45 protein-coding genes (2 of these 45 cut by a window edge) are annotated in these 57,671 nt (G+C 38.7%); 9 read left to right on the plus strand and 36 right to left on the minus strand.

Annotated elements, in window-relative coordinates; genetic code table 11:
* The 5 genes from sigK to J2Z32_RS06945 form a co-directional block, all read right to left on the minus strand.
* A protein-coding gene (gene sigK, locus J2Z32_RS06925) for an RNA polymerase sporulation sigma factor SigK (RefSeq protein WP_210088453.1) crosses the window boundary here: on the minus strand, positions 1-492 show its 5' portion. Its footprint begins 207 nt before the window's first position; only the first 492 of its 699 coding nucleotides appear in the window; it begins with the start codon at positions 490-492; its stop codon lies beyond the left edge, outside the window.
* A gap of 293 nt (positions 493-785) precedes the next feature.
* Positions 786-1,112: a hypothetical protein gene (locus J2Z32_RS06930; RefSeq protein ID WP_210088454.1), complete on the minus strand. Its 327-nt coding sequence runs from the start codon at positions 1,110-1,112 to the stop codon at positions 786-788.
* Complete coding sequence (locus J2Z32_RS06935; RefSeq protein ID WP_210088455.1) at positions 1,105-1,317, minus strand: helix-turn-helix transcriptional regulator; 213 nt, start codon at positions 1,315-1,317, stop codon at positions 1,105-1,107. Before J2Z32_RS06935 ends, J2Z32_RS06930 begins: the two co-directional genes overlap by 8 nt.
* 180 nt (positions 1,318-1,497) lie before the next feature.
* Positions 1,498-2,742, minus strand: coding sequence for an ABC transporter permease (locus J2Z32_RS06940; RefSeq protein WP_210088456.1), 1,245 nt, complete (start codon positions 2,740-2,742; stop codon positions 1,498-1,500).
* Positions 2,739-3,665, minus strand: a complete 927-nt coding sequence (locus J2Z32_RS06945) for an ABC transporter ATP-binding protein (RefSeq protein WP_210088457.1) — start codon at positions 3,663-3,665, stop codon at positions 2,739-2,741. Before J2Z32_RS06945 ends, J2Z32_RS06940 begins: the two co-directional genes overlap by 4 nt.
* Positions 3,666-3,869: 204 nt before the next feature.
* On the opposite strand from J2Z32_RS06945, the gene J2Z32_RS06950 reads away from it, so the two are divergent.
* Positions 3,870-4,412: a DUF1697 domain-containing protein gene (locus J2Z32_RS06950; RefSeq protein WP_210088458.1), complete on the plus strand. Its 543-nt coding sequence runs from the start codon at positions 3,870-3,872 to the stop codon at positions 4,410-4,412.
* Here the strand turns inward: J2Z32_RS06950 and J2Z32_RS06955 are convergent, their stop codons facing one another.
* The 7 genes from J2Z32_RS06955 to J2Z32_RS06985 form a co-directional block, all read right to left on the minus strand.
* The gene (locus J2Z32_RS06955; RefSeq protein ID WP_210088459.1) at positions 4,413-5,087 is read right to left on the minus strand and encodes a hypothetical protein; all 675 of its coding nucleotides are present in this window, start codon (positions 5,085-5,087) and stop codon (positions 4,413-4,415) included.
* A gap of 200 nt (positions 5,088-5,287) precedes the next feature.
* A complete protein-coding gene (locus J2Z32_RS06960; RefSeq protein ID WP_210088460.1) occupies positions 5,288-6,667 on the minus strand; it encodes an ADP-ribosylglycohydrolase family protein in 1,380 nt (459 codons plus the stop codon).
* A gap of 2 nt (positions 6,668-6,669) precedes the next feature.
* Positions 6,670-7,623 carry a nucleoside hydrolase gene (locus J2Z32_RS06965; RefSeq protein ID WP_210088461.1) on the minus strand — a complete coding sequence of 318 codons (954 nt, stop codon included), beginning with the start codon at positions 7,621-7,623 and terminating at the stop codon, positions 6,670-6,672.
* Positions 7,624-7,673: 50 nt separating this feature from the next.
* Positions 7,674-8,621, minus strand: a complete 948-nt coding sequence (locus tag J2Z32_RS06970) for an ABC transporter permease (RefSeq protein ID WP_210088462.1) — start codon at positions 8,619-8,621, stop codon at positions 7,674-7,676.
* Entirely contained in the window at positions 8,618-9,664 is a 1,047-nt protein-coding gene (locus J2Z32_RS06975; protein ID WP_210088463.1) for an ABC transporter permease, read from the minus strand. Before J2Z32_RS06975 ends, J2Z32_RS06970 begins: the two co-directional genes overlap by 4 nt.
* Entirely contained in the window at positions 9,657-11,219 is a 1,563-nt protein-coding gene (locus tag J2Z32_RS06980) for an ABC transporter ATP-binding protein (protein ID WP_210088464.1), read from the minus strand. The genes J2Z32_RS06975 and J2Z32_RS06980 overlap by 8 nt, the downstream gene beginning before the upstream one ends.
* A 157-nt stretch (positions 11,220-11,376) precedes the next feature.
* Positions 11,377-12,504 (minus strand): BMP family ABC transporter substrate-binding protein, encoded by a 1,128-nt coding sequence (locus tag J2Z32_RS06985; RefSeq protein WP_210088465.1) that lies wholly within the window; start codon positions 12,502-12,504, stop codon positions 11,377-11,379.
* A 334-nt stretch (positions 12,505-12,838) separates the two neighbouring features.
* On the opposite strand from J2Z32_RS06985, the gene J2Z32_RS06990 reads away from it, so the two are divergent.
* Both J2Z32_RS06990 and J2Z32_RS06995 read left to right on the plus strand, forming a co-directional pair.
* Positions 12,839-13,603, plus strand: coding sequence for a helix-turn-helix domain-containing protein (locus J2Z32_RS06990; protein ID WP_210088466.1), 765 nt, complete (start codon positions 12,839-12,841; stop codon positions 13,601-13,603).
* Positions 13,604-13,843: 240 nt separating this feature from the next.
* Entirely contained in the window at positions 13,844-14,968 is a 1,125-nt protein-coding gene (locus J2Z32_RS06995; RefSeq protein ID WP_342453930.1) for an ArnT family glycosyltransferase, read from the plus strand.
* A 41-nt stretch (positions 14,969-15,009) separates the two neighbouring features.
* Here the strand turns inward: J2Z32_RS06995 and J2Z32_RS07000 are convergent, their stop codons facing one another.
* The 6 genes from J2Z32_RS07000 to J2Z32_RS07025 form a co-directional block, all read right to left on the minus strand.
* Complete coding sequence (locus tag J2Z32_RS07000; RefSeq protein ID WP_425342984.1) at positions 15,010-16,611, minus strand: amidohydrolase; 1,602 nt, start codon at positions 16,609-16,611, stop codon at positions 15,010-15,012.
* 91 nt (positions 16,612-16,702) lie between these two features.
* Entirely contained in the window at positions 16,703-17,305 is a 603-nt protein-coding gene (locus J2Z32_RS07005; RefSeq protein ID WP_210088469.1) for a TetR/AcrR family transcriptional regulator, read from the minus strand.
* A 32-nt stretch (positions 17,306-17,337) separates the two neighbouring features.
* Positions 17,338-18,309: a 3'-5' exoribonuclease YhaM family protein gene (locus tag J2Z32_RS07010; protein ID WP_210088470.1), complete on the minus strand. Its 972-nt coding sequence runs from the start codon at positions 18,307-18,309 to the stop codon at positions 17,338-17,340.
* Positions 18,310-18,530: 221 nt separating this feature from the next.
* Positions 18,531-20,099, minus strand: a complete 1,569-nt coding sequence (locus tag J2Z32_RS07015; protein WP_210088471.1) for an extracellular solute-binding protein — start codon at positions 20,097-20,099, stop codon at positions 18,531-18,533.
* A gap of 65 nt (positions 20,100-20,164) precedes the next feature.
* On the minus strand, positions 20,165-21,058 hold the full coding sequence (locus tag J2Z32_RS07020; RefSeq protein ID WP_210088472.1) for a carbohydrate ABC transporter permease: 894 nt from the start codon (positions 21,056-21,058) through the stop codon (positions 20,165-20,167).
* A 72-nt stretch (positions 21,059-21,130) separates the two neighbouring features.
* A complete protein-coding gene (locus J2Z32_RS07025) occupies positions 21,131-22,054 on the minus strand; it encodes an ABC transporter permease (RefSeq protein ID WP_210088473.1) in 924 nt (307 codons plus the stop codon).
* 369 nt (positions 22,055-22,423) lie between these two features.
* Between J2Z32_RS07025 and J2Z32_RS07030 the strand changes: the two genes are divergently transcribed.
* The 3 genes from J2Z32_RS07030 to kduD all read left to right on the plus strand — a co-directional run bounded on the left by J2Z32_RS07030 (position 22,424) and on the right by kduD (position 26,616).
* Entirely contained in the window at positions 22,424-24,658 is a 2,235-nt protein-coding gene (locus J2Z32_RS07030; protein ID WP_210088474.1) for an AraC family transcriptional regulator, read from the plus strand.
* A 160-nt stretch (positions 24,659-24,818) separates the two neighbouring features.
* Positions 24,819-25,652, plus strand: a complete 834-nt coding sequence (kduI, locus tag J2Z32_RS07035; protein WP_210088475.1) for a 5-dehydro-4-deoxy-D-glucuronate isomerase — start codon at positions 24,819-24,821, stop codon at positions 25,650-25,652.
* Positions 25,653-25,863: 211 nt separating this feature from the next.
* Positions 25,864-26,616, plus strand: coding sequence for a 2-dehydro-3-deoxy-D-gluconate 5-dehydrogenase KduD (gene kduD / locus J2Z32_RS07040; RefSeq protein WP_210088476.1), 753 nt, complete (start codon positions 25,864-25,866; stop codon positions 26,614-26,616).
* A gap of 313 nt (positions 26,617-26,929) precedes the next feature.
* Here the strand turns inward: kduD and J2Z32_RS22630 are convergent, their stop codons facing one another.
* Entirely contained in the window at positions 26,930-31,081 is a 4,152-nt protein-coding gene (locus tag J2Z32_RS22630; protein ID WP_210088477.1) for a WIAG-tail domain, read from the minus strand.
* A 24-nt stretch (positions 31,082-31,105) separates the two neighbouring features.
* On the minus strand, positions 31,106-31,258 hold the full coding sequence (locus J2Z32_RS07050; RefSeq protein ID WP_210088478.1) for a hypothetical protein: 153 nt from the start codon (positions 31,256-31,258) through the stop codon (positions 31,106-31,108).
* A 12-nt stretch (positions 31,259-31,270) separates the two neighbouring features.
* On the opposite strand from J2Z32_RS07050, the gene J2Z32_RS07055 reads away from it, so the two are divergent.
* On the plus strand, positions 31,271-32,161 hold the full coding sequence (locus tag J2Z32_RS07055; protein WP_210088479.1) for an AraC family transcriptional regulator: 891 nt from the start codon (positions 31,271-31,273) through the stop codon (positions 32,159-32,161).
* Between the two features lie 68 nt (positions 32,162-32,229).
* Here J2Z32_RS07055 and J2Z32_RS07060 read toward each other — a convergent pair whose 3' ends face one another.
* The 6 genes from J2Z32_RS07060 to J2Z32_RS07085 all read right to left on the minus strand — a co-directional run bounded on the left by J2Z32_RS07060 (position 32,230) and on the right by J2Z32_RS07085 (position 43,584).
* The gene (locus tag J2Z32_RS07060) at positions 32,230-34,203 is read right to left on the minus strand and encodes a glycoside hydrolase family 127 protein (RefSeq protein ID WP_210088480.1); all 1,974 of its coding nucleotides are present in this window, start codon (positions 34,201-34,203) and stop codon (positions 32,230-32,232) included.
* A gap of 86 nt (positions 34,204-34,289) precedes the next feature.
* Positions 34,290-38,900 (minus strand): Ig-like domain-containing protein, encoded by a 4,611-nt coding sequence (locus J2Z32_RS07065; protein WP_210088481.1) that lies wholly within the window; start codon positions 38,898-38,900, stop codon positions 34,290-34,292.
* A 39-nt stretch (positions 38,901-38,939) separates the two neighbouring features.
* Complete coding sequence (locus tag J2Z32_RS07070) at positions 38,940-39,812, minus strand: carbohydrate ABC transporter permease (protein WP_210088482.1); 873 nt, start codon at positions 39,810-39,812, stop codon at positions 38,940-38,942.
* A complete protein-coding gene (locus tag J2Z32_RS07075) occupies positions 39,809-40,789 on the minus strand; it encodes a carbohydrate ABC transporter permease (RefSeq protein ID WP_210088483.1) in 981 nt (326 codons plus the stop codon). Before J2Z32_RS07075 ends, J2Z32_RS07070 begins: the two co-directional genes overlap by 4 nt.
* Positions 40,790-40,812: 23 nt before the next feature.
* A complete protein-coding gene (locus J2Z32_RS07080; protein WP_210088484.1) occupies positions 40,813-42,207 on the minus strand; it encodes an extracellular solute-binding protein in 1,395 nt (464 codons plus the stop codon).
* Positions 42,208-42,852: 645 nt separating this feature from the next.
* Complete coding sequence (locus J2Z32_RS07085; protein ID WP_245251271.1) at positions 42,853-43,584, minus strand: DsbA family protein; 732 nt, start codon at positions 43,582-43,584, stop codon at positions 42,853-42,855.
* 191 nt (positions 43,585-43,775) lie between these two features.
* On the opposite strand from J2Z32_RS07085, the gene ppk1 reads away from it, so the two are divergent.
* On the plus strand, positions 43,776-45,878 hold the full coding sequence (ppk1, locus tag J2Z32_RS07090; RefSeq protein WP_210088485.1) for a polyphosphate kinase 1: 2,103 nt from the start codon (positions 43,776-43,778) through the stop codon (positions 45,876-45,878).
* Here the strand turns inward: ppk1 and J2Z32_RS07095 are convergent.
* The 9 genes from J2Z32_RS07095 to J2Z32_RS07135 form a co-directional block, all read right to left on the minus strand.
* Positions 45,838-47,370, minus strand: coding sequence for a Ppx/GppA phosphatase family protein (locus J2Z32_RS07095; RefSeq protein WP_210088486.1), 1,533 nt, complete (start codon positions 47,368-47,370; stop codon positions 45,838-45,840). The genes ppk1 and J2Z32_RS07095 overlap by 41 nt on opposite strands.
* 16 nt (positions 47,371-47,386) lie before the next feature.
* Positions 47,387-47,959, minus strand: a complete 573-nt coding sequence (locus J2Z32_RS07100) for a GNAT family N-acetyltransferase (protein ID WP_210088487.1) — start codon at positions 47,957-47,959, stop codon at positions 47,387-47,389.
* A gap of 166 nt (positions 47,960-48,125) precedes the next feature.
* Entirely contained in the window at positions 48,126-49,838 is a 1,713-nt protein-coding gene (gene ptsP / locus J2Z32_RS07105; protein ID WP_210088488.1) for a phosphoenolpyruvate--protein phosphotransferase, read from the minus strand.
* Positions 49,831-50,106: an HPr family phosphocarrier protein gene (locus J2Z32_RS07110; protein ID WP_210088489.1), complete on the minus strand. Its 276-nt coding sequence runs from the start codon at positions 50,104-50,106 to the stop codon at positions 49,831-49,833. The genes ptsP and J2Z32_RS07110 overlap by 8 nt, the downstream gene beginning before the upstream one ends.
* A 108-nt stretch (positions 50,107-50,214) precedes the next feature.
* Positions 50,215-50,490, minus strand: a complete 276-nt coding sequence (locus J2Z32_RS07115; protein WP_210088490.1) for a PTS sugar transporter subunit IIB — start codon at positions 50,488-50,490, stop codon at positions 50,215-50,217.
* A gap of 330 nt (positions 50,491-50,820) precedes the next feature.
* A complete protein-coding gene (gene glcT / locus J2Z32_RS07120) occupies positions 50,821-51,666 on the minus strand; it encodes a glucose PTS transporter transcription antiterminator GlcT (protein WP_210088491.1) in 846 nt (281 codons plus the stop codon).
* Between the two features lie 205 nt (positions 51,667-51,871).
* Positions 51,872-53,491, minus strand: a complete 1,620-nt coding sequence (locus J2Z32_RS07125) for a flotillin lipid rafts scaffold protein FloT (RefSeq protein WP_342453932.1) — start codon at positions 53,489-53,491, stop codon at positions 51,872-51,874.
* Positions 53,492-53,578: 87 nt separating this feature from the next.
* Positions 53,579-54,100 (minus strand): NfeD family protein, encoded by a 522-nt coding sequence (locus tag J2Z32_RS07130; protein ID WP_210088492.1) that lies wholly within the window; start codon positions 54,098-54,100, stop codon positions 53,579-53,581.
* A 101-nt stretch (positions 54,101-54,201) separates the two neighbouring features.
* Positions 54,202-56,208: a M28 family metallopeptidase gene (locus tag J2Z32_RS07135; protein ID WP_210088493.1), complete on the minus strand. Its 2,007-nt coding sequence runs from the start codon at positions 56,206-56,208 to the stop codon at positions 54,202-54,204.
* Positions 56,209-56,322: 114 nt separating this feature from the next.
* Here J2Z32_RS07135 and J2Z32_RS07140 point away from each other — a divergent pair, with 114 nt between their 5' ends.
* Positions 56,323-56,700, plus strand: coding sequence for a hypothetical protein (locus tag J2Z32_RS07140; RefSeq protein ID WP_210088494.1), 378 nt, complete (start codon positions 56,323-56,325; stop codon positions 56,698-56,700).
* A gap of 219 nt (positions 56,701-56,919) precedes the next feature.
* On the opposite strand, the gene J2Z32_RS07145 is transcribed toward J2Z32_RS07140, so the two are convergent.
* On the minus strand, positions 56,920-57,671 hold the 3' portion of the coding sequence (locus J2Z32_RS07145) for an iron-containing alcohol dehydrogenase (RefSeq protein WP_210088495.1). Its footprint extends 412 nt past the window's final position; 752 of the gene's 1,164 nt are visible here — the last part of the coding sequence; its start codon lies off the right edge, out of view; the stop codon is at positions 56,920-56,922.

Raw genomic sequence — 57,671 nt, forward strand, 5'->3', positions numbered from 1 at the left:
CATTTTAAGCTCAACTCGGTCTGCAACCTCATCAGTTTCTGTTCCTAAAATATCTATAAGGGTAATTTCATTACCTTCTTTATCAGTCCCAATTGGATCATGTAAGGACACATCCTTGCGGGTCTTCTTTAACGATCTTAAGTGCATCAAAATCTCATTTTCAATGCAGCGAGCTGCAAAAGTAGCAAGTTTGGTCCCTTTATTGGGACGGAAGCTCTCAATGGCTTTAATTAATCCAATCGTACCAATGGAAATAAGATCCTCTAAGTCCTCACCTGTATTATCAAATTTCTTCACAATGTGTGCTACCAGCCGCAAATTGTGCTCCACCAACAGGTTCCGGCTAATGGGATCCCCCTCAGCCATACGCTTTAAATGTAATGCCTCTTCCTCTTCCGTTAAGGGTTGGGGAAACGCATTGTTTTTCACGTACGATACAAGTAATGTAAGCTGTTTAATGAAAAATGCGATTGCACTGAACAATCCAGGCATTTTTAAAGCCACCTCCCGCACATGTACAATGAACTCGGAATAAACTCTTGCTGCTCCTAATCGTTCACGGTCATCTTATTGTATGTGGGCGGGAGCCTAGAAGTGCATGTACGGAGGAAAAATATGAGTGGGTAAATGAAAAAAACGAAGATATCACTAAACACAATTAAATAACATAAAGCTGTAAATCCATAGTTATCCATATTAAAGCAAATAAAACAGCAAACTATATAAACATCTCAATTTCATAACACGTGAAAATTTAATTAAATTAATTTTTAAACGCTACCATCCTATAACTTCTTATCACAATACATCAAGGCAATTAACTCAATGCCATGCTGAAGAAACAATAACATAAATATATAAAAGGCCGCATCTGCAATACTAATAGAATTTTGAAAAGGATGAAATAAATCTACACCCAATATAACCGCAAGTACTACTGTAATTAAACCTTGATACCAATATATGACTCTACTCGCTTTATTCTGAATGAATTGCCAGCGTTCATCATTTTTATATTTAATACTTTTATTAGCTTTGTAAACTAAATTACCAAAAAGTCCTATACCCAATACTACAAGTAAAACTGCCATTACTATTTGATAACTAAACATTTTTCTCATCCTCTCTCATTGTAAATACCTCATTAATCGATACATTAAAAGCTTGTGCGATTTTAAAGGCTAACTCCAGTGATGGCGTATACTTATATTTCTCGATGGAGATAACCGCTTGTCGTGAAATCCCAACCTGCTCTGCTAAATCTGCTTGCGTCCAGTCACGTTCAGCTCTCAAAACTTTAATTCGATTTTCAATCAATGTAATACCCTCATTCCAAAATGTAATTAATACGTTACATTATAATTGTAATCACCTCATTACATTTTGTCAATAAAAGGAATGCACAATAGGTACTAATCATTTTCTAGAAAGAAGAAAAGACTAACATAAGTTAGCCCTCTTGTTAATTCATATTAGAACTTACCTCTTTGTGGTTCATCATCCCCTTGCCATATACCGCCGTTTAAACAACACAACTCCTAACAGAAAATAAAAAGCAGATAAAATTATAAGCACAATAAGCTCTCCAACAACACTATAAAAATCAGCATTTTGAAGCAAGATTTTATTCATTGCATTTACAGCATCTAATGTTGGCATCAATGACAGTAATTCGATCTCTTTATCCATGATTGTAAATAGTTTAATCGGGGGAACTTTAAAGAAAATACCTGCTAAAAACATCATAGGTGTAAGTACCACGTTGCCTATAATAAATGCTTCTAATGAAGTTTTACAAAAAGCCGCGATGATCAATCCAATTCCGATCGCAGAAAACGTAGCAATGAGACTCACAACATAAGCAAGCAAAAATGAACCTGATGTGTGGAAGCCTACCAACCTACTCGCGGCAAAGACAAGCGGTAACATTATCACCGCTAACCCCATTTGTGCTAAACTAATTCCCCCACAAAACTCGATTGGTTTAGTTTTAGCTAATATAATTCGCTCAATAGTTCCATTTTCAATTTCCTTGGTAATCATCATCGCGCTTAAAATCATAAGGAAAAATACCGAAAACACAATTAAGCCTGGAGCCATATTATCAAACTCTGATTTGACCTGTATTTGCTGGAACCCTGTATGATCATATACAATTTTGGTCGGATTTTTGATCTTTACATTTTCCCATACAAAGCTATGAATTTGATTCTCCACAAAGCTACTAATTAGGTTATAAGTTAGGTTAGAGGGATTACCTGAAATAACGATAGCCGCATGATCATCTTGAGGAGCACGACTAGAACTATGAGAATTATTAGAGTCACTAGAATCATTAGAATCATTAGGATCATTAGAATTATTAGAATTATTAAAGCTACTAAAGGTACCCATGCTATTTTTAAATGATTCACTAAAATTCGCTGGAATTAACAGATGTGCATCGTATTTTTGCTGTTTAATTGCCTTATCGAAGGTCCCCACTGGATTATCAACAACTATGGTTTCGAAGAATTTATTACCGTTGGGATATCGGCTGTTTTCAATGTTTTGAATCAGTTGATTCCCTAATGTTCCTTGATCCTCATTTGTAATTCCAAGTGTGTATGTATAAAAGCCTTGTCCAAAAGCTAAGCCAAAAATCACAATAAAAGCAATGGGGGAAAGGATGGTCAAAATTAACGCTTTATAATCTCTAAACTGCTCAATCATACTTTTTTTGAAAACAGCGATTAATTTCATTCTCTTAAGCTCCTTCCAGTCAGCTTAATAAATACATCCTCCAGTGTACTTTGTCGCAAGCTAAACGTTATCGGAGTGCCATATTGTGCCTCAGTTTTTTGAAGTATTTGCGGAACGAAGGTGGTAAGATTAGTCCCTGTGACTTTAATACAGTTGCCCTCTAATTGAATATGATAATCGGAAGTATCCCACCACTGAATTGGAGGTAGCTCCTCTAAGTATTGGATTTCTAAAGTTTCCTCAGGACAAATTTTCTGCTGAAGCCTAGTCGGTGTGTCACACAGAAGTATCTTGCCTTTGTCCATAATTGCTATTCTAGAGGATAAACGCTCCGCCTCATCCATATTATGTGTCGTTAATAAAATTGTTTTGGTTCCTGCTAAAGATTTAATAAAATCTCTAACTAGCACTCTACTTTGCGGATCAAGTCCTGCCTCAGGCTCATCAAATATAATTATTTCTGGATCATGCATGACAGACATAATTAAGTGTAATCGTCTCTGCATGCCACCAGAAAGATGTTTAGCGAGTACCCTTCTTTTTTGAGATAAGCCAACCAATTCTAACAAGGTTAATGCACGGGACTTTATTTGCTTTTTGCTCATTCCGTACATGCTTCCTACAAAAAGTAGCTGTTCCTCACAAGTGAGCATAGGCCAAATTTGCACATGTTGAGTGCAGACACCAATTTTATGCGTGGAGGAAAGTCCTTGGTGATGACTGGTAGAATTAAACTTGATGGTTCCCTCATCCATCGCTAACATGCCACTAATAATGTGAATCGTTGTTGTTTTCCCTGCCCCATTAGGCCCAAGCAAACTAAAAATTTCACCTTGCATCACATCGATAGAGAGATCATCAACAGCCTTAAAGTCACCAAAGCTTTTACTTAACGATTTGATTTCTAATGCAACCTTGCTCATATCTCTTCACTCCCAACTCATCACCCATTTACACAGCATTCAAAATAACATAACATTCAACTAAGGCGTATCTGACAAACCTTATATTCTATGTAAAATATAATTTTCCTTTTAGTGTTAGTCAGCCTTAATATAAATGGTTAGTTACATAAATACTATGACAAAATACTATTGTTTAAATTCAACAAATAAAGGAGTTATTACATGCAAAAATATATCGCATTACTACGTGGTATCAATGTTGGCGGTAAAAACAAAGTTTCCATGCCCGAATTAAAAAAAGCTTTTGAGGAAATTGGCTATAAAGAGGTAACTACCTACATTAACAGTGGTAATGTTATATTTTCCAGTGATCAAGATAATCAAGTAGAAATCAGAAAAAATTGCGAACAAGCGATTTTGGAGAAATTCAACTTGAACATCACTGTCACTATCATCTCCGTAAAAGATTTATCTTCAGCTTTAGATCATGCTCCAGCTTGGTGGGACAACGATCCTCAGTCTAAGCATAACGCTATTTTTGTGATTCCACCTGCGACTGCAATAGAAATCATGGAGCAAGTTGGCATTGCTAAACCAGAATATGAGCAAGTAGATCACTATGGACAAATTATATTTTGGTCTGCTCCCCTTGATACGTTCTCAAAAACAAGATGGGCTAAAATTGTAGGCAAATCTGCTTACAATCATGTCACAATAAGAAATGCCAATACGACAAAAAAGCTATTACAGCTCTCCACCCCTTAGTTATTTAAACGTAACATTCGTAAAACCCGCTAATACAATGTCAATGTTACTTGTTGCATTATCATTTTTATAAGATAATTTTTCATCTATTTTATTAAAATAATATGGGTATAGAATATGACTATCCTCTATAAATTCTTTTTCAAGAGCAGTAACGGAAATATTATTATATTTATACTTATTAGTGGAGGAAAAGGAGAGGGATGAGTCTTCCGCAGTAATATCAAGATCGCTTTTCCCGTTTTCAGGAATGTCATACAACAAAGAGCCTTCTATAACATTTGCCTTAATGGAATTGGGGTGATTAGGAATAGATAGCTTTACATAATTAGAAGCCATTTTGGTCTTCTTTCCTTTGACATTGATTTTCCACTCCTGATGACTTTGCTTGATCTCAACCTCATAAAATTGTGGATCAAAATCAGCAACTAATTTACTCGATTTGCCTTCTAATATTTTAATACCACCAGCTTTAACCTCCACACTAATCAATAGTTTATCTGCATCGTTTAGCTGTAGCTTCTTAGTAAGCGTTTTATTTTCTGTAGATGTAGAAAATGGGGGTTCTTGTTTTTCACCAGAATGTGCACCTAATTTCATACCTCCAATGAACAAAACCATCAGGACAGAGATTATAACAATCATACTTAGTTTTAATTTATTTCCTTTATTCATGTTAACTTGTCTCCTTATTCTCAATAACTTCTCCAAAATGTAGTAGGGATCACCTTAAAATAGTATAAACCTTAATGCACATTGTACTCTTTTTCACTAATGAATAAAATTAAAAATCCATACCTGATCAGTGAATTACACTTGAAAAGGTATGGATTCATTTTTAATAAAACTTTTCACTTTTTATCTCGCTCAGCCAACTACCCTTGCAGCTTCCGGAACAACTGATAAGTGCGCTCTGCGAGCGTTGAGATCGCAACTGGATCAAAACCGATTAGATCAGCATAAAGCGTATCATTAAGTGGTTTTGTCCAATTTGTAGGTAGTTGTTCAGCACCCAATTTGGCACCCATAATGGAACCTACGGTTGCGCCATTGCAATCGGTATCCATTCCACCATAAACGGAGGTGACCACTGCCTTCTCAAAATCATTCCCACCATACACGAGCGAAGCTACAACTAATGCCGCATTGTTGTTACTATGCACCGCATCGTAATGGCTAAACTCATCCCAAATTTTGCTCACAAGCTCACGTTCACTTTTAGCCTTATGGGCAATTTCAACGCCACGTTTTACATCTGCGGCAAGGCGGCATGTCGTTGGAATTTCGCTAAGTCCAATTTCAATTAGGTTCTCATTATCCTGCTCCACAAATGCAGACGCAATCATCGCGGAATAAAACATGGCTGAATAGATCCCGTTTTTGACGTGAGAAAAGGAAGCATCACGATAAGCTAACTCTGCCGCTAGCTCAGGTCGTCCTGCTACACCATAAGCAAGTGCATCGACACGAATGGCCGCCCCAATCCATTCACGATATGGATTTAAATGCATCCGTACACGCTCTTGACGTTTTTCCCAATCGGCAGGCTTTTCACCATGTAGGTGAGACGTCTCATGTGCAAAATTCAAATAAGCTTGCGTTTCTGCGGTACAAACCTGACTGTAGGTTAATCGGCTATGCCATAGCTTACCAATATCCCATGAATCGAAGTCTAGCCCTTTTTCCTCTAACAACAATAAACCTAAAATGGTATAGCGCAAGTCATCGTCGCTTTCCATGTATTTGATTTTGTCAGAGGTACTTACAAATGACCAATCACTTAGCTTAAGACCATATTGCTCTTCTGCGCGGGAATGTCCAGGTGTGTACGCTTTGATCGGCCAAGCATCTGCGCCTTTAAACCATAACTCTACATTTTCCCAGCCTGGTCGTCCATCCTTGCCATAGAGGTAATCCCAATATTCAAGTGGTTTGCCGAGCGCACAACCTACAGAACGTCCTAGCCAAGCCCCATAAAATTTATCCTTCCACTGTGCTTCAGTCAAATTCGCCACAAGCTTACGTGGTCCGTCTGGTCTTAACGCTCTGATTTCTTGGAATGTAGATGGTTCTTGAAAGGCAAAATCGTCTGCAATGGGTAAAGCCATCAATTCATAATAAATTTGCATCAGCTTAGCTTCATCTTCACCAGCCTGTGCAAGCTTTTCTGGAAAACCATCGACAACACAGCCCTCTTCCTTACGCTGCATCAGCTCAAAAAACAATGTTTCCTGCAATCTTTCCCAACCAGCCACAGCTATTCTCCTTTCGGAGCAGTGAGTTGCTCGTCCAAGCGTGCTAATGCATCAAACAATAGCTTCATAAATGCTTCTCTATCCACATCCACTAATACCTGAACATTTGGTGCAAAATCTGGTTTTTTACGTTGATCCGCAACGGTCATTCCTCTAGTCAACTTTCCTTCTGTTTCCACCGTTACGTATAAATCTTTTGATGTAAATAACTCAGGTTGTAATAGCCATGCAACTGCACATGGATCATGAAGCGCATTACCTACATAACCCATTTTCTTACCATAAATCGAATAGAAATCAAGCAATTCTCCAACTAACGTTGACACAGGTCCCCGCTTTTTCAATTCCTCAATTTCATCCTCAAAAATAGCTGCTTTATCGGTTACATCTAAGCCACTCATCGTAATTGGAATACCAGATTCATATACAATTCTTGCTGCCTCTGGATCAACATAAATGTTAAACTCTGCTGTATTCGTCACATTGCCATAACCAACTCCGCCACCCATTAAGGAGATACGCTCAATTTTGTCCTTCACCTCTGGGTACGCCGTAATAAGCAACGCAATATTGGTTAAAGGTGCAAGTGGAACTAGCGTGATTTTTTCATCAGATGATCTAATAATATCGAGCATAAATTCAACTGCACCTTGTTCTATCGCACGATACTTGCTTGGTGGAAGCACTGGACCGTCCATCCCTGATTCACCATGTGCCTCTTCACCTGTCACAAGCTTACCAAGTAGTGGGCCTACAGCCCCTTTTGCCACAGGAATATCAGCATCAACAAAGCTTAATATTTTTAGCGCATTATCAGTTATTTTATCTAAAATTTGATTACCACCAACAGTAGTAATTCCTCTTATATCTAACAAATCCTTATGGGCATAAGCAAGCAATATCGCAATCGCATCATCATGCCCCGGATCACAATCAATTATAATCGGTGTCGCCATCTCTATGTCACGCTCCTCGCTAGTCTGTACTATCGTGTGTGCTCTGCTAGTTATTTAGCAAGCGGGCTTTTTAGCTTTCTGTTTTTTTTACGTGTCTCACTTACAGCATAAATTATTAAACCAACTACGGTTGCTACATAAGGTAAGGTTGCAATTAACTCTGCTGGAATTTTTAATACTTGGAATGCATTCGCTAATGCATCTGCTGCACCAAACAATAATGAAGTTAATGCTGTTCCGACCGTTGTGCTACGTCCCATTGACTCAGCAGCTATCGCGATCCAACCACGTCCTGCAACCATATCTCTGGTGAACAATGATAAGTAACCCATTGACATATATGCGCCACCTAAGCCAGCAAAAAATCCACTGAGCAATAACGCAGTATACTGAATTTTTATGACACTAACCCCTACGGATTGTGCCGCATGTGGGTTTTCACCTACAGAGCGAATTCTTAAACCTAGCGGTGTACGCTTGAGCATATAATAAACAACAAACACTGCAATAATGGATAAGTAGGTTAAAATATGGTGTCCTGAAAAAATAGGCCCCAATACTGGAATATCCTTTAACAGTGGGATATCGATACTCGGTAAAACCTTACTTGGCAAAGAAGTAGATGACCCTTTATCTCCACTTAATAAATAAAGTAGAAATACGGTTCCCCCCGAAGCAAACATATTAATCGCAATCCCGCCAAGAATAATATGCGTTTTAAATTTCAAGGTAAAGAAAGCAAGTAAGCCTGCAATTAAGGTTCCTGCCATCACGGCACCAAGTAAACCAATCCATGCACTTTGCGTATAGGCACTAATAATGACACCTGCCAAAGCAGATACCAGCATAATTCCTTCCATCCCGATATTGATAATACCGGCACGATTCGAGATTAATGCGCCCAAGGCAGCGAACAAAATTGGCGTGGTAACCCTTAACACAGAAAAGGCAAAATCAGTTGTAAAAATAACATTAAATAAGCTATCTAAACCACTCATGACTCACGCGCCTCCTTCAGTAGCATCCGGTTTTTCCAGAACTTCAGGAATTGCTCTGCTGAAATTAACAAAATAATGACCGCTTGGATAATCGAAATCATTTCCGCAGGCACATCAGACAAGCGAGCCATAAGATCTGCTCCAATCCGAATATAAGCTAAAAACAGTGCTGAAGCGATGACAGACAAGGGATTATTTTTTGCCAACATGGCAACTAAGGCTCCATCAAGTCCATAACCAGGTAAGGCGGTCCACTGGAAGCGACTGTACATCCCCAGCACCTCGACCGACCCTCCCATCCCTGCAATAAAACCTGCAATAAGATGGACGAGAATAATTACCTTTGCTGTTTTCATCCCAGAATACTGTGCAAACTTACGGTTAGCCCCCGTCATACGTAGCTCATACCCCCATTTGGTTTTATAAAGAAAGTAATGAGCAAGTACAATAAGGATCAAAACGATAATTAACCCTGTATGAATACGTGTCCCTGGAATAATTTTGTCCAGCAATGCTGTTTTCTCAAATTTAAACGATACATTGGCAAATGCCTTTGCATCACGTAATTGATAATTTAACAGATACAAGCCAACTCCAAACAAAATATTGTTAAACATGAGGGAAGTAACGAGTTCATTCGCGTTCCACTTTGCCTTCAATATCCCTGGAATTGCGGATAAAATGGCACCTACAATAGAACCGATCAAAATGGCAACAATCGGGTGTAAGAAGCCACCTAATGACCAATGAATTGCAATTGCTGAAGCGACCACACCTGAGAAGTAGAAAATACCTTCTGCCCCCAAGTTAAACATGTTGGCACGAAATAATAAGGAAACAGCTAGTCCAGTAAACATAAGGGGAATCGCCATTTCAATCACATTTCCTATATGTCCCTTGGAGTTTAGTGGTTCAAGCAAAAAGATACTAATCGTTTTTAAAGGATTTTCACTAACAAGCGCAATAATAAGAAATGCAATGACAAGTGCAATCAAAATAACCGCCGCTGTGCGAATAACCTCAAAATATTTAGATTTAAACATGGTTCATCGCCCTCCTGATGTCCGCTGCATCCTGCCGTTTACTTCCTAGCATGTAAAGACCTAGCTCCTCTTCACTCATGCTTGACGGATCTTCAATATAAGCAACAATTTGACCTTCATACATGACCAACAAGCAATCGCTAATTTCTAGCACTTCATTTAAATCTGCGGATAAAAGCACAATTGCTCCTTTATTTTCTCTTAGCTCTAACAGCTTTTGATGGATAAGCTGTGCCGCACCAACATCCACTCCACGCGTAGGCTGTTCTGCAATTAAAAGCTGTGGTTCTGTGGAGCATTCCCTAGCCACAACCACCTTTTGCATATTCCCACCTGACAACATCCCAATTTGCTGCTTAGGTCCTGAGCATCGAATTTTAAAATCCTCGATTAGCTTGGTTGCTAAGCTGGCAATTCGTGAGCCACGAAGGAATACGCCATTGTTTATCTTTTTAGAACGGTAATGTGTAGAGATCATATTATCGGAAATACTTGCTTCACCCGCAGAACCTTGAGACATCCGATCCTCAGGAATATAAGAAACACCAAGGTTACGTATATTTAAAATGTTAGATTCGCGGATTTGTGTTCCATTCACCTCTACTGTTCCACTGCTAGTGACACCTACCAATCCACCCGTTAAGGCTTCGACAAGTTCACGTTGACCATTGCCCTCAACACCAGCAATCCCTACAATTTGTCCACCACGAACAGAGAAATTAATATCTGATAAAAGCGGTTTACCTAGCGGATCATTAACATTTAAGTTCTCCACTGTCAGTACAGGCTTTTGAATATCCAATTTCGGCTTATCATATTTCAGCACTACGTCTCGTCCAACCATTAGTCTAGAAATTTCTTGCTCTGTCACATCCGCTACCTCAAACACGCCTTCACTTCGTCCACCACGTAATATCGTAATGCGATCACAAATCGCTTTAACTTCCTTCAGCTTGTGCGAAATAAATACGATCGTATGCCCATGCTCCTTGAGTTGCTTCAACTCTCGGAATAATTCTTCTGTTTCTTGGGGGGTTAATACTGCAGTTGGTTCATCTAAAATTAAAATTTTTGCCCCACGAATAAGCGCCTTTAAAATCTCAACCTTTTGCTTCATCCCTACTGTTAAATCCTCGACCTTTGCTCTAGGGTTCACGGCTAAATTATATTTACGTGCGGTTTCCTCTGTCATCTGAATGGCTTCAGCATAATGAATCCCAAAGCCTTTACGTGGCTCCATTCCTAACACCATATTTTCAGCGACAGTAAATGAAGGCACTAACATAAAGTGCTGGTGCACCATCCCAATACCACGATCAATCGCATCTTGTGGAGATAGAAGTCTAACCTTCTCTCCATAAATATAAATATCGCCTTCGCTTGGCTCTTCCATCCCAAAGATCATTTTCATTAATGTTGATTTGCCTGCACCATTTTCACCTGCAAGCGCATGTATTTCACCCTCACGTAATGAAAAGCTCACATCTCGATTCGCCACAACACCGTTGGGATATACTTTTGTAATGCCTCGCATTTCCAGCAAAGGGGTTTCCATGTTCAGTCCACATCCTTCTAGCTTGTAATTTCGTAAAAAAAGGCAGCTTAAAGTCCCTCTTTGATGAAGGACTCCTTGCTGCGTTTCATTTATACTGATTGCAACGTAAAGCATAGGATGCCTTCATTACAATATAATGAGTCAAGTAGTTATAGCTTTATGGCTTAACCGCGTTACGAATTTTTTCAATTTCAGCAGTTTCCATGCCCATTGCATTATCTACTTTAATTTCTTTTTTAATTAATTTTAGCTTCACATCTTCAATTTTTGCTTGAATATCCTCTGGGAAAGCAGATTTGTAAATTTCATTTTCTGCAAGACCTACACCATCTTCTACGAAGCTAAGCACATCGCGTTTACCCATTTCAAGTGTACCCTCTTGTACTCTTTTTACAGCGCCTAGAATTGCCATATCAATTTTTTTAATTGCTGAGGTTACGATGAGATCGGCCTTTTCAGGATCTGTTTGCTTTAGCAACATCCCTTGGTCAGAGTCAACTCCGATTGCATATTTTTTCTTTTCCTTTGCAGCGTCGAAAATACCTAGCCCTGTTCCACCCGCTACGTTAAAAATAATATCTACACCAGAGTTATATTGAATAAGGGATAACTCTTTGCCTTTGGCTGGGTTAACAAAATCACCTGCGTAGGAAACGGCTACCTTCACATTAGGGTCAACATATTGTGCACCTTGAATGTACCCAACAAGAAATGCGTTAATGCCAGGAATGTCCATTCCACCTACAAAACCAATTACATTTTCTTTATTTGCGTTTGGCATAGAAGACTGAGTCGCATAGGCTGCTGCTGCTCCTGCCAAGAAGGAAACTTCATTAGTAGCATAAGTCATGCTGTACACGTTAGCTGGAGCTTCTTCAATATCGGTGTCATAGTTAATAAATTTTTTCTCAGGATTTGCTTCTGCTGTTGCATTAAACATTTCGGTAATTTCAGAGCCACCAGAAATAATGACGTCCCAGTCTTGAGATGCAATATCGTTGTAGGTTGGTTCCCACTTTGTTTTGTCTGCACCCATTTCAATAACTTTTGTGTCAGCGCCAAGAATTTCTTTTACTTTTTGCAAGCCGCTGTTTGCAGCATCAAAAAATGATTTATCTCCAAGTACACCTGGAATAAGCAATACAACCTTTAACTTTCCTTCTTGCTTCACAGCACCGTTATTTCCTTTGTTGTCTGTTGAAGCTGAATTCCCACCTTTACCTCCACACGCAGTGACCAATACCATGACCGCAGCTAACAATAAAATCAGCATATTTTTTTTCATCTCTATTGTCTCGCTCCCTTTTTGTAGTTTATTGCCAAAATTGCGTTAAAGACGTATTGAAAAATTTGTAAAACCATCCTAATAATCGTGTTTTCTGATTATTTTCAGAAAAAAACGTACATTTCATAACACTTTCATAGAAATAAACAGTCGAATTCCGAACATGGTGGCCAATCCAGTTGAAAAACTTCCGTTTAATTGATAAGATCATAACAAATATAGCTGCAAAAAATTATATGATTTCGGTCAATTTTTTGCACGATTCGGCTAAATCATCTACATAACTCAAATTATATTGTCGAATTTAATCATTAATTGTCGGAGGTGTCATGTTATGGATCGTGTATTATATATCGTAAATGCTGTGCATGACCCCAATACGTATATTCCTCCTCACCAGCATGAATGTTATGAACTTGTTTATTATGTCAGTGCGTTAGGCTCATCCAATGTAGGGACGAGAAATTTTCATTTCCGCTCTTCCTCCTTTGCACTTATTCCGCCTGGCTTCAAGCACGATGAAAAACATACACCAGAAGCAGAGGTGTTATTTATTGGCTTCATTTGTGATAATAAAAGTCTTCTTAATCTTGCTGGTGTTCACGATGATGACAAGGAGCACACCGTTTATCAAACCTTGCTACGAATGAAAGGTGAATTTCAGCGAAAACGCGAAGGCTTTACTGAGCTCATGAACCTCCAGCTTAGCGAAATTCTTGTTCATTTACTTCGAAACGTAGATAAAGGGCTGTCACCTTCTCCTGCTGAGGACCGCATCCAATACGTGTTAAATTACATGGACGAGCATTATTTACAGCGATTAACGATAGCCAGCTTAGCTGAATTGTCTGGGTACAGCTACGACCGTTTTCGACATGTATTTAAAGAACGTTATGCATTGTCACCTCTTCGTTATCTTTTACTAAAACGTCTAGATTATGCTAAATCGTTACTTCGCCACACACAGCTTCCCATTTCTGAAATCGCAGCTGTGTCTGGATTCGTAAATGATGCGCAATTTTGCAATATATTTAAGAGAGAGGTTGGGCTGACCCCTCGTAAATTTAGAACAAACAATAAGGGACTGGATCCGTTATAACTTGCGGACAGTCCCTTGCTACATTAATATAGACTCAAAAGCAAAATAACCTTTGATGTTGCTTTCTGCGTTCCAACCGAGAGGAGATAAACCTTAGTGTTTTGGCATAAAATTGATACACATCATCAAAAAATCATAATGATACTAATAATCTTTGTAATCCTACTTTCCAGCGTTATCGTACTTAGTTATGGCAATTATTTTCTATTGGGTGATCCCCTTCGCCCAAATAATGATGATGTGAAATACATACAATCAGCTCGCTTATTTTTAAATGAAGGCGTATTAGCCTATAATACAGGCAATTTACCATCTGCTTTTATTATGCCAGGCATGACGTTACTTTTAGCAGGCTTTATGAGTATTTTTGGACAAGGTGAGGCAGCCATCATTGCTTTTCGTTTATTTCAAGTGCTGGAGCAAGCGTTATGCATCTATTTAATCTATTGGTTAGGCAAACGATTTTTTAATGTCCGTGTAGGCGTTATTGCGAGTATTATAAGTGCCTTGTATTTGCCGGATTACTTTACAGCTGGTGTGATTTTATCTGAAATGACATTTCGTACATTACTACTACTATTAATCTGTGCAACCGTAATTGCACTAGAACGCAAGCAAGCTATATGGTACATGTGGATTGGGCTAATCGTTGCTCTTGCCGCCTATTTGAAACCACAAATCAGTTTATATCCAGCTATTTTACTCTTATTTTGGTGGAAGGACCGTCTTCCTTGGCGTCAGATGATCAAATTTATATGTCTACTTGGAGCTGTATATATCGTATGTTTATTACCATGGTGGATTCGAAATTATTACGTCTTTCATGAGCTGATTATTTTCACAAATTCGGGGGGGAGTCCGTTTTTATTAGGTACTCGCATTTATAACATGATGCCACCAGCGGATTTTTTTGCTGCTCATCCACAATATTCTCCTGATACGTTGTTTAATGGTGCGGACAAGGCTGCGATAGCTAAGGGGAAAGATATTCTAATTTATGGCTTTACTCATGAGCCACTTAAATATGTTTATTGGTACACAATAGGTAAACTAGTAGATTTGTATATGCAGCCTTTTTATTGGAAATCCATTTTTGGAATTAGCATTCCTGTAGTGTATGTACTACAAATTATTTTGACTAGTGTGAGTATTGTGGGGATATTTAAGGCAATTCGCAATCGAGTAACAGGCTTGCTTCCGCTTTATTTGATACTGATTTATTTAACGGGGATTTATATGCCTTTTATCGCATTTAGCCGTTATGGTTACCCTAACATGACATTGTTGATTTTATTTGCTGCTTATTATTTTGTGCAAAGAAGAGATAACATAAAAAATAAGCCTCCAAAGCCAATAAGCATGTGATGAAGCTTATGACTTTGGATGACTTAGACGGGTACAGCGCCCTAATTCGCTTGATAGGCGATACGGCCGTTGACTACTGTCATTTGAATCTGAACATCTAATAACTGATCAGGGTGATCCATTTGAAGTGGATTATCATTAATGACAGTGAAATCAGCGGCTTTTCCAACCTCAATCGAGCCACGCTCACCCGCTTCATTTACCGTTGCGGCTCCACCCATTGTAAATAATGAAATCGCTTCGGACATACTTAACTTTTCAAGAGGCAGATAACCTTCCTCACTTTGAAACTGAAATTGTTGATTTTGTGAAGGTTTTTTTCTTGTTACTGCCGCATGGATACCTAAAAATGGATTTAACGGCTCTATCGGAGCATCACTTCCACCCCCACAAATGAGACCCGCAGCTAGCAGCTTCCGCCAAGCATATAAGTACTCAGTACGCTCTGCTCCTACTCGATCTAATACCCATGGAAAATCGCTAACAACAAAGCGAGGCTGAATATCTATAATGAGTGGCAGCTTTTTCATTCTCTTAATTAAGTCTTCATTTAATACCTGTGCATGAATAAAACGATCCCTCAAGGGAGCATGGACTGGAAGTGGACAGTTTTCCATCGCAGTGAGCACCATCTGTGCAGCGCCATCTCCAATCGCATGTACAGCAATAGGAAAACCAAGCTTCCGTGCCTGTACAGTGAGTTCCTCCAATTCCTCTTGGCTATGAATTGCTGTCCCTCTAACCTCGGGCATATCACTGTATGGCTGTTGCAATAGCGCTGTTCTCGCACCAATTGCTCCATCTGCAAATAACTTAATCGCGCCCATCTTAAACCACTCGTTACCGTCACCGGCTTTAATCCCTAGCTCTTTAATCTCTGACATGTAAGGATGATACAACAATTGATGGGTACGAATATAGATGCCTTCTTCGTGTAGCTCCTGATGAATGCGATGCATCGTATCTACATTACCAATAAAGCGTAAATCTTCCGTATGCACACTAGTAAGTCCAAGCGATAAGGCATCAAGGCAAGCTCGTTTTATAATTTCCTTTTTAGTGCTATAATCCGGTTCTGGTTGTGCCTTTGTAAAAGCAAAATGAGCCTCCTCATATACCATTCCATTTAATTTTCCCTGTTCATCCCGCCCGAAGGAGCCAGATGGGGTATCCGGGGTATCCTGAGTAATACCAGCAAGCCTAAAAGCAATCGAATTACCAACATAGGCATGAAAGCAAACTCGCGTTAAAAAGATGGGATGCTCCATTGTAATGTCATCCAGCTCAGATATATGAGGTAATTCAGGTGTTGTAAACTCATTTTCATTCCAATTGAGTCCAACAATCCATTGTCCTACTGGCGTTTTTTGTGCTTCCTCTCTTATCATCGCTAACATTTCAGTCTTGGAAGTAACGCCACTAAAATCTAGCATACTGAGCTTCATCCCATGCATAGACAAATGCATATGAGAGTCCGTTAAGCCAGGTAATACGACACCACCGGCTAGATCAATAGTTTGATACACTTTAGCACCTAGTTGGAGTTTTAAATCTGATTTAGTCCCGATCGCAGCAATCTTACCTTGCTCTACAAAAATAGCATCAACAAAACGGCTAGCAAGCTTACTCTCACCACTAAGCATTGGAAACGTACCATTTATATATAAAGTTCCTGACATGATCTATCCTCCACTCCCTAACTTGTAAATTAAAAATCACAAAAGCTGACACCTCTCACAGAGTAGCGTCAGCTTGTACTTGCTTCGATTCATTTTTTGCATGTAGCCCTGCTAAAAATGCTTCTATATTATATTCAATACTATCCTCAATTTCATACATCATTCCAAAGCTTCCTTGTTGCTCTAATGAAGCAAATCCATGAAGCAAGCTACGAAAACCTCTAGCCGCATGTAATGCTTCAAGATTATTTAAATGGAATGCCTTTTGGATTGTAGAAGTAATCAAGGAATTAACACCATCCCCTGCATGGCGAAGCTCCTCATCCTCAGCACCTGGTGCATACAACATCGCTTCATATAAGCCCGGACGTTCTCTAGCAAAAGAAAGATATGCCTTACCCATATTAACCAGGGCAACATCCTCCTTTTGATCTTTAGAAGCAACAAGTAAAAGCTCCTCTAATTGATCCAAGCTATCTAAAGCCATGACTTTACGTAAACCGTTTAAACCCTCAATATGATTATATAAAGAAGGGGGGCGAATCCCTAACTTTTGCGCTAACGAAGTTAAGGTTACCTCACCTAGCCCCTTTGCGTTGGCAATCTCTTCTGCTGCTTGTAAAATAACACTAATTTTTAATCCTGTACGTGGCGACATCCTGTTCTCTCCTTCTTAAACTTTTTCATGAATCAGGATTCATCCTCGCTAAAACGCATACGATATACAGGTTTATTCTCTAGTCCTCGTATCAATGGTGTCCATACTTCATGTTCTGGTAGTGCCCCAAGTGCATCCTCTACCATTTGTAGCTTAGCATCTAGTGCATCAATATGATGTAAAGCAACAGCTTCAGGTAATTGTGGTTGTACAGGGCTTCCCCATTCACCTAAATTATGATGCGATAACACTAGATGCTGCAAGGCTAACACTTGGTTCGATGCTAAATCAATATCAAGCTTAATCGCCGCTTCTGTAATCCAAGTTGCCACCATTGCAATATGCCCAATTAATTTACCAGGAGTACTATACTCTGACACAATCCCATATTCAGCAAGCATTTCCTCTGGCTTTGCAATATCATGCAAAATGATACCCGACAACAATAAATCTTTATTTAAAAATGGACGTTGCTGAGTCAAAAACTTGCCTAATTCTAACATACGTGCAGTATGATACGCTAATCCACCAAAATAATTATGATGATGGCTTTTCGCTGCTGGATAGTGAGCTAACTTATCCCCTATTTTATCTAGGCAAAATTGTACAATACCTCTCATTATATCATCATTAATTTGGTCGGTTGTCATTTTAATGATATCTACCAATTGATCCGAAGGGATCGGGGCAGCACTAATAAAATCAGTTAGCGTGATGCCTTCTTCCGCTTTAACAGGTCTCATCTGAATAATTTTTACTTGTAGACGCTCACGATACGTATGCGCGATCCCTTTAACCTTCACAAGCCCCATTCGAAAAAAAGTTTCTTTATCATATGATGATACATCCCATAACTTCGCAGATATTTGTCCCGTTGCATCACTTAACACAATATCCATGTAGTCTTTAGGGGGTGTATTATTCGTTTGTTTAATTTCTAATTCTTTTAATAAGTAATATCCGATGAATTCTTCTTGATTCATCATTTCTTTAACTTTAGTCAAATGCCTTCCTCCTCAGCAGACTATAGTCTAACTGCACTATATTCTGTAGACGTGATCCGTTCTATTATACTACGATCAGTCATTTGAGACTATTAATTTGATAAAGTCGATATAAAAATAGTTTAATAGGCCATAAAAAAAGCTAATTAGATCGCCATCATAGCAACCTAATTAGCTTTAATATAAACGTTATTTTAAATCATTGTTACCATACTACCATCTTAAAACCCTTGCTTTTGTACATATTCAAGCCATTGTTTTTTATACGCTTCTTGTACCTTTTCAAGACCTGCGCTTTTTGCTTTATCCATAAATGTAGCTAAGCCTTCGTCTACATTATCTACAAGTCCTGCAAGCAATGGATATAAATATTGCTTTTCTACCTGCTCTAATGCGGCACGTTCTGCTTGATACGCCGTGTAGTCCTCTGCAAACCCATTAAACTTATCAGGCACTTGAATTTTGTCTAATTCATCAAAGATTGCTTGAACACCATCAAAGTTTTTATCAAATAACATGTACTCAGGGTTTCTCCACGCCCAACCGTTCATCCCTTCACGCGGGAAGCCATTAGAAGTGCTATCGCCAATCATTTCATACTTGCCTTCACTATTCACTTTATAGTTTTTACCTTCAATTCCGTATTGCGTAGGTAAGTTGTAGCGTTTGTCTGTAACCATTTTTTCATAAAAAGCTAATGCACGCTCAGGATTTTTACTACTGTTCGGAATTGCAAAGCCATTATGAATCGGATGCACTGGTGTCGCAACGCCTGTCTTTAATGGGAATGGATAATAGCCAAGCTTCCAATCTGGGTGCGTTGATTGTAGCTTAATTACCATGTCATTAAAACGAGTTGGGTTATCACCAAGAATCGCAGCGGCTTTCCCACTATTAATTGGATCCTGTAATGTATCCTTTGAGTTTAATACGTTTTTCTGAATAAACCCTTTATCCATCCAACGTTTAAATGTTGTTAAATCATCCTTTTGTTCGTCTGAACCCCAATAGGAGTATATATCACTTGGTGTTTTATATTTAACTCCCAAGCCATAAGGTAATGCGCCAATTTGCTCATGTGCAATTTCACGGTATACATACATCAAGTTATTTTTAACATCTGAGTTCATAGATAGAGGTGTCATTGTTGGTTCATTTTGCTTAATTCCATCCAAATAAGCTTCAAAGGTTGGAATGTCTACTGGCTTAGGAAGATTATATTTCTCTCTTAAATCTTCACGCCATACAAAACCATTCGTAACATATTCCTTGTATGTTGCTGGGACCGTAAATATTTTGTTATCAATTTTTACCGCTTCCCACATGTCTTTAGGTACAAACTTTTGCAGCTCTGGTGCAGCCACAGGTAATAACTCATCTAGCGGCTTAAACGCACCTTTTTTTGCATACGCTTGATATTGTGTCCAATCTGCGGTGAAGATCAAATCAATGGGTTGACCAGAGGATAAAAGTAATTTATATTTCTGATCCCAGTCTGTCCACGTTGTGAAATTAAATTTCACGGTTGCATTTAAATCTTCTAAAGCAAGCTTGTTAATAATCTCTTCAATGGCAGGTAAATCTTTAGGTGCATCCCCTAGCATGTAAAATTGTAATTCTACTTTTTTAGAGATATCCAAACCGCTTGCAGTCACTTTTGCTCCTGCTTTGTCCCCTCCTGCTCCCTTATCTCCCCCTGCGTTCCCAGAGTTTCCTCCACATGCACCAAGTATTGTCGACAATAAAAGAATTGCAACCATGGTAAACATCCATTTTTTACGAGACTTCATACTTTCATCCTCCCCTTGATTTATGTGACTATATGTCAGCCGGATATATTTTATATGCTCCGGTTCTAACCTTTTACAGCGCCAATGGTCAAGCCTTTGACGAAATAACGTTGTACGAATGGATATAAGAATAGGATGGGACCTGTAACGATAATGGCCATCGCCATTTTTGTAGATTCCGTAGGTAGATCTGTACCCAGCGAAACCCCTGTACCTGCACCCATTTGCGAGATGAAGCTCATCGCATTAACCACATTGTACAAATAATATTGAAGCTGATATTTTGCAGGCGTATTAATGAACAATGACGATGTAAACCAGTCATTCCAATAGGCTAAGGCAAGAAACAAACCTACCGTAGCGATGCCTGGCATCGACAATTGCAAAACAATCCGATAGTAGATTTTAAAATCATTTGCCCCATCTATTTTTGCTGATTCCACTACCTCATCTGGAACTGCCGAGCGGATAAAGTTTTTCATTAATATAATGAGAAAAGGCGTCATTAAGCCTGGGAAAATTAACACGGTATACGTATCTGTGAGTCCTAGATACTTAGTTAACCAAATGTACCAAGGAACTAATCCACCACCAAACAAGGTCGTGAAGTAAATAAAGAAGGCAAAGCCATTCCGGTATTTAAAATCCCTACGCTGAAGCACATATCCTGTCATTGTAATAATGAATAAGCCTAATGCCGTGCCGACCACTGTTGTAAATATGGTGACGCCATATGCTGTTAATACCTGCTTCGGAAAACGAAAGACGGTTGCATAACCCTCCAATGAAAATACAGTTGGGATAAGATGAAAGCCATCTTTGACAATCGCTTCATTTGAAGTAAAGGAAGCAGAAATAACTAATAAAAATGGAAACAAACAAACTAAGCTAATCAGTGTAATTATAAGATAGGCAAAAAGCCGGAACGATTTAGCATATTTTTCATCTTTAATACGCATACCCACCAAGACCTCCTCAAGTTCTATACATCCCATTAATTGGTTTTAAATGTAACCCCAGCTACTCCAGCATTAGAATAAGGCGTATTCGTCGTTGATTTTACGAATAATGTAATTCACCGTCATGACAAGTACAAAACCAAACAACGATTGATATAGTCCTGCGGAGGTTGCCATTCCAATATCAAAGGTCACCTTTAAGGAACGATATACATACGTATCAAGAATGTCTGTTGCATTGTATAACAACCCGTTATTACCAACTAATTGATAAAACAGATCAAATTGTCCTTTCATAATGCTGCCAAGTGCGAACAGTAATAATACAACAAAGGTTGTCTTTAGCATTGGCAATGTAATATACCAAATCCGTTGGAAGATGTTGGCGCCATCAATTTTTGCTGCCTCATAATATTCATCACTGATCCCAGTAATGGCGGCTAAGTAGATGACCATGCTATATCCAAGATTTTTCCACAGATAAAAAATAATGATAAGAAATACCCACATCCAAGGCGTATTATATACATCTAATGGCTGCATCCCCAAACCTTTTAGCATTGTGTTTAAGAATCCGCTTTCATAATTAAATAGGTTATAAACGATAACACTTAAAATAACGAAGGATACGAAGTAAGGTAGGAACATTACGGATTGCGTAATTTTTTTGAACCATTTTGATTTAAGCTCACTGAGTAGAACAGCACAAGCGATTGCAAGCACATTACCTAGCACGATAAACGCTAAGTTGTAGCCTACGGTGTTTAAGGTCAGCTTCGTCAACAATCCCGATTGCCATAAATATTTGAAGTTATCCAAGCCAACAAACACACTATCAAACAAACTTGTGTTGAAATCAAATTGCGTAAAAGCATAATAAATACCGACCATCGGAATATAAGAATTAATAATGAAGAAAAGCACCGCTGGTAACAACATGATAAACAAAATCCGGTTGGTCACAAGCTCATGTACAAAACCTTTTTTCTTGTTCATCTCTCATCCGTCCCCTTAATCAATATCGTGTGTCTTCTGTAAGGCTGTGTCATTATTGTATAGGGGGAGCTAAATAAGCCGCTAGAGTAACTTTAAAGCAAAAGTGAACTTTTTTGTCATTGGCATAGTGAAACAATTTTCCTGATATGAACTGCTCATATGTGACTGGCATATATAACAGCTATGTTTAATAAATATTAAATTAGTTCACTCAGGTACATTTTGTTCAATAGGTTTGTGATCATTATTTCAGTAATAGGAAATTTTTTCATTATCACTTTTGAGTAGTGAACAATTATAATATGATTAAAAATGTAAACGCTTTCGGTTACATACAGAGAGAAAATGTCATTAAGGGGGAGACTTGCATTGACAAACAATACACTTCAAGCGCGTAGCAAAATGTACAGTCGGTTATTACTCAGCATCACCTTATGTATTGTTGTAACTTTATTGTTATCCTCTACTTTTTATTTCTTTAACTATGTCAGATTAGACCTGAAGCAAACGTATCAAAACGACCTAGTCAGCCTTACGGAAAACAGTAGTGAAGTGATCAATATGCGAGAAAGTGCACAAACCTTATCGTTTCAAATTTATCGTAGCTACATGATTTCAAAGCTGATGTTTTATGCTAAGCCTAGTATTTATGATGTAACAACTGCCATGGGTGAATTATCTAACTATATTAATTCCATCCCTTATATTGATTCGATCTATGTGTACAATCCTGCTGGTTCTGCATTTTATGTTGTATCTGCCAATGGGCAAAATGGCATTTACAAGCCAAATGAAATTACAGACAAAGGAATTATTAATATTTTACAAAATTTCAAGGATTATAAAGCCTTTACGCCCATCCCTAGAACCTATGTCGATACATTACACGAAAACGAAAAGCGAAGTGTGTATAGCTACTTATGTTTTGATGCGATTGGTAATCACCAAAGCCTTAACTCTGCTGTCATCGTAAATATTTCATCAGATTGGATTAATAAGGACGTTAGCCGTCAAGCCCAAATGGGACAATCATTTATTTTAAACGATCAAGGCATATTGTTAAATCGTAATGGTCTAGAGCCAACTGTATTAAGCCAAAAGGATGAAGCTTTGTTAAAAAATCGTATTGTAAATCAAAGCTCTAACTATTTTGTAGATGAATTTCAAGGACATAAATCTTTGATTTCCTTTACTTCAGCAGATTCCCTAGACTGGCAATATATACGAATTACACCTTATGAGTTGATTACATCTAAAATTGCTTCTATTCGTAATACAACCATCACAACGGCAGCCATTATTTTAATTGTAGGTTTGCTATTGTCTTGGGGAGCTTCACATTTAATCTATAGACCCATTCAGCACATGTTAAAGCAAATGAAGGCATTGGAGTCAGACAAACGTAATCATTCCTATACGCTACGTCAGCATCTGTTAAAGGAATGGCTACAAGGTGTTTCATCTCCTACTTCAAAGGCACAAATGCAACGTGCCTTGTCTGTGGGAGTTTCCATTCCATTCACTGCCCCATATGGCATGATCTTGCTTAAAATCGATCATTTTTCCAGCTTAAAACAAGAACGTCTTCAAGATTTAGTCGTATATAAATTCGCGATTATGAACATCAGTAGTGAAATTTGCTCCAAAGCTTTTCAGGTTGAATCTGTTGATATGCAGCAAGATGATATTGTCTTAATTTTAAGTACGAATGAAATACTAGAGACATTACCTGATGATCACATGGATTTACTTGCAACACAAATTCAAGTGGCAAGCCTTGAATATTTACGTATTAGCCTATCCGCTACTTATTATCCGATTAGTAATGATCATACGGAATTAAGTGAATTATACTCACAGGTAAAGGAAGCTTCCTTACATCGTTTGTTTTATGGTCATGGTTGTAGAATTAATTCCCGGGAAATCGCTGCACTAAAAACCAAGCAATATCACTATCCAAAAGAAAAGGAAAAAAAATTAATAGAGACTTTAATGAGTCTCAAAATAGAAGATGCAACAGATCTATTAAATCATATTGTGCTAGAAATGAAGGATATGAACTATTCTAAAATTTCGCAAGCGTTAACTAGACTCAGCATGACGATCCAAAATGCAATAACGACGATTCAAAAAAATAATATGTTGGGTGAAACCATCTCCACTCAAATCCCAAGATTAGAGGATTGCGAGATAATCGAACAATTTATTAAGGCTCATATCGCCTTGTTTGAACATGTCCAACATGAGCTTAGTCAAAGACGCAGTACAAAGCAAAGCCATCTCGTAGAAGATATCAACTTGCTCATTGAAGAGCACTACAGTGATCCCGAATTATGTCTAAACATGATTGCAGATAAGTTTCAGTTATCACCAATCTATATTAGTCGCTTATACAAGCAACATACACAAGAAACAATTATCGATGTCATTAATAAAATTCGTTTAGATCATGCCAAACAATATCTAACTCAAAGTAATGCAGCCATTACAGGTATTGCAGAGCAATGTGGATATACGAGCAGCTCTTATTTCCATCGTATTTTCAAGAAAAACTTTGGCGTCACCCCTGCTGAATATCGTAAAAGCTACAGTAAAATATCATAAATTTTACAAATATTCATAAATGAACTTGATAAATAAACCTAAATGGAGTAAATTAAACATAAATACAAACCTAAACAAACATTTAAGAACTATAAAATTATAGTGATTATGTCGTTTTGGGGTAAAATGCGTTTAATATCAAACTAAAAGGAGCGTTATCATGGAAAGACGTTATGCTTCACATCCTAATGAGGTCAAGCAATTTGATACAGATCGACTAAGAAAAGAGTTTCATATTCCAAAATTATTTACACCAAATCAGCTAGAGCTTGTCATTTCCCATGAGGATCGTTTAATTATCGGGGGAGCTCATCCTGTAGATCAACCTGTCCCATTAGAAACAGATTTAAAAGAGCTAGGTGTTGGATTTTTCCTTGAACGCCGTGAAATTGGCATTATTAATATTGGAGGTCCAGGCACGGTTACTGTCGAGGGTACAGTTTATGAGGTTAACAATAAGGAATGCTTATTTGTTGGAATGGGCAATAAGGAAGTCATTTTCAACAGCACTGATTCCACGCAGCCTGCTAAATTTTATTTAAACTGTGCACCTGCACATCAAAGCTATCCAACTGCAAAAACGTCCTTAGGAGAAGCTGATTCCTCTTCTTTGGGTGATATCACAAGCTCTAATGATCGAGTCATTCACCGTCTTATCCATAATGAAGGCATTCAGAGCGCACAACTCGTCATGGGCTTAACTCAATTGAAGTCTGGGAACATGTGGAATACGATGCCAACTCACGTGCATTCTCGCCGTATGGAAGCTTATCTATATTTCGATTTACCTGAAGACGCTGTTGTTGTCCATCTTATGGGTGAACCTACTGAGACACGTCATCTTATTGTAAGAAATGAAGAAGCGATTATTTCACCTAGCTGGTCAATTCATAGTGGCGTGGGTACTAGCAATTATACATTTATATGGGGAATGGCTGGCGATAACAAAATTTATTCCGATATGGATGCCGTAAATATGAAGGACTTAAAATAACAGATTGTAAACTATATTACGTTGAGCCCCCTTTGGCTCAATATAAATTTTTGAATGAATTCTAGAGAGATACAAAACGGAAGACAGAGAGATTGTGGAACAATGGAATGGTTGCATTTAAAACAGCAAGTGAAACAACTCTCTGGATGCAGTGTGCATATTATTCATTACTTTTATTACGAGTCAATATTTATTATGAGGAGTGACTAAATTGGACTTATTTAATTTATCAGGCAAAACTGCACTTGTCACTGGTGGCTCAGGTGGGCTTGGACAAGGCATTGCACTAGCACTTGCCGAAGCTGGAGCTAACATCGTATCCGCCTCCTTGTCTTCAAGTGAAGATACAATAAATCGAGCAACTGCTCTCGGTGTGAAGGGGCTTAGTATCGAAGCTGATTTGAGTGATCATAGTCAGCTTGGTGATCTATTTGAGCAAGCGCTTAAACTAACCGGACAAATCGATATTTTAGTGAATAACGCAGGCATTATTCGCCGTGCCCCTGCTAAGGATCACAGTGCACAGGACTGGTTTGATGTCATTAATTTAAACTTAAACACTGTATTTTTACTATCCCAGCTTGCTGGTAGACATATGCTTGAAAGAGGAAGTGGCAAAATTATTAATATCTGCTCGATGCTTTCCTATCAGGGCGGAATTAACGTTCCAGGTTATACCGCAAGTAAACATGGGATCGCAGGGGTAACCAAGGCACTAGCCAATGAATGGGCACACAGTGGCATCCAAATTAATGGGATTGCTCCAGGCTACATGGTAACAGATAACACGGCACCTATTCGCCAAGACGAAAATCGCACGTCCTCGATTACTGAACGTATCCCTGCAGGTCGTTGGGGAACGCCAGATGACGTTAAAGGTCCTGCCATTTTCTTAGCTTCTACAGCATCTGACTACTTAAATGGGCACATCTTATGCGTAGATGGAGGCTGGATGGCTCGGTAAGCTTTACGTTCGGTATCTGGGTTAAATATATCTGTATAGAAATAAAAAAAGAGTCGTTCTGTAACTCCAGCCTTTTAATCCTTTGGATAAAACAGGCTGGGTAACCAGTCGGCTCTTTTTTTTGTATGAGAACCTTGACAACCAACCCACATTAGCGAAGAGACAGAGAGTTTCTGGAGAAGCGATAGCAGCCGTCTTTAAAACTAGATTCTCACTATAAACTTTATTCAGGGAATCTAGTTTTAACAACGGTCGTAAGAACTCTCTGAAACGTAGCCTCTATCTGTGCATCGTTGTCAAGTATGGATTTAATTCATTTATCAGAGGTTGCCCCAATTGCAATCCAAGATATAAACCCAAAACCATTCCCCTCAATATGGAACGTATTTATACGAGAAAGTGTAAGTGTGGCTGAATGGGTAGATTGTTCTTTTAGTGTGACATAATAGCTAGGATGATTAGACATGGCAACTAACACATATTGTGAATGCTCAAATGGCTGTTCAAATTGAATGACGAGCTCTGAAGCTACTGCTGTATTTTGATGTAAGAAAGGTACCATCCCAAATTGTTGAAGAGCTGGTTTTCCCTTCAGTGTATGAACCGGTGTTTCCTTCAATTGCACAGAACTAATTGATCCAGGTTGAATATGTGACTCATCAATAACCTGCTCTGCTAAATGATATCCGCATACTGAACGAGCTGCCAAATGCTCACTTTGCACTGCACCCATTTGAAGTTGATTCGCCCCCACCGAATCTTCCTTCAATATACTCTGATCCACGATATCTTCTTGTAAATGGGCACGTGTGATGGATGCGGGTCTAATCTGTTGTTCATTAATTCCACCTAACGGAAGTAGCCCTTCTTGTAGTAACTCAAGCGAAAGATGATTTTTGCTGATTTCGTTAGGTGCAATATGATCATAGCCAATAATCTCTTCGCCAAGTGCTTCACTGGTAATTGCAGATGGAGCAATATGATGAGATTGAATCGCATATTGAGCAATTTTACCTTCTGTTATACTTTGATTCGCTAATGTAGCTGCTGTAACACTGCCAAATGCCAGCTTCTCTGTAGTAATACTGCCATCCGCAATGTGTTTTTGTTGAATAGCTTCTTCACTAATATGTTCAGAACCAATGGCGTTGTCACTAAGCTTACTACTTGTTATACTCTTGTCATTTAAATGACGTGTTTGGACCGCGCCCTCCTGCAACACACTTTGATCCACAATATTATTTTGTAAATGCGTGCGATTAATCGATAATGGGGCAATCTGGCGTTCATTTATACCACCAGCAGGTAACAAACCCTCCCCTTGCAATTGTAGGGATAAATTTTTCTTCTCGATCTCAAAATCTGCAAGATGGTGGCCTTGGATAATCCCTTCTTCTAAAGCTTCACTAGTAATAGCGCCGAGTGCGATATGATGTGCTTGAATTGAACCACTTGCTATTTTGGTTTCAGTAACACTTTGATTAGCTAAGGCCGCATTAGTGACACTGTCTTGTGCCAGCTTTTCTCTTGTTACACTCCCGTTAGCAAGATGATTACTTTGGACTGCATCATCTGTAATATGCCATGATCGAATAATATTTTCATCCAGCTTTTTACCTGTAACACTCTGATCTTTAAGATGACGAGTTTGAACAGCCTCTTCTTGTAATATAGCTTGATCTACAATGTTATTTTGTAAATGTGAGCGATTAATTGCTAACGGAGCAATTTGCTGTTCATTCACACCCTCAGTTGGCAATAAGCCCTCCTTAAGGAGCTGAAAGGATAAACTTTTCTTCTCAATCTCATGATCTGCAAGATGGTGGCCTTGAATAATCCCTTCTTCTAAAGCTTCACTAGTAATAGCACCTGGTGCTATATGATGAGCTTGAATTGAACCACTTGCAATTTTAGTTTCAGTAACACTTTGATTAGCAAGCGTGTCATTAGTGACACTAGCTTCATCTAGCTTTTCTCTTGTCACACTGCCGTTTGCAAGATGGTTACTTTGGACTGCATCATCTGTAATATGCCATGATCGAATAATATTCTCATCCAATTTTTTCGTCGTGACACTTTGATCTTTAAGATGCTTTGTATCAATCACGTCTTCTTGTAGGTGCGTAGCTTGAATGGAGGAAGGTGCAATTTTAGATGAAGTCACACTACCTTCTGCTAGCTTATTTGATGTAACAGCCAAGTCGTTTATTTTATCACTCGTTACACTTTCTGGGGATAGTTTCAGAGCCGTAACTGCGTAGTCCTGTAGATGCTGCGAAAATATCGCTTCATTCGCCAAATGTTCGTCATTTACAGCACGCGCTTGGAGCTTAGCCCCACTTATACAATGATCAGCTAAATGTTTTTCCCCAATCACACCTGGCTTCACATGGTTAGCTGTAATTTGATGATTTCCAATATGCCCAGCACTTACTGCTCCGTCTGCTAACCTACTGCTTGTAATACTTCCTTCTTCAATTTTAAAAGTGGTCACGCTGCCATCGGCAAGATGTTCTTCTTTGATAACCTCTTTTGTTAAATGTTGTCCGAGAATGGCTTGCTTCGCCAGCTTATTGCTATCTACACTACCATCGGCAAGGTGTTGATTATTAATAATCCCATCCTGAACATGCTTAGCTTGAATGGAATCATTCATAATTTTATTAGAAGTAACACTTCCTTCTGCTAATTTCGAGGTCGTAATTGCAGAATCGTTTATTTTATCACTCGTAACACTTTCTGGTGAAAGCTTTAATGAAGTGACCGTATGATCTCTTAAGTGTTGTGAGGATATACTTTCTTTTGTAAGATGTTCTTCACGAACAGCTCCTTTTTGTAACGTTTCAGAGCTAACACTGGCATCCGCCAAATGCTCTTCACCAATTACACCTGGTGCTATGTGCATAGCTAGCACCTGCCCACGCCCAATGTTGCTAGCCTGCACCGCTTCTTCTGCTAAGCTATTGGATGTAATGCTACCTTCTTCTAGCTTGAATTCGTTAATACTGCCATCTGCTATGTGCTGATTTAATATCACTTCTTTTTGCAGATGTTTGGAGGTTATGCTTCCACTTGCCAATTTCTCACTAGTGACCACTTCTTTATCCAAGTGATGAGTTAGCACTGCTGCATCGGCAATTTTTTTAGATAAAATACTTTGATCAGCAATTTTTGATGAGGTAACGGATTGTTCAATAAGTTGAATGGTACCTACAGATTGATCAGCTAATTTACTTGCGGATACACTACGATCCACTAAATGATTTCCCTTAATTTCACCAGTAGCGATCTGCGCACTTGTAATTGTACCTTCTTTTAGATGGTATCCTTCAATTGCACCTTCAACTATATGTCTAGCTTCAATAATGTTATTTTCAAGATGTACAGAATTGACAGAACCCGTTTCAAGTTGCTTTACACCAACACTACCCTCAGCTAATTGATCTTTACCAATACTATTTGGAGCTAAATGAGTGGCTTGAATGGCATTTGGAGCAAGATGTTCCGCTTCAATCGTACCTTTTTGTAGCTTATTCCCTGTAATTGAATCATCTTTAATTTTTGAAGCTGTGACGGATTGATCTCTTAATTTGGCATTATCAATAATGTCATTAGCAAGATGAACAGAATGAATAACACCACTTTGAATTTTTTCCCCAGTTACAGCTTGATCTTGGATTAAGTCAGTAGTGACAATCCATTCCTTTAAATGTTTAGATTCGATCGATCCTTGTGCTAACTTATCTCCATCTATAACGCCATCTGCTAACTTTTGAGAAGTAATACTCCCATCTTGAAGTTGATCCCCAGTAATTGAGTCATTACGAATCATTTTTCCTTCAATTGCATCCTCGTTAATATGTTGTGAAGAAATAGAGTTAGGTGCAATTTTAGACGAGGTAACCGAGGCTTCACCTAATTTAATGCTTTGAACTGAATAATCCGCAAGCCATGCAGTTCCAATAGAGCCATGTTTAATTTTAGTCCCATCAATCGCAAATGGGGCTATTTTCTCTGTCGTTATGCTAGCATCCACAAGATCATCGCTATAAATGACAGCTTGTTTAGTGGGATAATCAGGGTTACGCTCACTTAAAATATCCTCAACAGTCACTTCATTATCTAGCGAGCTAGCTTCTGTTACCTCATCATTCACTTTATGCTCCAGCTTCACTTTTTCATTGTCATTCTGTTGCTCGTTATTCTTTCCTCCATTTCGCTTCACTTCATTAATACTTACTTGAATGCTTTTTGGCTCATCTTTTTCTAATTGATGGTCCTTCTCCTTCGTTTCATCCAACACAACACTTTCGGTAAGACTGGCAATTTGTGCTTGTAACGTAGTCTGTGGATTAGAACTACTTTTACGCTTCTCAAGCAACAAAAGCTCATTCATTTCAGGATCGTCCACATGATAAAGAGTTTTTTTCTTTTTATGTGACGAATAGGACGTTTTTTTCTTCACAACGTTCTCTCCTTTTGTCGTCGTTTAATCTGCTAGCTTATCATATGCGTGTAAGTAGGCTGTTGTCACAAGCAAATAATTAGGGTGTGTCTGAGAAAGCGGTTTATTTGGATACATTGTTAGTGGTAAGATGGATTCAGGCTTATAGAAACATGGCACTTTACCTTTCTTAAACACTAGGAGGCAGCTATGCAATCACCTATTCTGCATTTTATAACCCCCCCAATCCCATATTTTATAGACTATGGTCATACGAAATATGCTCGTGGTGAAAAGCATATTTATCGAAGCTGTATTGGAGTATTTGATCTAATCGCAGTCACGAAAGGATGCTTGGCTGTAGGAGAAAATGAACAGGAGTGGCGTGTGCAAAAGGGAGAGTTGCTTATTTTAAGACCTGATTGTAGTCATTATGGTACACTTTCCTGTCAAGAGGAAACAGAAATTACGTGGATTCATTTTCAAACGTTTGGAAGTTGGAGAGAAGGTTCCTCCATGGATGATTGCTTAGATAATCAACCTTCACTGATTGCAAACCATAAAAAAAATGCTTATTTAAATCATTGTGATGTTAATTCTATTTTTATTCCAAAATATATGAAGCTCTCTAGAAAAAGCTTGGAGGATATTCAGATCCTTCACCAATTAGAGCAGGAGCCAAAGTCGTTGAGAAATTGGAAAAGACAATCTACTTTTCAACGCTTGTTACAGCATCTGGATTCAGAGCTTGCTTCACTATCAGATACAACCGCGATTCAATTAGCCGAAAAAATTGAGTGGTTTATTCATTGTAACTATCAGCGTGAAATTAGTAATGCCATCCTACATAAAGAATTAAATTATCATCCTAATTATTTAGCTAAAAATATGCTCAAGGTGTATGGTATGACACCAATAGAATATTTGCAATATTACCGTATTGAACAAGCAAAAAAGTTGTTATTACAGACGAATTGGCAAGTCGCTAAAGTTGCTGAAGAGGTAGGCTTCCATCATGTCTCCTATTTCTCTTCTTGTTTTGTACGTAGAGAGGGGATTTCACCTAGTAACTTTAGACGCAAATATACTAATATGTCTTAGAAATTAAATGAGGATCCTACTTATTTAGTATAAATAAGAGAATCCTCATCTAATTACAGTTTGCAACTTTATTTTTCTCTCACCCATACACTCATTTCATTTTCACCGCGATTTGCCCATGCGTAATAAGGAATAAACTTAACATGTGTCTCAGTATGCTCAGGTAAGGCCTCATCACTATACAATTCCCCTGACCATGAACCTTCTTTTATTCGATATCCTTTCCCTTCAATCACCGTAACTCCTCCAAGTAACTGCTCGTCATAACGAGGCGTTAGCTCAGCATCTTGTGGTAATAAGATTTCATGTAAGTGGGCACCATTATCAACTTGTTCTAGACAATATATGAAGGGCCCTCGCTGAATGGCAACCTTGCCAATATTTCCACGAACATGTGGATGACTATGCATGCGCATCACAGGCATATCCAGCGTTAGGGTCACCCGATCGCCTTGCTGCCATTGACGTGTAATTTGAGCGTATCCTGCAACTATAGTAAACTGATCCTGTTTAATCTCATGCCCATTTACTACAATGGTAAATTGCTTACACCACTGTGGAATACGAAGCGCTAACGTAAATACGCAAGCATGCTGTGGTGTAACGGTTAGATTGATCTCTCCATCCCATGGATAATTGGAGTTTGACTGGAGCTGTACAGGGATTTTTCCAACTACTAAATTAGCTTCCCCACCAATATATAAATGCTGATAAATGATATCTTCTTGAACCGTATAAATATATTCCCCTAAGGAAGATATCAATCTAGCCACGTTAGGTGGACAACAAGCACAGCCAAACCATTCTTGTCGAACAGGCTTCACATGGTCATAATTGTGATTAACTCCCCCACATGAACATGGATTTACTTCAAGTGGATTCACATAAAAGAAATGCTTGCCATCTCTAGACATACCTGCAACAACTGTATTGTATAAAGCACGTTCTAGCACATCCCCATATTCCGCATTTGGCTCAATCATAAGCATTCGTTGTGCCGCAAAAATCAAGCCAATCGACGCACAGGTTTCGGCATAAACAGTATCATTGGGCAAGTCATAGTCATAAGAAAAGGCTTCCCCATGCACCATTGAACCGATGCCACCTGTAATATACATTTGACGATGAACAATATTGTCCCACAGTCGTTTAGCAGCCTTTAATAGCTCTCGATCCCCAGTTTGATTAGCCACATCAATCATGCCAGTTAACATGTACACTAATCTTACGGCATGACCTATCGCTGTATCCTGCTCCACTACAGGCTTATGGCTTTGACTATAGGCTAAATCAATGGACGTATGGTCTGGGTAAAAATGACGTTGTCCTCCTCTTTGCTCTAGCTGCTCAGCATAAAAGCTTGGGGATTGCCCACGTTCGCTCAAAAAATATTGGCTAAGCAAAAGGTAACGCTCATTCTCAGTTACCTCATATAACTTGACTAACGCCAGTTCAATTTCTTGATGTCCATCATACCCCTGCAAGCGACCAGCTTCTGAGCCAAACACAGTATCAATATAATCTGCAAACCGACTAACGACATCAAGAAGCTTTCTTTTGCCTGTAGCCCGATAATATGCTACACCCGCTTCAATCATATGTCCTGCACAATACAGCTCATGGCATTCCTCTAAATTGCTCCATCTTCCATTTGGCTCCTTCAAAGTATAATACGTATTTAAATAGCCGTCGTCATGCTGAGCTAAAGCAACAATATCTATCATTTCATCTGCGATTTGCTCAAGCTTAGGGTCAGGTTGAACATGTAACAAATAAGCTACTGCTTCTAGCCATTTTGCGACATCACTATCTTGAAAAACCATGCCATAAAATTCACCTTCCGCAAGTCCAGCAGCTATTTTAAAGTTATTTACCGCACCACTACGCTCCGCATTTTCCACCCGATCATTTAACGCCTCCCATTGATATGGAACAACCACCTCTCTAATCAAATTGATATAATAACCCCAGAACGCATCCTTAATTTTGACCTGCTGAAGTAAGGGTTTGGACATATCACTTAATAATTTAGTTTGCGTCATGACAGTGAAGCTCCTCTCCATATTTGTCAATCGATTTTAAATCGCCACCGAAATAACCCACTAGATAAAAAACTTTTAAGTCCCCATTAATTAACTTGCTGAATTACCGAAAGTGCTGCTTGTAGCTGCTGTAATGCAGTCGTAATCTCACCTTCTGTAGCAGAACCCCGTTCATTAACCTCATTTGCTTGTGCTAAAGCTAACTCAAGGCTCTCCCATTGCTGTTCCGTCGCTTCATATTGAGCCTTATTCTCTACTATCTCGTTAGCTTCCTCAATGGCTATGACCAATTCAGACTTATCATACTTCACTGTAACTAGACATGTTGCATTGATAGAGGTTCCCACGATTTTACCTATCACCTGAAATGTATGTGCCGTTGTGACTTCATTAAATGGGACCTCATTCCACGTTACATCAGCAAACCCTATAGTATGGTCTGAATAGGTCACCTTCACTTTGTCCGGCAATGTAGGCAAGGCACCTACAATGGTATCCACTTCTACATTTTCAGCACTGATGATGTCAGTTCTACCCATCGCTTGGGAACCCCAGACACGCCACTCCTTAACTCCCGTCCAAACGGAGGGTTGCCTTACCAATACAAGACGAAGCTTTGTCGTTGTTATTTCATCAAAAGTCATCGTATTAAAAGTGTTTTTTTGTATTGTTTTTCCTTGTACATTAGCAACTGGTGTAAAAGCGTTAAGACTATCATCCCAATATTCAATGGAATAATCAGCAGGAAGCTGAACACCCCCACCATCGTCAAAGAAATAGATGGAACTCTGTGATAGTTTTACAGGTTGACTCCATTCATATTGGAGGAAATGCTGATCTGCGGCATCTGCCCAATTGCCATATTGAACTTCTTCCTCTGGCTTGCCGATATTTCCAGATGTGTAAGGAATAAATCCATCATTAATACCCTTTAACGACTCCCATGGGGACACATAAGACGTGCTTGCATTAGCTAGCAAGGCTAGGTTTTTATACTTTAGGCCTGAAATTGCGGACTGTAGAGATGTACGTGCTGTATTGATTTGCTCAGCAGTATAATTTTCTGTTCCAAGTAATGCCTTTGCTTGCCCAATCGCTTCCTCCAATGTAGCCCATGATTCACTCGTAAAGTCATCCCCATTACGAACAATTTTCCCATCATCACGTGAAGCATATGGAGCAAGCATGTTTTCAATATCCTGTGTGGCCACAGCGACATTAAATTCAATATCCATTGATGAAGACAATTCACCATCACTTACCGTTAGCCTATATACATACTTGCCAACCGCAGGGAACACAGCCTTAAAAATAGGCTCATTCACATCAAGCTGCTCTGGTTCTCCTTCTCCTGAAACTTTACTCCATTGATACGTTAACTTCCCGCTAGGCAAACCATCGTCATGAATGGTAGGAATTAACTTGATCTCTTCCCCTTCTCCTACTGCATAAGTCGTTCGCTCTAACAGTATCCGAGGGGCTTGATTTATCGCTGGTTGTACGTTTGCGAGTTGATTATTATAAATTTGAATTTCTTTAATTCCTGTTGCAAATTCCAGACTATGTGTCACATTAATACGAATTGCAGCTGTATTTACAGCAGTAAACTGCACATCATTATAGTTGGATGCAATCAACGCTGGATAACGGAATTGTCCTTCCACGGGTCGCCAGGTCACCCCATCCTGTGCTAAATACTCCACGCCAAACTGCTGCGGTGTACCATACCCTGCCTGCAAACGATCATTAAAAAAGTACACCTTTACATTGTCTACCATTTGAGGTTCATCAAAATTAAACGTAATCGTATCTTCTTTATTAGGTGATCCCCCAAATAACGCTGTATTTGAAGTATGCTTTGTTGATGCAATGGTTGAACCATCCACTAACGCATCAAGATTAGAGCCTTGCTTAATATAAGTAGATGTAACCTGTGTCGTTGGCAATGTAGCTAAATTCACACTATCATTTACAATATCAATCCCTGCTTTATTAAACATGTCTACTACTTTGGTTACGCTTGACAAAGAGGTAGCCCCTGCACTCGCTAGAGTGACACTACTTCCCTTCTCATAAATCACCTCTGTCTCAGCATTACTGCCGACAGCACCCGCAATATCTCCCTCTGGCAAGATCACCTTTCCCGTAGTCGTATCAAAAATAACATGAGACAACTCATTTGTGGCCATTACGCGCTCACCATTTATAAATAAGGAGAAACCTGCTGGAATACCTTGATAATGAGGCTGTTGACTAAACTTTGCAGGGTCTTGCCATACAATAGAAAGATCAGCATCGTGATAACGTACATTGTCTACCGCAAAATAATCATAATTGATGCCTATTGGCCATAACTCAATTTTCTCATCCGTACGTGGCTGTAGACCAGCAATATCCTCCATCACGGTATAGTTCATCATGCCTAACGTATCGTGGTGAATCCATGCTCTAACCATTTTTCCGCTTGGATTAGGTGGATTATCTTTAGTCCAAGGTGTACCAAAGTAATAATCCTCTAGCCAAAAAAATTCATTTGAATCTAAATGATCGGTATTCCCCGGCTCAACAGTGTGTAACCAAGCACCCCAATCAAACAATTGCTTATACGTATCTGCATTAATATTTTGTACAGGATATTGTCTTAACGAAGCTGTAATCGTATTAATATAATTACCAAAATTACACCAAGCAAATTGATCAGTCCCATACGCATTGGTTTTTCCATCTACATAATCCTGAACCCGTTTCATAATGCTATGCTGATCTGCTGTAAAGAAAGGAAAAATAGGATAATAGTTCGGATCACCATAGTCTGCTAGCTGACTTAAATATTTAGCTTCATAGTTAGCTTCAAGTGCAGTAGGTACAACCCCAAAATTAAACACAAATAGATTGTTATCACGCCAAGGCACAAAAACGTCTTGAGCTCCTACCGTTTTTTTGTGCAAAAAGCTACCTTGACCATTGCTATCTGGCTTACCATCGCCATCAAAGTCGTTACCATCAAACCACATTTTAGTTAAGATCGATTGCCGAATTTGATCCCCAATCGTTTCCATATTATTGGCATTGCTTGTTTCACCTAACTCCTGATACATTTCAGCCGTTGCCACCGCATTGCCATACGTAGTTGCAGAACCATCTAGCCTTGCGTAGTTCCCGCCACCATTCCAATGCATGGACACGGTATCCCCATCATTGCCTGTCATTGGACCATGATTATAATAAACAAGCGAAGGATCTGTCCCTTTAAAATGAGCCAACGTACCTGTCACATCATTTGCTGCAATATCTGCAAATTTTTTCAGTATTTTATTGCCGCCACCATAAATTTTGTAAGCTTCCCAGCCAACCTGAGACGTATTTTGCATCATATCCCACGTCCAAATATTAGGACGACCTGGGTTGTTTTTATAATTTTTATTTTCAGAATATTCCCCTTGAGCTAGCCATGTCCCGTAAGCATAAGCAGGGTTGCGAAGCCATTTCAAGTCCTGTAGAGCCCAAGGCACACTTACCGTAATCCCATTGTTGTAGCCTAATACGCCCTCCATATTCATCGGGAACTGCCAATCATTGCCCGGTATGTTAGCATCTAATAGGTTAAAGCGATTACACCACCACCAATAATAAAGTACTTTCTTTACATTTTCGTCAGGAATATCAATATAAGGAATGTTGTCTGCCCACCACGCATTATAGGCTTTCACCTGTGCTTCAAACGCAGCGGCATTGCTTGGCATGGCTTTCCATTGCTCATATTCCGTTTTGGATGCAGGGATTTCCTCGGCTAACCAGCCCATTACCACACGTTGCTCTATTTTACCGTTGCCAGGCACGGTGATTTCCTTTATTAATGCTTTGGATTGCTCCACTGGATTTAACCCATTTCCACTTAAATGTACATCTACATAGGACATTGCTTTTACAACCTTAGCGCCTTCTGTACTAATCATTAAAGGGGCCGCAACACGCTCCCCAATTAGCTCCTCCCCATCCACTTTGTTTACAAAGGGAGATTTTGCGGTTAGCGTAAACGTAATAGGCTGACTACTTGGATTAGTGAATTCCAACAAGGTTACAACACTATTGCCATAGGTAATAAATTTCTTTTGATTAATCTGTAATGCCCCACTACTGTAAGTATAGTTTCCATGACTTGGATAGTTTTTACGCTCTGCTTTATTTTCCGTCACTGCCCCAGTAGATAAGCTAATCTCAACCATTTTGTCTTGATTTAACGTATCGGCATAATGTACCTGTCCAACAAAACCAAGCTTAGAATTGTCCTGACTTTTCATATAAAGGGCGCTTCCTCGGCTAAATAACGTATTTGCGGAACCTTCATCTGCAATATCGTCGGGAATAACCCCTTTGTTCACTAGCAACTCATCTAACCAAGGAAGGTTTTGATGATCATTTGCAAACGCAGCAAAATCAAAGCTTTCAATCTGCTTCATCATTTGCCCTACCGTTTCACTACTAAAATCAACACCCTCTTGTACAAACACATTACTATCATTCCATTGGGCTGTACCATGATCGTGACCTACCCCTGGCATTTCATAGTTTGTCGTGTAGTTTGCTGATGTTGACGCTGGAACTAAGCTTGTTGCAAGTGTGATACAACCAATAATCGCTATACTTTTTCTCATAATTTTTCTTAGACTTTTCCTCAGCCAAGGCTTACTTTTCATACATAATGCCTCCCTTTTCCTTGATATTGTTTTATTGTGTTATCCCTTAATGCCAGTTAAAGTGATCCCCTCAACAAAATACTTGTTACCAATAAAAAAGAATAATAGACAAGGTGCAGTCACGATGAAAGCTAAAGCCATCACCTGCTCATAGTTTGGAATCCGCATTCCGTTCACGATATATAATCCCATCGGCAAGGTGTAATCGGCTTCTGTTTTCAAATAAATCATCGTATAAAAGAAATCATTCCAGCAGTTAATAAAGCTAAACAAGGCAACCACAATCATCGCTGGTTTAATCAACGGTAGCATAATTTTCAAATAGATTTTAAAGTAGCCTGCTCCATCTATTTTGGAGGCTTCGAGCAGTTCATCTGGAATCGTCATAAAAAATTGACGTAACAAAAACACAAAATAAGCATTCCCTCCCGCACAAAAGAACGCAGGAATAATCAGAGCTGTTTTTCCAGCAAGGCCAAGTGAGGTAAATAAGGAGTATTGCGGTAACAAGGTGACCGCGCTTGGTAACATCATTGTGCTAATCACGAGCATGAACCAGATGCCACGCATCGGAAACCGTAGCTTCGCAAATGCGTACCCTGCAAAGCTAGTTGTAATCATGTTGCCAATAACATAAGGCACAACAATTGATACTGAATTCCATAACTGACGCGAAAAATCAATTCTACCTAATGCAAGTCTGAAATTATCAAAGTTTAATATAGCTGGCCAAAACACAGGGGGTCTCGCTAAAATTTCACTATGGCTCACAAATGCACCACGCAGTAGCCAATATAACGGAAATGCCATCACTAAGCCCAACATACAAGACAAAGCGATTAACAAGGCATGAATCATCTTCCCTTTTGTTTTAGCTCTGGATATACTTGCTGTACCTGTTATCGCTGTCATCGTCTCCCCCTCCGCTTCTTGCCCATACTATCATCTCTTTTTAGCGCTCCTTGGAAATAAAACAATACGGTGGTAATAAGCAAAGTGACCACAAAGACAACCCAAGCCTCAGCAGAGGCAAGACCACGCATGCCTGTCTGTACAAATGAATGATCATAAATCATCACATTAATAAAATAGGTCATCCGATCAGGTGCTCCATTTCGCGATAAAACCACACTTTGCGTATAAATCTGGATCGAGGTCATCATACACATAATTAATTGGAAAAATAGGACAGGCTTAATCGTTGGATACGTAACCTTCTGAAACTTATGCCAAGCATTTCCCCCATCCATTTCGATCGCTTCAAGTAATTCACCAGGAACGTCCTGTAGGGTCGCAATAAAAACAACAATTGTACCTCCACACGTCCACAAGCTCATTAAAAATAACGTTCCAAAAATATGATAAGGATCATTCAAAAAGTCGATTGGCGTTGTTCCTAGCTTGAGGAGAAGCCAATTAATTAACCCACCCTTTGCCTGATTTTGTAACAACATCTGCCACACAATTGTCGTCGCAAGCATCGGGATGACAGAGGGGAGAAAAAACACTCCCCTTAACAAATTGCGTCCAATAAACTTACGATTCAGCAATAATGAAATAATGAGGCAAAAGGTAATGACCAAAATAACATTAATAAATGAATACACCAAGGTCACTGTCATTGATTTTTGAAATTCAGAGTTTGGATTGGAAAATAAATATTTGAAATTATCGAGCCCAATCCACTTCATGACCTGAGCACCATTTACGATCGTTATTTTATGAAAGCTATACACTAAACTAGCAATCATCGGATACAACGTTAAAATTAAGAAGCCTAAAATCGCAGGAGCTGCAAATAAATAGCCTGTCAGCGCCTCTTTCCTCGTCCCTCTCATCTGTCTTGTAACTGGAGGGTTCGCCTTCTTTATTTCAGTCTTCATTTGCATCGCCATTAACCCTTTCCGCCATGTTATTCAGAAACAGAACCACTTTCCCATAGCTGCTTAATGCTAGGCATCGTCTCTTTAAACATCGCTTGAGCTGTTTTTTTGCCTGATAACACTTGGTCGATATTTTGCTCATATTTAGTGTTCATTTTAATGTAGGCAGGAACATAATAAGCAGGCCATTGTACAATCGCATCTTTTGTATTGGAATAGCTAAGAATGGTTTCCTTTGCACTGACAGGAAGCTCAGTTGTCCATTTATCAATTAACGTTGGTTCTGTATACCAATCAGCCTGATTAGGCAGCCATGCTCCTGATTTTAGTAAGTCCAAGCTGTTTTCTGGATTAACCAAATACGCGTACAGCTTTTTCGCTTCCTCAATATGCTTGGAGGTATTATAAACAACAAGAGGTGCACCACAGTTCATGGTCACTGCTTTTTCCATTTTAGGTAACACACCTACACCAATATCGTCATTGCCATTAATATTCGCTAAGTCCCATGACCCACTAATAACCATGGCATATCCACCTGCTAATGCATCAATCGCCGATCCAATTCCAGAGTTCCATGTATAGCTAAATGTGGAGGTGACTTTATCCTTCTGAATTAAATCCGCAATATTTTGAATTCCCTGTACGGACTTGTCAGAATCCCATAAAAATTGCTTACCGTCTGGAGATACAACTCCACCCCCATTGGCATAAGCAGCCCAAAAATGATGAAACTCACGACCAGCCGTAAAACCAACACCATAATTTTCTGTCAAATCTGCATTAAAGGCGGGATCACCAGCATGATTTCCTTTTGTATCTGTCGTAAGTAGCTGTGCATTTTTTACAAAGGTGGCCCAATCCCAAGCATCCTCTACTTTAGAAGGCGGATACGGAATGCCCGCAGCATCAAATTTAGATTTACTATAAAACATCAGTTCAAGTTGATTAGATAAGCCAACACCAATCACCTTGTTGTCTGGAGAATGAATTGTTATGGCATCTAATTTAGCGGGAATGCTGCCATTGTCCAGCATGTCACTAATGTCAGCTAAAATCCCCATTTCATTATATTTTTGTATATCCGCTTCTCCCATATAGCTGATATCAGGTAATTGCTTTGATTCAAGCCGAGTTTGAATGAACGTATCAAAGCTACCATCCGCAGGCAATACCTGTGCATTTACTTTAACCCCAGTATCGGCTGTGTAACGCGCCAATGTTTCTTCAACAAGCCGCTTCTGAACATCATCTCCCCAATACAACAATTCTAGTGTGATTTCCGATGTGTCTGTACCATTAGAATTATTTACAGTCTTGTCCGTCTTACTGTTTGGGTCCGATGTGCTTCCACATCCAGCCAATGTTAGTCCAATCAAGGTGACACCTAATGCTACACTAACCATCTTTTTAAACCAATTCATGTCTTTACCCCCTTGTTCTAAAGTCAAATGTGTATACATGTTCCAAACCAAAAAAGTAACCGCTTACATAAAATATGATACCATCTACGATTTATAAAGGAATTCTGTATTGCAACTATAATTTTAAATATTTCAACCTTTTAGAGGCTCTTTTATAAATCAGTATTTGACAGCCATAGGGGGCTGGTAGCTACGATACAGAGAGTTCTTACGATTGTTGTTAAAATCATATTCCTTTTTATTGGAGTAAGTATTTTGGCGGAATTTGATTTTAAAGACAATCTTCAGAATCTCTCTGTCCCTCCGCTAGTACGGGTTGGCTGTCAAGCACTGATTTCAAGATTGAACCTTTAAAAAAAGGTTTCCTAAATAAAAAACCGCCTTTAACCGAGGGCAAGAACCCTGATTAAAAACGGCATTTTATATTTTAATATTTGATATTTGCTCATCACTTAAATTAGTGGTTGACAAACGACCCTAACAAGCAAAAAAACAGGGGGATTCTGGAGAAGTGGAACGTTCGTATTTAAAACCAGATTTCAACGACAAAATTACACGGATACTAAGAAATCTGGTTTTAATAACGATCGGAAGAACCCTCTGTTTTGTAGCCTTCCACCTCCACCTTTGTCAACCACTAATTTTTTATTTTTTAAGCTCAGCTTCAATCAACGGCTGTAATTTACTGTAATCCTCAGTTTCCGCCTCACCAATCTCTTTTCCATTCATGAATATGGTTGGAGTGCCGCCAATTCCAAGCTTGTCCCCTAAATCATATTGGGCTTGTACCTCTTTAGCATAAGTTTGGTTGTCGATATCTTTTCTTAGCTGCTCAAGGTCTAGGGAAGCATCTGCTTCACCAGCAAGCTTAACTAAGAAATCGGTGGTTGCCCACACTTTTTTCACTTCACCTTGATTTTTAAAGATCAAATCAATGTACTTCCAAGTAGCGTCAGGATTTTGACGATATACCGCTTGTGCAGCTAACGCCGCCGTTGTAGAATCTTCATAAAGAAATGGAAAATGAACATAATAAAGTGCAACTTTACCTTGTGCAATATAATCATCATAAATGTGTGGCTTTACAGATTCATTAAATACTTTACAGCTTGGACATTTTAAATCTGAAAAGTCTACAATTTTTACTTTGGCATCCGCTGCTCCTAGACGAGGTAAGTTATTGTAATCAAAAGCATCCGCCTTATCCCGTGTCTGAAATACTAGCACGAGGATCAAACCTAGCAATACAACACCAATGGTAGAAAACCAAATAATACGTCTAGTTTTCTGTTTTTTCTGTTGCTGGATCGCTTCTGCCTTGCGCTGTGCCATAACATTACTTTTTTTCTTAGGAGGCATATCATTCCTACCTTTCATTTATATCATTTTACTTTGTCTGCAACCATTCTAGTTACAAATATTTGTTAAGTCAAGATTTCATTTTGCAAATTTTACACTGCGTTAACAAAAAACGTTATTATTATAGAAATGTAAAGACTATACTAAAATGATGAATTCATGAATTTCCTAATAAAACGGTCATATTAGTTATCGGAGGTCAAACGCGCATGACAGATACAGAATTAAAAACTACTCATCCCACCTATTTAAATCGTGATTTAAGCTGGATTGAATTCAACCGACGTGTATTGCTTGAAGCCAAAGATGTCAGCACACCACTTTTGGAACGACTGAAGTTTCTGTCCATTGTCTCTAGTAATTTGGATGAATTTATGAGCGTGCGTGTAGCAGGAATTCAAGATCAGATTCGTGCTGGCTATACCAAAAAAGATTTCTCTGGTTATACACCATCAGGATTATATAAAAGGCTGATATCGCGTACATCTAATATGGTTGCTGAACAATATCGTACTTTTCGTGAGCTAGTAAGACAACTAAGCAAAGAAAACATTATGATTTTAAATATTGAAGATCTAAATGCTACACAACAACGTTATACAGAAAAATACTACCATGATATTATTTTCCCTGTGCTTACACCAATGGCCGTGGATCAAAGTCGTCCCTTCCCACTTGTTCATACTGGCTTTGTTTATTTCGCGGTTGTATTAGAACCTCTATCCACTAGCAACTCACAAAATCTTGAGGAGCCTTATTTTGCAATTATACAAATCCCTTCGAATCTACCAAGGCTTCTTGCCTTACCTCATCATTCTACCAGTAAAAAGCAATCGTTTATCTTAATAGATGAATTAATCCGTCATCATATGCAGACGTTGTTTAATGGCTATACGCCTGTTGCCGCACATCAATTTAGATTAACACGAAACGCAGATTTGAGTATTGATGAGGAAGGTGCGGAGGATTTACTAGAGGAGATTGAAAAGGAATTACGAAAGCGTCGTTGGGGCGCACCGGTTAGACTGGAAATTCAAAAGGACATTCATCCCTTTGCAATGGAAATGTTATTGGATGAATTTGAAATTAAGGATACGATATTTGAAATTGATGGACCGTTAGATTTAAGATTTCTAGGCAAGCTGCCAGGGATGCTAAAAGGCTACTCCCGTTTGCGATTTCCTCAGCTTGAGCCACAATACCCTATCGAATTTGAGGAAAACGATGACTTTTTTGAGGTGTTAACTGAGAGAGATGTATTAGTGTACCATCCTTATGAAAGCTTTGACGCCGTAACAGATTTCATTACAAAAGCATCCGAAGATTCCACCGTTATGGCGATTAAAATGACATTATATCGTGTCAGTGGCAACTCTCCCTTAATTCGTGCCTTAGCATTAGCTGCTGAAATGGGCAAGCAGGTTACTGTTGTTGTTGAGCTAAAAGCAAGATTTGATGAGGAACGGAACATTGCTTGGGCTAGAACACTAGAGAAAGCAGGTTGTCACGTCGTTTATGGCTTAGTTGGCTTAAAAACGCATGCTAAAATCTTGCTTGTTGTAAGGCAGGAAGGCAATCAGCTTAAGCGTTATGTCCATGTGGGGACAGGCAATTATAACGATATTACCGCTACCTTGTATACCGATATCGGTTTATTTACGACGGACAAGGCCATTGGTGAAGATGCCTCAGAGCTATTTAATTTAATTACAGGTTATTCTACGGCAGATCACTGGCAATCGCTAACCCCTGCACCAACCAATATGACGGACAAGCTATTTGAACTGATCTCGCGTGAAGCAGAACATGCTGCAGCAGGTCGACCTGCAAAAATCATTGCAAAAATGAATTCATTATCCAGTCCAGAAATGATAGATAAGCTATATGCAGCTTCACAGCAAGGTGTAAATATTGAGCTTATTATACGGGGGGTTTGTTGCTTACGCCCAGGTGTAGAAGGTTTAAGCGAACGGATTACAGTAAGGAGTATTGTGGATCGCTTTTTAGAGCATTCACGAATTTATTATTTTGAAAATGGGGGAGAACCGGAGGTTTGGCTGTCTAGTGCAGATTGGATGACGCGGAATCTTACACGAAGGTTAGAATTGATGTGTCCCGTCCATAACGAGTATACACGAGACACAATCATAGGTATTTTGTTGTTATCACTGAAGGATAATGTCAAAGCAAAAAAGCTGCTCCCAAATGGAAAATATGAAAAAATCACCAATCAGGCACCACCGTGCCGAAGTCAATTTGATGCTTTAGATATTAAGGCATGGAAGAAGGTTCAAGCTTTACCTTTAGATTAACACCCCAAGCTTTTTTAAAGCTTTTTGTTAAACCTTCCAGCTCCCTTAGCTCCAAGGGAGCTTCTTGTTTTGCAAGCAATCGTAAGGTAAGTGTATCTTCATTACGCACAACATGCTCTATTTCTAACGATTGGGTTCGGCTTACATCAAGTGCAATCGCAAGCTGTAAAATAGCACTTAGCCGCTCGATTTGGGTAAAGTCCTCTCCGTTTAACATGCTTTTATAAGTAGCTAGTGCCTTTTTGTTAGGCATCATCCCACTTGCAATACAAGCGCTGATCAATGCCTGATGATGATCTAACCCAATCATCGGAACATGAGTCAGCCAATAAAAAGTATGCTTATCATATTGATGATATCGAATATTCATTCCAATCTGATATAGCTTGGCAGCTGCGTACAATAAAATTTTATCATCAGGGTTATCATTTCCTAAAGAATACAATGACTCATACAACAGCTCGGCATTATGCTGCACCTGTTCAACATGTCCTTTTGAGCTAGCGTTATCAAACGCCAATATATTATTAATTTGAAAGGGAACCACTTCACCTTTAGCAGGAACAGAGATTTTTTCCGCTTCTAGCATTAAGCCTTCTCTTAATCCAGTCCCACTTACTAAATAATAGTCGGCATGAATGTAATTATAAATCGTATTCAAAATAATAATACCTGGCACAATAATATCAGCTCTTGATTTGGCTAAGCCATCGATTGCCTTACGTTTATCTAAAGGGAGCTCTGGCAGCAGCTTTTCATAATGCTTTAAGCTATTTCCTTCAATTTTATAATAATGTGCCACATTCATCGGATAGTCCACTCTACGTTGATCCATTTTAGCGAGCGTACGTGAGGTTCCACCTAAACCGATTAGCGGCAAATGTGGATTGTTTTTTATCCACGCATGAGGAGTTATTAATTGTGTTACTCTGGCTTGCAACGCTTTGATGCTTTGCTCATCCCAGACGCCATCCTTGCTAAACAGCTCTTGCCCATTTACTGCTCCTAGTGGCAAGGATACGCTGGAAACGACCTTTCGATGACGGAACAATGTAATTTCACTACTTCCTCCACCGATATCTATAATAAAGCCATCATTAATATCCATCGTGCTGACTACACCAAGAAATCCATAATACGCTTCTTGTTCACCCGTTAACACTGTTACCTTTAGCCCTGTTTCCTCATAGATCACTTTAATGATTTGCTCTTGATTTGTGGCGTTACGAATAGCAGCGGTTGCCGCTACAATCACTTCATGACAACCATACTTTGTACAAATCAGACCAAATTGAGCCAAAATAGGTGTTACTGTTAAAATATCCTGATATGAAATTGCACCCTCCTCATTGATCTTTTGACTTAATCGAGCAGATTCCTTATTTTCATAAATTAAGCGATACGCTTTAGAATCCGTCACTTCATATACCGCTAAACGAATCGAGTTGGACCCGATGTCCATAACGCCTAAGGTAGTCTGGCTATCATGCATAACATTTCTCCTTACTTTAATTTGCTTCTCTCTCCAGTATTCCGTAATATACTAAATCCACATACTTGCCTTCTTTCACAATATGTTCCTTGAAGGTTCCTTCTTGCTTCATACCTATTTTCTCCATAACTTTTCCTGAAGCAATATTAGAAGAAAAATATCGTGCAAATACTTTATTCAGTTTTATTTCCTTAAAAGCAAATTTTAATACCGCTTGAGCTGCCTCGGTCGCATATCCTCTTCCCCAATATGGCTCACCAATCCAATAAGCTAGTTCCCCATGATTAAAACCTTTATTATTACTTAGTGCAATCGCTCCAACCACTTCTCCTGTTTGGTTATCAGTTATAGCAAATTCATATAATTTGTCATTAATAAAGTTATCGTAATGGGATTCTATCCAAGTTAAAGCATCATTTATATGATACGGGTAGGGCAAATACAACGTGCTTTTATAAATATTATAATTGTTACAGAGAGTAGCAACAGTTTTGGCATCAGATTTTTGGAATAATCTTAAAATTAGTCTTTCAGTACTTATTTTCCTTTCCCCTATTTCCACGCTAATATCCCCGTCCTCCCTAAGCATTTTGTAGATCCACCGTCTAATATGTTTTCAACAAAATATTACTTCCATTATATGTTGTCAACGTGATAAATTAAAGCAAAACAAAAAAGGGCTACCCCATCTATTCCTAGGAATAAACGGGATAACCTTCAATAACGGAGAAAACTTAAATTGCTAAAAACAAATCTTAAAGTTTAATTGCACGCACTAATTCAACAACCTCTTGAGCCGTTGATTTTTGCAATGCTTGTGCTGCTAGTTCTTCCATCTCCGCTTTAGAAAGCTTAGAGATTAATGAACGTGCAGGTAAAATGGAAGTTGCACTCATACTAAACTCATCAAGTCCAAGACCTAGCAATAGAGGAATCGCAGTTGTATCGCCTGCCATTTCTCCACACATACCAGCCCAACGACCTTCTTTATGAGCAGCATCGATAACCATTTTAACTAAGCGCAAAATAGATGGATTGTATGGCTGATACAAATAAGAAACACGCTCATTCATACGGTCAGCCGCCATCGTATATTGAATCAAATCATTTGTACCAATAGAGAAGAAATCAACTTCCTTGGCAAATTGATCTGCAAGAACCGCTGTAGCAGGAATTTCAACCATGATTCCAATTTGGATGTTGTCAGATACCTCGATACCTTCAGCAATAAGCTTCGCTTTTTCTTCCATAAGTAAAGCTTTAGCTTGACGGAATTCGTCTAATGTAGCAATCATCGGGAACATAATACGCAAGTTGCCATATACACTAGCACGAAGCAAAGCACGAAGTTGTGTTGAGAAAATATCTGTACGATCCAAGCACAAACGAACTGCACGGAAACCAAGGAATGGGTTCATTTCTTTAGGCATATCAAGGTAAGGAAGCTCCTTATCTCCACCGATATCTAATGTACGAACAACGACTGGTTTGCCTTCCATACGCTCTAATACTGTTTTGTAAGCATTAAATTGTACTTCTTCGTTCGGCATTTCTGTACGACCCATGTACAAAAATTCTGTACGATACAAGCCAACAGCTTCGCCACCATTATCGTTAACACCGTCAACATCATTAGGTGTACCAATGTTACCCGCAAGCTCTACATGTACGCCATCCTTTGAAGTCGTTGGTTCTTCACGAAGAAGTCTCCACTCTTTTATTTGACGTAAATGAGCGTCACGTTTAGCTTCGTATTGCTTTACAGTCTCAGCATCAGGATTAATGATCACTGTTCCTTCCAAGCCATCTACAATAATAAGGTCGCCATCCTTCACTTGCTCAAGCACATCTTTTGTTCCTACAACCGCAGGAATTTCTAAAGATCTTGCCATAATCGCAGAGTGAGAAGTTCTACCTCCGATGTTTGTTGTAAAGCCTTTAACGTACTTACGGTTTAATTGTGCAGTATCAGAAGGAGTTAAATCTTCTGCAACTACAATCACTTCCTTGCTAATTTCAGCAGGATTAACATAAGAAAGACCTAACAAATGGATTAAAACCCGTTTTGTTACATCACGCATGTCAGCTGCACGTTCTTGTAAATATGCACTTTTCATGTTTTCAAACATGGAAATAAACTCTTGAGCCGTTTCATTCAAAGCGAACTCAGCGCATACTTTTTCATTTGCAATTTTGTCTTGAACAGGTGTAAGCAATTCTGGGTCATCCAGAATAAGCAAATGAGAAGCAAAAATTTCAGCTTTCTTTTCACCAAGCTCTTGTAGTGTACGCTCTTTAATGCTCTCAAGCTCTTGTCTTGATTTCGTTAGCGCATCCTCCAAACGAGCTAATTCAGCAGCTGAATCTGCTACCTCACGCTTAGTTACTGTAAAATCGGGATGTTCCAGTTTGAAAGCTGGAGCGATTGCTACACCAGAAGATGCCGCAATACCGGTAATATTAAGCATGAACTTCGCCCAAACCTTCCTTGACGATTACATCTGTTAATGCTTGAAGAGCTGCTTCAGCTTCGTCGCCTTCAGTCATAATTTTGATTGTATCACCTTGCTCCAAACCTAAAGATAACACACCTAGGATGGATTTAAGAGTTACTTTTTTACCGCCAGCTTCTGCAAAGCTTTCAGCATTTTTGAATTTACCAGCTGTGTTTACGATCGCTGTTGCTGGACGTGCGTGGATACCATCTTCATCAGTAATTTTAAATGTTCTTTCCATATTTAGTCACTCTCTTTTCATTAGTTTTTGTTGGGGAAGTCCAAGGTAAGCATTTTGAAAAAATTAAAATTAGTTGACCTCTTACGAGATGGCATGATAGATGTGGCATTAAATAAGCTTTTCCATCACCTTCATAATTTGATAGGACTCCAGACCAAACATAATATGTAATTGATCTCCCATATCAAATACGGCAAAGGCGCCTAATGCAGTTAGTTTTTCTGTACTAAAATCATTTCGGTTTTGCAAGGTCGTCCTAAGCCTTGTCATGCAGGAATCCACTGCAATAACATTAGCTTTTCCTCCCAAAGCCTCAAAAATACGAAAAACAAATTCATCCATACCAAGCTCAGCAATCCGTGCATCTAATAAAATTTTATTCATATGCGTTCTCCTTGCCTTTATTCCCAGTGGAGCAAGTACGTCAACTTGATAAGACTAGATAACGTTTTGCCATACATTAAAACAACAACGTTCTGAATACATGCAAAAAAAGGCATAAGCGAATAAAGCATGGAAATATCAACACTTTATACGGATATAATACCCCAAAAGTGATCATATAAACCAATACCTAAACAACTCATGCCTGATCGAATCAGTAACACATTGAACTATTTTGTTGTCTTACTTAATTAGCAGTATAACAAATCTATAATTTAGATTCAATACTTAATACTTAACTTATAGATTAATCTTTTACTTACTTGAAAATCAGTGTGTCCCTTTTGGTGCGACACGGTGTAAGTGTACGATCAGATAGCTAACTTCTGCTTGATATACAGCAAGGTTCAAACGTGTCTCCATTAACTTGGTTAACTTTACAGCAAGCGTATGCAAGGTTGGATATTCCTGTTCTAAAATACTTTCCAGCTTCCCCATATCGCTGACCTGCTCTCCTCTACGAACACGCTCAATCGCAAAACGTAAATGTGTAAGCAAACGAGAAAAATCAAGCGAAGTTTTATCAATTGTAAAGTTTAGTTCCTGTTCAATTAGACTCACTAAATCTGCAATAAGCTGTGTATGCTCCCTTACTTCATTGATATGACGGTTAGTAAGACCACTATGAATGTGTAAGGCTACAAAACCAATTTCATCTTCTCCTAAATCCACGCCCATCTTTTCATGAATCAAATCAATTGCATATTTAGCAAATTCAAATTCAACAGGGTATATTTCTTGGGTTTCAAATAAAAATGGATTATGGAATACAATATCTTGCTCTAATCGCTTCAATGCAAACGCAATATGATCGGTTAACGCAATATGAATATGTTCGTTTAGTTCTGTTTGTGTCTTCTGAGAAATATACATGACCACTTCCCCAATAACCTCAATCAGTTTTTCATCGATCTCAGGTAGGAGCTGGATATATTGCTTCCGTTCCTGTTCATTAGTGAGTATGAATAATTTCTCTATGGATTCTAGAGAGAGCAGATCTCCCGATTTAGCATTAAACCCGATGCCTTTACCAATCACCACAACCTCACCATGATCAGGGTGGTTCCCGATAATCACATTATTATTTAATGCCTTTTTTACGTGCAGGCTTTTCATAGCGTTACCCTTTCTGCATACAATTTCATAATGTCAAAGACCTGAAGCGTAGCAGGCTCAATTATTCATATTATAAATCATTCTACTATAGCAATACCAGTATTCTATAGATAAATAGAAGCGCTCGGTTTTACCGAACGCTTCATACGAGTAATACTAAACCTAACCTATCATAATACTTACTAATTACGGCTAATATAGTATACTATTTTTCTTCATCACTTGCTGTGTTGGGATCCGCATTAGTTACTTTTGCATTATTTGGGACATCAATCACGGGTTCTTTTACTTGTGCTTGCTCCACGACTTTTTTTGTCCCTAACGCCGCTGCGATTGCAGCCGGTACAGCTACACTGGAATTCTGACTATTTGCTTCCGATTTATCACCAGTAAGCTTTTGGATTAGCTTGTTGATGTCAATTCCAGATACATCCTTCAGCATTTCAGGTGCAGTTGCCATTAGCTCTGTAACATAGTTGCTGACTCTTGCTGCGCCTTCACCTTTACCTGTATCCACTACAGTTAACTTATCAATGGATGAAATTGGAGCCGCAATTTTACCAGCAAGCTCTGGCAACATTTTAACGACGATATCGAGAACGGCTGCTTCACCAAATTTTTGGAAGGCTTCAGCAAGCTTTTCTTTTGCTTCCGCTTCAGCCAAACCACGTAAACGAATAATTTCAGCATCTGCTGTACCTTTAGCACGCTCTGCATCAGCAATCGCTAAACCTTCTAAACGTTTTTGCTCTGCGGATGCTTTTGCTTGAGTTTCAATGGAATATTGAAGTGCGTCGGCTTCTCTCATTTTCTTCGCTTTATCCGCTTCAGCCGCTTGCTCTACCGCATAACGATCCGCGTCTGCTTTTTTCTTCACTTCAGCATCATATTGCTTTTGACGAACTGTGATTTCTTTATCCTGCAAATCAATTTCACGTTCTTTACGTACCAATTCTACCTTCATTTGCTCTTCTACCATCGTTTGTTTCGCACGTGCTTCTTGAATATGGTACGCTTGGTCAGCTTCCGCCTTTGCAGTGTCTTGTTCCTTTTTAAAGGAAGCAACCTTAAGCTCTTTTTCTTTAGAGGCTTCAGCGATATTTGTATCTCTTAGTAGCTCCGCCTTTTGTCCTTGCTCTTCTGCTAACGCCTTTTTAATACGGGAATCTCTAACTGCATCCGCTTCAGCAATTTCCGCATCTCTTTTAACAGCGGCAATTCTTGGTTTACCTAACGCTTCTAGATAACCATGCTTATCACGTACATCCTTAATCGTAAAGGAGACAATTTGTAGACCCATTTTCTTTAAGTCACGTGCGGCTACGCCTTGTACCTCTTGCGCAAATTTATCACGATTTCGATAAACCTCTTCGACTGTCATCGCACCTAAGATTGAACGCAAATGTCCTTCCAGTACCTCTTGCGCTTCACCTTTCAAAGCTTCAATCGGTTTGCCCATAAATTGCTCCGCAGCCGTTGCTACATCTTCTGTAGAACCGCCAACCTTAATTATCGCAACGCCATCAGCACTTACTGGAACCCCTTGCTCCGTATAAACCTCTGGGGTCATAACATCTAGCTTATGTGATAATAACGACATAAACTCAGCTTTTTGGAATACCGGCCAAATAAATGCCCCGCCACCTCGCACAATTTTAATTTTACGTCCTGAATCATCATCAGAAATATTTTTATTACCTAAAAATGAACCCGTTACGATCATCGCTTCATCTGGGCTTACTGTTTTATATCTCGCCCAAAAAGCTAATCCCATCACAATGATTACAACAATTACAATACCAGGAATCAATAAAAAATCAGGAATATTCTCAAAATTCAAACTTACCCTCTCCTCTTACTCTGTATTTGTGAGTTAAAAAAGCTAGTTAGCAACTAAGCATACTAAAGTAGGTCAAGCTGGCTCTAATTCAGAAACCTTGACTACACCATCTTCGGTATCAATAACGACCACCTTTGTCCCCACAGGAATTTGCCGTTGATCCCAACTAGATGCAATATGTAGCGTGTTGCCAGCAACAAAGTTAATCATGACTTCACCAAATCCTTGCTCTGGAATAGGTACAGTCACTTCCCCCAATTTACCAGGTAGCTCTTTTATAGAGTAACTGGTGGAGTTTTCACTATTTTCCATCGGTTTAACGTAACCAAAATAAATAACAACACATAACAATAAAGCGATAACGATGGAAAAAATGAGTACAGCAGATGTTGTAAGTGGAGAATAACGACCTAATAAAATACCTGCACCTCCAAACGAGGTTACAGCGGAAGACAATATGATTGGTTTAAAAAAATCAACTGCAAAAAAATCAAAGACCCCATCAATAAAGCTTCCAATCAGATCACCTAAAACCACACTCACAATTGCAAAAACGCTGCCACCAATGAGACAGCCCCAATACAACGACTCCATCTAGCTCCCCCCTTTCGGACTGCCTTAATATAACTAATTATACGGTGAATTGTCATTTTCGTTTCATAAATTATTCATGTAATAGGAAATTAGGGTGTTTTTTAGAACCCTAGTTTTGTAATTATATCCTTCCACGGTAGCTCATGAGTGAACTTAATATGCTGATATGATTCATCCTTTGGCCAGTCTAAAATAGAAATTTCTTCCTTAACTCCGTTTTGCTCAGAGATATTAAATTGTTCACCATATATTTGAATAAAATAGGTTGTATCCTTTATTTTTATATCTGTATATAACATTATATTTTTTTCAGTAGAAGCTATTGTGTACTCCTGTTCACCATAAGTTTTAGTAGCTATTGTGACGCCCTCTCCCTCTAAATACTGTATTTTTTCTTTACTTAGCAAAACTCTTAACGCTTTGTTATCCTTGTTACGGTATGTGAGAAATAAATCAACTATATCTTGAGTATTGAATTGTATTTCATATTTTTTATTAAGCTCAATACTATCGAATCCTAACATTTTGTCATTATCCCAGTTAATTCGTATACGTGCTGAATCAAAGACATAGTTGGCTAGACTAGGCAACACAATCATTTTATCAAAGTCTTTTTTTATCTGATCTATTGTAGAATAACCTTCGGACTCTTTTATTACACCAAGAGACTTTTCCTTTGTTCCTTTATACATGTATTGTCCTAATTTCATATTTTTGCGTTCTTGCTCCACTTGTTTCCCTAGTTCATCATAATACTTCTCTTGTTCTGGTGATAAAATTGAATTGACCGGCATTTCAGTTTTACCCTGCTGCTTCATTTGAGCCAAGGTAGGCTCATTTTTTAAAATATATTGATGCACGATCGTAATCATCTTAGTTAACATAACCTCATCAATACGCTCCAACGTGTCTGTTTTAGTATGAATAAAGTTATATTCTTCTTGAGTTACTGTTAATGCCGGAATACCTTCTGCTGAAAAAGATAAATGATCACTCCCGATGATATTACTTTTTACCGCTGAAACTCCTTTTTCATGAAAGAAATCTAACATACTATTGACTAACACATCGTTTTCTTCCCCATCAAGCATTGCTTTTCCACCGTCTATAACACCTAAGCAATCTAAATTAATATTAAACACATGTTCATAGGTATTACCTAATTGCGCTACAAATTTTTTACTACCCTGAAAATGAGACTCTTCCCCATTAAATGCAACAAAAATAAGATCACTTTCAAAAGGGGTTTTGCTTGCATTCTCTTGTAACAATGAAGCAAGCTTTAACATGGCTGCGACACCAGACGCATTGTCCACTGCCCCTCGATAAATTTCTTCCTTTTTGCCAGTATTCCACCCAACGTGATCAAAATGACCCGAAATAACAATTGCCTGACGTTGATCTTGGTTTTGCTTGCCAGCAATCACACCAACAATATTATTAACCTGAATAGATTCCTTTTCTAACTCCATAGACAGTTGCATTTTTTGTATTTGATCCATATGGGTATAGAGCCATTGATATGTATCTGGGCTAATTTGATAAAACGGCTGTTCTTTCGATTCTGTAGGTAAAAGCTTTTTTAAATTAGAGGTTGATATTAATATAGCTTTGGGTTGAATTTGCTGCTTTGTCATGTCATAGCTTTTCATGTCCTCAAGTATCAAAACCTTTTTTCCTAGATCAACATCATTTATATCAAATGTAAAGTCAGCTTCTGTATTAAATTTAAAGTTCACTCTTTGCTCTACGTAATCGTGTCCATACTTAAATTCTTTGCTGGTCCCGTCTTTAAGGTTTACTTTCATCATATATGTTTGCTTATTGGGATCAAAGAAATCTTGCTGATAGGACTGCTTAAATGAATTTCCCTTAAAAGGTTTAAGCCCAATTAGTTGAAATTGCTTTTCTACATATTCACTCGCCTTTAGGTTCCCTTCGGTTCCTGGCAACCGTCCCATCATCTTATTACTAGTTAATTGTTCAATCACTTCCATCGGTTCTGACGGTTTGCTTGTAGAGGCTTGACAGCCCGCTAAAGCTAATGAAAAAACTGACATCATTATAACTATAGCCATTGTAATTTTATTAGTCCGATATGTATGCATATAATCCTCCTATTTTATCAAATTTCAGGATAATAATATCATATTTTAGCAAAATATATACTATTTGGATTAATGTAACATTAATTATAATAGAATTTGAAAGGAGGTGAAAAAATGAAAAAACGTTTTTCAACAATTGTTGCTTCGTTAACTCTATTCGCAAGTTTATCAGGTACTGCACTAGCAGATGGTATCACAGTAGAAGCTCAACCAAACAGTATTTCACCATCATCAGGAATTGAGTTACATGCTGAGGCATGTGGTTATTATCCAAACGGTCAACATGTACTTAGACTTGTAGGACAAACAGAAGTATCACATTCAGGGGGTTCTCATTCTATATGGATTAGAGAATCTAATGGGACTGAAAAGTCTGTTATGTGTGAAATTACAAACTGGTACGAATCCAAAACATACGCATGTGCTTGTGGTAATAAAAGCCAAACTGTTGAAGGTATACATATACGTTCTTCCCATCAATATCGTCACTAACCTTTTCATTAATGGCATCTAAAGCATATATTCTCATACTTAATTAAAAACGATCTGATACCTAATCCAGTCATAAACTAATTTAAAAGCGTACCCTAGTATTTTGGGTATGAAAAAGAAGCGACTAATAGGACAACCCTCATTAGTCGCTTCTCTGATGTTAATTACTATTATACCTTATTTTCATTTTACACAGTAATGTAATGACAGTCACAAAACTTATAACGCTCTGCGGTAAATCTCCATAACATCCTCTTTTTCCAGCTTCGAAAAATTACCAAATGAACCAAATCGAACTGCTTTATCTGCCATTAGTTCAAGCTTACTATCATCGATGTCATAATCTGCTAAGCGGCTTGGTGCCCCGATGGAATCCCAGAACGCACGAAGTGCTGAAATTCCTTCCTCTGCAACCTGCTCATCACTTTTACCTGTAGGATCAACATTAAACACCTTAACAGCCAAACGTTTGAAACGTGCAAGGTCATGATGCATATTGTATTTCATCCAATGTGGGAACAAGATAGCCAAGCCACCACCATGCGGAATATCATACACCGCGGATACGGCATGCTCAATGTTATGTGTTGCCCAATCACCACGAACACCCATACTTAATACGCCATTTAAAGCCATTGTTCCAGCTAATAAAATAGTTTCTCTATGTTCGTAGCTTTGAAGATCGGCAATCAGTTTAGGTGCAGTTTCAATCACTGTACGCAACAAACCCTCGCAAAATTCATCCTGCAATAAAGTATTTTTATCTGGATGGAAGTATGTTTCAAATACATGAGACATGATGTCCACCATGCCATATACAGTTTGATCCTTTGGTAAAGTTGCTGTGTACGTCGCATCCAAAATTGAAAAAGCAGGGAATGCATAATAGCTACCCCAGCCTAATTTTTCTTCTGTTTTTTCGTTAGTGATAACAGAACCTGCATTCATTTCAGAGCCTGTAGCTGCAATGG

The sequence above is a fragment of the Paenibacillus turicensis genome, from assembly GCF_017873435.1.
GTDB classification, from domain to species: Bacteria; Bacillota; Bacilli; order Paenibacillales; family Paenibacillaceae; genus Fontibacillus; species Fontibacillus turicensis.

Coding starts and splice junctions, on each gene's coding strand:
- J2Z32_RS06930 (WP_210088454.1), bottom strand. CDS start 1,112: ATGTTTAGTTATCAAATAGTAATGGCAGTTTTACTTGTAGTATTGGGT.
- J2Z32_RS06940 (WP_210088456.1), bottom strand. CDS start 2,742: ATGAAATTAATCGCTGTTTTCAAAAAAAGTATGATTGAGCAGTTTAGA.
- J2Z32_RS06945 (WP_210088457.1), bottom strand. CDS start 3,665: ATGAGCAAGGTTGCATTAGAAATCAAATCGTTAAGTAAAAGCTTTGGT.
- J2Z32_RS06950 (WP_210088458.1), top strand. CDS start 3,870: ATGCAAAAATATATCGCATTACTACGTGGTATCAATGTTGGCGGTAAA.
- J2Z32_RS06955 (WP_210088459.1), bottom strand. CDS start 5,087: ATGAATAAAGGAAATAAATTAAAACTAAGTATGATTGTTATAATCTCT.
- J2Z32_RS06965 (WP_210088461.1), bottom strand. CDS start 7,623: ATGGCGACACCGATTATAATTGATTGTGATCCGGGGCATGATGATGCG.
- J2Z32_RS06970 (WP_210088462.1), bottom strand. CDS start 8,621: ATGAGTGGTTTAGATAGCTTATTTAATGTTATTTTTACAACTGATTTT.
- J2Z32_RS06975 (WP_210088463.1), bottom strand. CDS start 9,664: ATGTTTAAATCTAAATATTTTGAGGTTATTCGCACAGCGGCGGTTATT.
- J2Z32_RS06980 (WP_210088464.1), bottom strand. CDS start 11,219: ATGGAAACCCCTTTGCTGGAAATGCGAGGCATTACAAAAGTATATCCC.
- J2Z32_RS06985 (WP_210088465.1), bottom strand. CDS start 12,504: ATGAAAAAAAATATGCTGATTTTATTGTTAGCTGCGGTCATGGTATTG.
- J2Z32_RS06990 (WP_210088466.1), top strand. CDS start 12,839: ATGGATCGTGTATTATATATCGTAAATGCTGTGCATGACCCCAATACG.
- J2Z32_RS07000 (WP_425342984.1), bottom strand. CDS start 16,611: ATGCTTAGTGGTGAGAGTAAGCTTGCTAGCCGTTTTGTTGATGCTATT.
- J2Z32_RS07005 (WP_210088469.1), bottom strand. CDS start 17,305: ATGTCGCCACGTACAGGATTAAAAATTAGTGTTATTTTACAAGCAGCA.
- J2Z32_RS07015 (WP_210088471.1), bottom strand. CDS start 20,099: ATGAAGTCTCGTAAAAAATGGATGTTTACCATGGTTGCAATTCTTTTA.
- J2Z32_RS07020 (WP_210088472.1), bottom strand. CDS start 21,058: ATGCGTATTAAAGATGAAAAATATGCTAAATCGTTCCGGCTTTTTGCC.
- J2Z32_RS07025 (WP_210088473.1), bottom strand. CDS start 22,054: ATGAACAAGAAAAAAGGTTTTGTACATGAGCTTGTGACCAACCGGATT.
- kduI (WP_210088475.1), top strand. CDS start 24,819: ATGGAAAGACGTTATGCTTCACATCCTAATGAGGTCAAGCAATTTGAT.
- J2Z32_RS07055 (WP_210088479.1), top strand. CDS start 31,271: ATGCAATCACCTATTCTGCATTTTATAACCCCCCCAATCCCATATTTT.
- J2Z32_RS07060 (WP_210088480.1), bottom strand. CDS start 34,203: ATGACGCAAACTAAATTATTAAGTGATATGTCCAAACCCTTACTTCAG.
- J2Z32_RS07065 (WP_210088481.1), bottom strand. CDS start 38,900: ATGAAAAGTAAGCCTTGGCTGAGGAAAAGTCTAAGAAAAATTATGAGA.
- J2Z32_RS07070 (WP_210088482.1), bottom strand. CDS start 39,812: ATGACAGCGATAACAGGTACAGCAAGTATATCCAGAGCTAAAACAAAA.
- J2Z32_RS07075 (WP_210088483.1), bottom strand. CDS start 40,789: ATGCAAATGAAGACTGAAATAAAGAAGGCGAACCCTCCAGTTACAAGA.
- J2Z32_RS07080 (WP_210088484.1), bottom strand. CDS start 42,207: ATGAATTGGTTTAAAAAGATGGTTAGTGTAGCATTAGGTGTCACCTTG.
- J2Z32_RS07085 (WP_245251271.1), bottom strand. CDS start 43,584: ATGAAAGGTAGGAATGATATGCCTCCTAAGAAAAAAAGTAATGTTATG.
- ppk1 (WP_210088485.1), top strand. CDS start 43,776: ATGACAGATACAGAATTAAAAACTACTCATCCCACCTATTTAAATCGT.
- J2Z32_RS07095 (WP_210088486.1), bottom strand. CDS start 47,370: ATGCATGATAGCCAGACTACCTTAGGCGTTATGGACATCGGGTCCAAC.
- J2Z32_RS07100 (WP_210088487.1), bottom strand. CDS start 47,959: ATGCTTAGGGAGGACGGGGATATTAGCGTGGAAATAGGGGAAAGGAAA.
- ptsP (WP_210088488.1), bottom strand. CDS start 49,838: ATGCTTAATATTACCGGTATTGCGGCATCTTCTGGTGTAGCAATCGCT.
- J2Z32_RS07110 (WP_210088489.1), bottom strand. CDS start 50,106: ATGGAAAGAACATTTAAAATTACTGATGAAGATGGTATCCACGCACGT.
- J2Z32_RS07115 (WP_210088490.1), bottom strand. CDS start 50,490: ATGAATAAAATTTTATTAGATGCACGGATTGCTGAGCTTGGTATGGAT.
- glcT (WP_210088491.1), bottom strand. CDS start 51,666: ATGAAAAGCCTGCACGTAAAAAAGGCATTAAATAATAATGTGATTATC.
- J2Z32_RS07130 (WP_210088492.1), bottom strand. CDS start 54,100: ATGGAGTCGTTGTATTGGGGCTGTCTCATTGGTGGCAGCGTTTTTGCA.
- J2Z32_RS07135 (WP_210088493.1), bottom strand. CDS start 56,208: ATGCATACATATCGGACTAATAAAATTACAATGGCTATAGTTATAATG.
- J2Z32_RS07140 (WP_210088494.1), top strand. CDS start 56,323: ATGAAAAAACGTTTTTCAACAATTGTTGCTTCGTTAACTCTATTCGCA.